This is a genomic window from Streptomyces sp. NPDC048352, assembly GCF_040651895.1.
GTDB lineage: Bacteria > Actinomycetota > Actinomycetes > Streptomycetales > Streptomycetaceae > Streptomyces.
In genome coordinates, this window is the sequence record NZ_JBEZKZ010000020.1 from 56730 (window position 1) to 97379 (window position 40650).

Genomic DNA, 40650 nt, shown 5'->3' on the forward strand with positions numbered 1-40650 from the left:
CGGCACCAAGAACGTCATCAAGACCTGGTCCCGTCGCTCGATGATCATCCCCAGCATGCTGGGTCACACCATCGCGGTGCACAACGGCAAGACCCACGTCCCGGTGTTCGTCACCGAGTCGATGGTCGGCCACAAGCTCGGCGAGTTCTCGCCGACTCGCACCTTCCGCGGCCACGTCAAGGACGACCGGAAGTCGAAGCGCCGCTAAAGGCGGGGTGGTTACGACTATGACTTACACCGAAGGGACAACCATGGAAGCCAGGGCCCAGGCGCGGTACATCCGCGTCACGCCCATGAAGGCCCGCCGCGTGGTGGACCTTATCCGTGGCATGGATGCCACGGAGGCTCAGGCGGTCCTGCGTTTCGCCCCGCAGGCCGCGAGCGTGCCGGTCGGCAAGGTGCTGGACAGCGCCATTGCCAACGCCGCACACAACTACAACCACCCGGACGCCTCCACGCTGGTCATCAGCGAGGCGTACGTGGACGAGGGCCCGACCCTGAAGCGGTTCCGTCCGCGTGCCCAGGGCCGTGCCTACCGGATCCGCAAGCGGACCAGCCACATCACCGTGGTCGTCAGCAGCAAGGAAGGTTCCCGGTAATGGGCCAGAAGGTAAACCCGCACGGGTTCCGACTCGGCATCACCACGGACTTCAAGTCGCGTTGGTACGCCGACAAGCTGTACAAGGACTACGTCAAGGAAGACGTCGCCATCCGTCGGATGATGACGTCCGGCATGGAGCGCGCCGGCATCTCGAAGGTTGAGATCGAGCGCACCCGTGACCGCGTGCGTGTGGACATCCACACCGCCCGTCCCGGCATCGTCATCGGCCGCCGTGGCGCCGAGGCCGACCGCATCCGCGGCGACCTCGAGAAGCTCACGGGCAAGCAGGTCCAGCTGAACATCCTCGAGGTCAAGAACCCCGAGCTCGACGCTCAGCTCGTTGCCCAGGCCGTTGCCGAGCAGCTCTCCTCCCGCGTCTCCTTCCGTCGTGCCATGCGCAAGAGCATGCAGGGCACCATGAAGGCCGGCGCCAAGGGCATCAAGATCCAGTGCGGCGGCCGCCTCGGCGGCGCCGAGATGTCCCGCTCCGAGTTCTACCGCGAGGGTCGTGTGCCGCTGCACACGCTGCGCGCGAACGTGGACTACGGCTTCTTCGAGGCCAAGACCACCTTCGGCCGTATCGGTGTGAAGGTCTGGATCTACAAGGGCGACGTCAAGAACATCGCCGAGGTTCGCGCCGAGAACGCTGCGGCCCGTGCGGGTAACCGCCCGGCCCGTGGCGCCGGCGCTGGCGACCGTCCCGCCGGCCGTGGTGGCCGTGGTGGCGAGCGCGGCGGCCGTGGTGGCCGCAAGCCGCAGCAGGCTGCTGGTGCCGAGGCCCCCAAGGCCGACGCTCCCGCCGCCGCTCCGGCCGAGAGCACCGGAACGGAGGCCTGACCGACATGCTGATCCCTCGTAGGGTCAAGCACCGCAAGCAGCACCACCCGAAGCGCAGCGGTATGGCCAAGGGCGGTACTGAGGTCTCGTTCGGCGAGTACGGCATCCAGGCGCTCACCCCCGCCTACGTGACGAACCGCCAGATCGAGGCGGCTCGTATCGCGATGACCCGCCACATCAAGCGTGGCGGCAAGGTCTGGATCAACATCTACCCGGACCGCCCCCTGACGAAGAAGCCGGCCGAGACCCGCATGGGTTCCGGTAAGGGTTCTCCCGAGTGGTGGATCGCGAACGTGCACCCGGGCCGGGTCATGTTCGAGCTGTCCTACCCGAACGAGAAGATTGCTCGTGAGGCGCTCACCCGCGCTGCTCACAAGCTTCCGATGAAGTGCCGGATCGTGCGGCGCGAGGCAGGTGAGTCGTGATGGCGACGGGAACCAAGGCGTCCGAGCTGCGTGAGCTCGGCAACGAGGAGCTCGTTGGCAAGCTGCGCGAGGCCAAGGAGGAGCTGTTCAAGCTCCGTTTCCAGGCGGCCACGGGTCAGCTGGAGAACAACGGCCGGCTCAAGTCCGTCCGTAAGGACATCGCTCGCATCTACACCCTGATGCACGAGCGTGAGCTCGGTATCGAGACGGTGGAGAACGCCTGATGAGCGAGAACAACGTGACTGAGAAGACCGACCGCGGATTCCGCAAGACCCGTGAGGGTCTGGTCGTCAGCGACAAGATGGACAAGACCGTCGTCGTCGCCGTCGAGGACCGCGTGAAGCACGCGCTGTACGGCAAGGTCATCCGCCGTACGAACAAGCTCAAGGCGCACGACGAGCAGAACGCTGCCGGCGTCGGCGACCGCGTCCTCATCATGGAGACGCGTCCGCTGTCGGCGACCAAGCGCTGGCGCATCGTCGAGATCCTCGAGAAGGCCAAGTAATCACTTGAAGGGGTAACCCTTCAGGTTCGTTCCGCCAGGCTCGGCCGGGGCTTCACTGAAGCCCCGGCCGGGAACCGGCAGACAAACAGGAGATAGACGTGATCCAGCAGGAGTCGCGACTGCGTGTCGCCGACAACACTGGTGCCAAGGAGATCCTTTGCATCCGTGTTCTCGGTGGCTCCGGTCGCCGCTACGCGGGCATCGGTGACGTCATCGTCGCCACCGTCAAGGATGCGATCCCCGGTGGCAACGTGAAGAAGGGTGACGTCGTCAAGGCGGTCATCGTTCGCACCGTCAAGGAGCGCCGCCGCCAGGACGGCTCGTACATCCGCTTCGACGAGAACGCCGCCGTCATTCTGAAGAACGACGGCGACCCTCGCGGCACCCGTATCTTCGGCCCCGTGGGCCGTGAGCTGCGCGAGAAGAAGTTCATGAAGATCATCTCGCTCGCGCCGGAGGTGCTGTAAGCATGAAGATCAAGAAGGGCGACCTGGTCCAGGTCATCACCGGTAAGGACAAGGGCAAGCAGGGCAAGGTCATCGCGGCCATGCCCAGCGAGAACCGCGTCCTGGTCGAGGGTGTCAACCGGGTCAAGAAGCACACCAAGGCCGCGCAGAACCAGGCCGGTGGCATCGTCATCACCGAGGCCCCGGTCCACGTGAGCAACGTGCAGCTGGTCGTGGAGAAGGACGGCAAGAAGGTCGTCACCCGCGTCGGTTACCGCTTCGACGACGAAGGCAACAAGATCCGCGTTGCCAAGCGCACGGGTGAGGACATCTGATGGCTACCACTCCGCGTCTGAAGACGAAGTACCGCGAGGACATCGCGGGCAAGCTGCGTGAGGAGTTCTCCTACGAGAACGTCATGCAGATCCCCGGCCTCGTCAAGATCGTCGTGAACATGGGTGTCGGCGACGCCGCCCGTGACTCGAAGCTGATCGACGGCGCCATCCGCGACCTGACGACGATCACCGGCCAGAAGCCGGCCGTCACGAAGGCCCGCAAGTCCATCGCGCAGTTCAAGCTGCGCGAGGGTCAGCCGATCGGGTGCCACGTCACCCTCCGTGGTGACCGCATGTGGGAGTTCCTGGACCGTACGCTGTCGCTCGCGCTGCCGCGTATCCGTGACTTCCGTGGTCTGTCGCCGAAGCAGTTCGACGGCCGTGGCAACTACACCTTCGGTCTCACGGAGCAGGTCATGTTCCACGAGATCGACCAGGACAAGATCGACCGTACCCGGGGTATGGACATCACCGTGGTCACCACGGCGACCAACGACGACGAGGGCCGCGCGCTCCTTCGTCACCTCGGCTTCCCCTTCAAGGAGGCGTAAGCGAGATGGCGAAGAAGGCTCTCATCGCGAAGGCTGCCCGCAAGCCCAAGTTCGGTGTGCGTGCGTACACCCGCTGCCAGCGCTGCGGTCGCCCCCACTCCGTGTACCGCAAGTTCGGCCTGTGCCGCGTCTGCCTTCGTGAGATGGCTCACCGTGGCGAGCTGCCGGGCGTGACCAAGAGCTCCTGGTAACTCCCTCCCGTCCGTAAGGACTTGAGGAAGTTCCAGAGACTCTCGGTAAGCATCTGGTCGGCGGATGCCCGGCCCCGCATGCCTTAGGCTTGTGTGGTTGGGCGTCCGCCGCCCATAACGACTTACTACGCCGTAGGTCCCCGCACCGCACCCGTCCCGCCTCTGAGCGGGGAGAGGGATGGCGCATACAGGAAACCCCGGCGAGAGAGGCCGAAGGCCACTTCATGACCATGACTGACCCGATCGCAGACATGCTCACGCGTCTGCGTAACGCTAACTCGGCGTACCACGACACCGTCGTGATGCCGCACAGCAAGATCAAGTCGCACATCGCAGAGATCCTCAAGCAGGAGGGTTTCATCACCGGCTGGAAGGTCGAGGACGCCGAGGTCGGCAAGAACCTCGTCCTCGAGCTGAAGTTCGGGCCGAACCGTGAGCGCTCCATCGCGGGCATCAAGCGGATCTCGAAGCCCGGTCTGCGCGTGTACGCGAAGTCCACCAACCTGCCGAAGGTCCTCGGTGGCCTGGGCGTGGCGATCATCTCCACGTCGCACGGTCTCCTGACCGGCCAGCAGGCAGGCAAGAAGGGCGTAGGTGGGGAAGTCCTCGCCTACGTCTGGTAGTCGGGAACGGAGGAAAAGCAATGTCGCGAATCGGCAAGCTCCCCATCCAGGTTCCCGCCGGTGTGGACGTCACCATCGATGGCCGCACGGTCGCGGTGAAGGGCCCCAAGGGTCTCCTCTCGCACACCGTCGCCGCGCCGATCGAGATCGTCAAGGGTGAGGACGGCGTTCTGAACGTCACCCGCCCCAACGACGAGCGTCAGAACAAGGCCCTGCACGGCCTGTCCCGCACGCTGGTGGCGAACATGATCACCGGTGTGACCACGGGATACGTCAAGGCTCTCGAGATCAGCGGTGTCGGTTACCGCGTCGCCGCGAAGGGCTCCGCTCTGGAGTTCCAGCTTGGTTACAGCCACCCGATCCTGATCGAGGCGCCCGAGGGCATCTCCTTCAAGGTCGAGTCGCCCACCAAGTTCACGGTCGAGGGCATCGACAAGCAGAAGGTCGGCGAGGTCGCCGCCAACATCCGCAAGCTGCGGAAGCCCGACCCGTACAAGGCCAAGGGTGTCAAGTACGCCGGCGAAGTCATCCGCCGCAAGGTCGGAAAGGCTGGTAAGTAGCCATGGCATACGGTGTGAAGATCGCCAAGGGCGACGCGTACAAGCGCGCTGCCAAGGCTCGCCGCCACATCCGCATCCGCAAGAACGTCTCGGGTACGGCGGAGCGTCCGCGCCTCGTCGTGACGCGTTCGAACCGCAACATCGTTGCCCAGGTCATCGACGACCTCAAGGGTCACACCCTTGCGTCCGCGTCGACCCTGGACGCTTCGATCCGCGGTGGCGAAGGCGACAAGAGCGCCCAGGCCCAGGCTGTCGGCGCGCTCGTCGCCGAGCGTGCCAAGGCTGCGGGTGTCGAGACCGTCGTGTTCGACCGCGGTGGCAACCGATACGCCGGGCGCATTGCCGCTCTGGCTGACGCCGCCCGCGAAGCCGGGCTGAAGTTCTAAGCCCCGGTTCCGGGACTCACGGACGTAACAGAGAGAGGTAATCCAATGGCTGGACCCCAGCGCCGCGGAAGCGGTGCCGGTGGCGGCGAGCGGCGGGACCGGAAGGGTCGCGACGGTGGCGCTGCCGCCGAGAAGACCGCTTACGTTGAGCGCGTTGTCGCGATCAACCGCGTCGCCAAGGTTGTCAAGGGTGGTCGCCGCTTCAGCTTCACCGCGCTGGTCGTGGTGGGCGACGGTGACGGCACCGTAGGTGTCGGTTACGGCAAGGCCAAGGAAGTTCCCGCGGCCATCGCCAAGGGTGTCGAGGAAGCCAAGAAGAACTTCTTCAAGGTTCCGCGCATCCAGGGCACCATCCCTCACCCGATCACGGGCGAGCGTGCCGCGGGCGTCGTGCTGCTGAAGCCGGCTTCCCCCGGTACCGGTGTTATCGCCGGTGGCCCGGTGCGCGCCGTTCTGGAGTGCGCCGGCGTTCACGACATCCTGTCGAAGTCGCTCGGCTCGTCCAACGCGATCAACATCGTGCACGCGACCGTGGCGGCCCTCAAGGGCCTGCAGCGTCCCGAGGAGATCGCGGCTCGCCGTGGTCTGCCCCTCGAGGACGTCGCCCCCGCGGCTCTGCTCCGTGCGCGTGCAGGGGCGGGTGTCTGATGGCCCGCCTCAAGATCACGCAGACGAAGTCGTACATCGGCAGCAAGCAGAACCACCGCGACACTCTGCGTTCGCTCGGGCTCAAGCGCCTGAACGACGTGGTCGTCAAGGAGGACCGCCCCGAGTTCCGCGGAATGGTTCACACCGTCCGCCACCTCGTGACGGTTGAGGAGGTTGACTAACATGGCTGAGAACAGCCCGCTGAAGGCCCACAACCTCCGTCCCGCCCCCGGCGCCAAGACCGCGAAGACCCGTGTCGGTCGTGGTGAGGCGTCGAAGGGTAAGACGGCCGGTCGTGGTACGAAGGGCCAGAAGGCCCGCTACCAGATCCCGCAGCGCTTCGAGGGCGGGCAGATGCCCCTCCACATGCGCCTGCCGAAGCTCAAGGGCTTCAAGAACCCGTTCCGCACCGAGTTCCAGGTCGTCAACCTGGACAAGCTCGGTGCCCTCTACCCCGAGGGTGGAGAGGTCACGGTGGCCGACCTGGTCGCCAAGGGCGCGGTTCGCAAGAACAGCCTCGTCAAGGTCCTGGGCCAGGGCGAGATCTCCGTGGCGCTGACGGTGTCGGTCGACGCCGTGTCCGCCTCCGCCAAGGAGAAGATCGCCGCTGCCGGCGGCACCGTGACCGAGCTCGTCTAAGACGAACTCTGTGACAAATAGCGAGTAAAACCCGACCGGGGATGCCTCACATATGGGGCATCCCCGGTCGGTCGTTCCACGGGGGGCGCAGTCGCCGGTAAGGTGGCCTGCACCTTTGCTCGTACGTATTCGTCGATCCCTCAGACCGTCACCTCTGACGCAGTAGCGCGGGGGTCGCAGGAGGCACCGTGCTCACCGCGTTCGCCCGGGCGTTCAAGACGCCCGACCTGCGCAAGAAGCTGCTCTTCACACTCGGCATCATCGTGCTGTACAGGCTCGGGTCCCACATCCCGGTACCCGGCGTGAGCTACAAGAACGTCCAGATCTGCGTGGACCAGATGGGGAGCAGCAACAGCCTCTTCGGTCTGGTCAACATGTTCAGCGGCGGTGCGCTGCTGCAGATCACGATCTTCGCGCTCGGCATCATGCCGTACATCACGGCGAGCATCATCCTGCAGCTGCTGACCGTGGTCATCCCGAAGCTGGAGAACCTCAAAAAAGAGGGACAGTCCGGCACGGCGAAGATCACCCAGTACACGCGCTATTTGACGGTCGCCCTGGCGATCCTCCAGGGCACCGGCCTGGTCGCCACCGCGCGGACCGGCGCCCTCTTCGGTACCTGCCCCGTCGCCCGTGAGATCGTTCCCGACCGCTCGATCTTCACCACGGTCGTCATGGTTCTCACCATGACCGCCGGTACCTGTGTCGTCATGTGGCTCGGTGAGCTGATCACCGACCGCGGCATCGGCAACGGCATGTCCATCCTGATGTTCATCTCGATCGCGGCCGGCTTCGTCGGCGCTCTCTGGACGATCAAGCTCCAGGGCAAGATCGCTGATGGCTGGGTGGAGTTCGCCGTGGTCATCCTGGTGGGCCTCGCGATGGTGGCCCTGGTGGTCTTCGTCGAACAGGCGCAGCGCAGGATCCCGGTCCAGTACGCGAAGCGCATGATCGGACGCCGCGCCTACGGCGGCACGTCCACCTACATCCCGCTCAAGGTGAACCAGGCCGGTGTCATCCCGGTCATCTTCGCCTCGTCGCTGCTGTACATCCCGGCGCTGATCGTGCAGTTCAGCGGTTCGACCGCCGGCTGGGCCACCTGGATCCAGAAGCACTTCGTCAAGGGCGACCACCCGTACTACATCGCCGCCTACTTCCTCCTGATCGTCTTCTTCGCGTTCTTCTACGTGGCGATCTCGTTCAACCCCGAGGAAGTTGCCGACAACATGAAGAAGTATGGTGGGTTCATCCCGGGCATCCGCGCCGGCCGGCCTACCGCCGAGTACCTGAGCTACGTACTCAACCGGATCACCTGGCCGGGGTCGCTGTACCTGGGTCTGATCGCTCTTGTGCCGACAATGGCGTTGGCCGGCTTCGGAGCGAACCAGAACTTCCCGTTCGGCGGGACGAGCATCCTCATCATCGTGGGTGTGGGTCTGGAAACCGTGAAGCAGATCGAGAGCCAGCTCCAGCAGCGCAACTACGAAGGGTTCCTCCGCTGATGCGAATCGTCCTCGTCGGACCCCCGGGTGCGGGCAAGGGAACGCAGGCCGCGTTCCTCGCCAAGAACCTGTCGATCCCGCACATCTCCACGGGCGATCTCTTCCGCGCCAACATCAGCAAGAACACCGAGCTGGGCCGGCGCGCGAAGGCGTTCATGGACGCCGGAGACCTCGTCCCCGACGAGATCACCATCGGCATGGCCAAGGACCGCATGGAGCAGCCGGACGCCGCGGGCGGCTTCCTGCTCGACGGCTTCCCGCGCAACGTGTCGCAGGCCGAGGCGCTCGACGAGATGCTCCAGGGCGCGGGCATGAAGCTCGACGCCGTCCTCGACCTGGAGGTCGAGGAGGACGAGGTCGTCAAGCGGATCGCCGGGCGGCGCATCTGCCGCAAGGACTCCGCGCACGTCTTCCACGTCTCGTACGCGGCGCCGAAGGCCGAGGGCGTCTGCGACGTCTGCGGCGGCGAGCTGTACCAGCGCGACGACGACTCCGAGGCCACGGTGCGCACCCGGCTGGAGGTCTACCACACGCAGACCGAGCCGATCATCGACTACTACAAGGCCCAGGACCTGCTGGTGACGATCGCCGCGCTCGGCGAGGTGCACGAGATCACCCAGCGGGCGATGGACGCCCTGCAGAAGTAGTCACTCCTCTTGTGACCGGCAGTACGGCCGCGGTGTCCCAGTGACACCGCGGCCTTACTGTTGAGAAGACCCGTTTTCGAAGGTGGAAGGTCCCCGTTCATGGTTCAGCTGAAGACCCCCGAGCAGATCGCGAAGATGCGGGAGGCAGGGCTGGTCGTCGCCGCGATCCACGCGGCGACCCGTGAGGCGGCCGTGCCGGGCGCCACGACGCGGGACCTGGACATGGTGGCGCGGAAGGTGATCGCGGACGCCGGGGCCAAGTCGAACTTCCTCGGCTACGGGGGCTTCCCCGCGACCATCTGCACCTCGGTGAACGAGGTCGTCGTCCACGGCATCCCCGACGACAAGACGGTCCTCAAGGACGGGGACGTCATCTCCATCGACGCGGGCGCCATCGTCGACGGCTGGCACGGCGACGCGGCGTACACGGCCTTCGTGGGCACCGGTCACGCCCCGGAGCTCGTCGAGCTGTCGCGCGTGACCGAGGAGTCGATGTGGGCCGGCATCGCCGCCATGAAGTCCGGCAACCGCCTGGTGGACATCTCGAAGGCGATCGAGGGCTACATCAAGCGGCAGCCGCGGCCGGCGACCGGTGAGCACAGCCTCGGCAAGTTCGGGATCATCGAGGACTACGGCGGCCACGGCATCGGCTCCGAGATGCACATGGACCCGCACCTGCTGAACTACGTCTCGCGCAAGCGGGGCAAGGGCATCAAGCTGGTGCCGGGCCTGTGCCTGGCGATCGAGCCGATGGTCTCCCTGGGCACCGCCCAGACGGAGGTACTGGCGGACGACTGGACGGTCATCACCACGGACGGCACCTGGTCCTCGCACTGGGAGCACTCGGTCGCGCTGACCGAGGCCGGCCCCATCGTCCTGACCAGCCCGGACTGCGGCAAGGCGAAGCTGGCGGAGTACGGGGTCACGACGGCCCCGGACCCCCTCGGGTAGCCGCCGCTTAATGATCTAGACTCATGGGCAAACTTTCCGGATTCGTCTTTCTGGGTGCCCTGACGTAGACTGACTCGTCGGCTCGCGTGCATTTCCATGCCTGTGAGCCGATCAAGGTAGCCGATTCGAAAGGCGAAGCGTGGCCAAGAAGCAAGGTGCCATCGAGATCGAGGGCACCGTGATCGAGTCCCTCCCGAACGCGATGTTCAAGGTGGAACTCCAGAACGGTCACAAGGTCCTCGCGCACATCAGCGGGAAGATGCGCATGCACTACATCCGCATCCTTCCCGATGACCGGGTCGTCGTGGAGCTCTCTCCCTACGACCTGACGCGTGGCCGGATCGTCTACCGATACAAGTAGATCTTGTCCTCACTCCTGCCTGGGCGTCCGTCCCGGTGCGGGTGGTGGCACTGACCCGGAGAACCTCACCAACATGAAGGTCAAGCCGAGCGTCAAGAAGATCTGCGACAAGTGCAAGGTGATCCGCCGTCACGGTCGGGTCATGGTCATCTGCGACAACCTGCGCCACAAGCAGCGCCAGGGCTGACGCACGCCGACCGACCTGCACTCCGCAGTTCTTCAGCGCGACGTAAAAACGTACATACGCAGAACCCGCCCAGCCCTGCACGGGGCCGGCGGTACCTCCGGCGGGGGCCGGGGACCCGGACGTACCACCATCCATCAGGGTGGTCGGCGGTCGGGAGTGGTTCTGCGGAAGACCCCCGAACACACAGGAGCCATTTGTGGCACGCGTTTCCGGTGTTGACATCCCGCGCGAAAAGCGTGTGGAGATCGCACTCACCTACGTCTTCGGTATCGGGCGCACCCGGTCCAAGGAGATCCTCGCCTCCACCGGCGTGAACCCGAACACCCGCGTTCGTGACCTGGCCGAAGAGGACCTCGTCAAGATCCGCGAGTACGTGGACGCCAACCTCCGTACCGAGGGTGACCTCCGCCGCGAGATCCAGGGCGACATTCGCCGCAAGATCGAGATCCAGTGCTACCAGGGCATCCGCCACCGTCGTGGCCTGCCGGTGCACGGTCAGCGCACCAGCACGAACGCGCGTACCCGCAAGGGCCCGCGTCGCGCGATCGCCGGTAAGAAGAAGCCGGGCAAGAAGTAGTCCTGTTCAGCGGTCTTGCGCTGTAGGACCGACCACCTCCCGTAGGAGATTTAGATGCCCCCCAAGGGTCGTCAGGGCGCTGCCAAGAAGGTGCGCCGCAAGGAAAAGAAGAACGTCGCTCACGGGCACGCCCACATCAAGAGCACGTTCAACAACACGATCGTCTCGATCACGGACCCCTCGGGCAACGTGATCTCCTGGGCCTCCGCCGGCCACGTCGGCTTCAAGGGCTCGCGCAAGTCCACCCCCTTCGCCGCGCAGATGGCCGCCGAGTCGGCCGCCCGCCGCGCGCAGGAGCACGGCATGCGCAAGGTCGACGTCTTCGTGAAGGGTCCGGGCTCCGGCCGCGAGACCGCGATCCGCTCCCTCCAGGCCACCGGCCTCGAGGTCGGCTCGATCCAGGACGTCACCCCCACCCCGCACAACGGCTGCCGGCCGCCGAAGCGCCGCCGCGTCTGACGCAGCGGACGCCCCGTGCGTTCTTGAGTGTCCGGGCGGTGCGCTCCCTTCGGGGGACGTACCGCCCGTACCCTTGTAAGTCCGCGGCCCTCCGGGGCCGCACCGTCGGGCGTCAAATAGTGGGCGTCCACGACTGAAGGAACAGACATGCTTATCGCTCAGCGTCCTTCGCTGACCGAAGAGGTCGTCGACGAGTACCGCTCGCGGTTCGTGATCGAGCCGCTGGAGCCGGGCTTCGGCTACACCCTCGGCAACTCCCTGCGCCGTACCCTCCTGTCCTCCATCCCGGGTGCCGCTGTCACCAGCATCCGCGTGGACGGCGTCCTGCACGAGTTCACCACCGTGCCGGGCGTCAAGGAAGACGTCACGGACATCATCCTCAACATCAAGCAGCTGGTCGTCTCCTCGGAGCACGACGAGCCGGTCGTGATGTACCTGCGCAAGCAGGGTCCCGGCCTGGTCACCGCTGCCGACATCGCGCCCCCGGCCGGTGTCGAGGTGCACAACCCGGACCTCGTCCTCGCCACGCTCAACGGCAAGGGCAAGCTGGAGATGGAGCTGACCGTCGAGCGCGGTCGCGGCTACGTCTCCGCCGTCCAGAACAAGCAGCTGGGCCAGGAGATCGGCCGCATCCCGGTCGACTCCATCTACAGCCCGGTCCTCAAGGTCACCTACAAGGTCGAGGCGACCCGAGTCGAGCAGCGCACCGACTTCGACAAGCTGATCGTCGACGTCGAGACCAAGCAGGCCATGCGCCCGCGCGACGCCATGGCGTCCGCCGGCAAGACCCTGGTCGAGCTGTTCGGTCTGGCGCGCGAGCTCAACATCGACGCCGAGGGCATCGACATGGGCCCCTCGCCGACGGACGCGGCCCTGGCCGCCGACCTGGCGCTGCCGATCGAGGAGCTCGAGCTCACGGTCCGCTCGTACAACTGCCTCAAGCGCGAGGGCATCCACTCCGTGGGTGAGCTCGTGGCCCGCTCCGAGGCCGACCTGCTCGACATCCGCAACTTCGGTGCGAAGTCGATCGACGAGGTCAAGGCGAAGCTGGCCGGCATGGGCCTGGCCCTCAAGGACAGCCCGCCCGGATTCGACCCGACCGCCGCCGCCGACGCCTTCGGCGCCGACGACGACGCGGACGCCGGTTTCGTCGAGACCGAGCAGTACTGAGAAAGCTTGGGGGGGGCTCGCGCCCCCCGCACCCCCCTCTCGCGACCGCCTGAGGGAACTGACACCGGTACCTGACACGGCCGGTGCAGATATGAAGGAGTAACAATGCCGCGTCCCGCAAAGGGTGCCCGCCTGGGCGGCTCCGCCGCGCACGAGAAGCACCTCCTCGCGAACCTCGCGAAGGCGCTCTTCGAGCACGGCCGCATCACCACCACCGAGGCCAAGGCCCGTCGCCTGCGTCCCTACGCCGAGCGTCTGGTCACCAAGGCGAAGAAGGGCGACATCCACAACCGTCGCCTGGTGCTGCAGACGATCACGGACAAGAGCATCGTGCACACGCTGTTCACCGAGATCGCCCCGCGTTACGAGAACCGCCCCGGTGGGTACACCCGCATCACCAAGATCGGCAACCGTCGTGGCGACAACGCCCCGATGGCCGTGATCGAGCTGGTCGAGGCCCTGACCGTGGCCCAGCAGGCCACCGGTGAGGCCGAGGCCGCCACCAAGCGTGCGGTGAAGGAGGCCGAGGCCAAGACCGAGGCTCCCGCCGAGACCGAGGCTCCGGCCGAGGAGACCAAGGAGGCCTGATCCCCGCCCGGGATCAAGCGTTCTTGATCGGCTCTGAACGGGCCCGCCCCCTTCCGGGGCGGGCCCGTTCTGCGTTCCGGTACGTGTGAGAGAGGATCTGTCACGTGAGTGACGAGGTGGAGCCCGGGCACGTCCGGGTACGGCTGGACCTGTCGTACGACGGCAGGGACTTCTCCGGCTGGGCGAAGCAGCGCACGCTGCGGACCGTGCAGGGCGAGCTGGAGAGCGCCCTGCAGACCGTGATGCGGCTGAAGGAGCCCGTCGAGCTGACCGTGGCCGGGCGCACCGACGCCGGGGTGCACGCGCGGGGGCAGGTCGCGCAGTTCGACCTGGCCGAAGAGGTGTGGGCCGAGCACCACGACAAGCTGCTGAGGCGCCTCGCGGGGCGGCTCCCGCACGACGTGCGGGTGTGGAGGGCGGCACGGGCCCCCGAGGGCTTCAACGCCCGCTTCTCGGCCATCTGGCGCCGCTACGCGTACCGCGTCGGCGACCATCAGGCCGGTGTGGACCCGCTGCGCCGCGGGCACGTGCTGTGGCACCAGTGGCCGCTCGACGTGGACGCCATGAACGAGGCCGCCGCCGCGCTGGTGGGCGAGCACGACTTCGCCGCGTACTGCAAGAAGCGCGAGGGCGCCACGACCATCCGTACGCTCCAGCAGCTCAGCTGGGAGCGGGCGGAGGACGGGATCGTCACCGCCACCGTGCGGGCGGACGCGTTCTGCCACAACATGGTGCGCTCGCTGGTCGGAGCGCTCCTGCACGTGGGCGACGGGCACCGGCCCGTCGAGTGGCCCGGGCAGGTGCTGGCCGCCGCCGTACGGGACTCCTCGGTGCACGTGGTCAAGCCGCACGGGCTCACCCTGGAGGAGGTCGGCTACCCGGCCGACGAGCTGCTGGCCGCGCGCAGCAAGGAAGCGCGGAACATGCGCACCCTGCCGGGCAAGGGCTGCTGCTGACCGGTTTGGGCCCCGCCCCGCGGGGCGGGGACAATGCGCGGCATGGGACACCTCGAAGCCAGCCACCTTGAGTACTACCTTCCCGACGGGCGGGTCCTGCTCCCCGACGTCTCCTTCCGCGTGGGGGAGGGGTCGGTGGTGGCCCTGGTGGGGGCGAACGGCGCCGGCAAGACCACCCTGCTGAAGCTGATCTCCGGCGAGCTCCAGCCGCACGGCGGCGGGGTCTCCATCAGCGGCGGCCTCGGCGTGATGTCGCAGTTCGTGGGCTCGGTCCGGGACGAGACGACCGTACGGGACCTGCTGGTCTCGGTGGCGCAGCCGCGGATCCGGGAGGCCGCGAAGGCCGTGGACCACGCCGAGCACCTGATCCTCACGGTGGACGACGAGGCCGCGCAGATGGCCTACGCGCAGGCGCTCAGCGACTGGGCCGACGTCCAGGGCTACGAGGCGGAGACCCTGTGGGACGTGTGCACCACGGCCGCGCTGGACATCCCGTTCGACCGGGCGCAGTACCGCGAGGTGCGCACCCTGTCGGGCGGTGAGCAGAAGCGGCTGGTGCTGGAGGCGCTGCTGCGCGGGCCGGACGAGGTGCTGCTGCTCGACGAGCCGGACAACTACCTCGACGTGCCGGGCAAGCGGTGGCTGGAGGAGCAGCTGAAGGCCACCCGCAAGACGGTGCTCTTCGTGTCGCACGACCGGGAGCTGCTGTCCCGGGCCGCCGAGAAGATCATCAGCCTGGAGCCGGGCCCGACGGGTACGGACGTCTGGGTGCACGGTGCCGGGTTCGACACCTACCACGACGCCCGCAAGGAGCGCTTCGCGCGCTTCGAGGAGCTCAAGCGCCGCTGGGACGAGGAGCACGCCCGCCTGAAGGCCCTGGTGCTGCGGCTGCGCAACCAGGCCGCGAGCAGCCCCGACATGGCCTCGCGGTACCGGGCGATGCAGACCCGCTTCCAGAAGTTCGAGGAGGCCGGCCCGCCGCCGGAGCCGCCGCGCGAGCAGGAGATCCGGATGCGGCTCAAGGGCGGCCGGACGGGCGTGCGCGCGCTGACCGTGGAGAACCTGGAGCTGACCGGCCTGATGAAGCCGTTCTCGCTGGAGGTCTTCTACGGGGAGCGGGTCGCGGTGCTCGGCTCGAACGGTTCCGGCAAGTCGCACTTCCTGCGGCTGCTGGCGGGGGAGGACGTCAAGCACACGGGCAGCTGGAAGCTGGGCGCGCGGGTGCTCCCCGGCCATTTCGCGCAGACGCACGCGCACCCGGAGCTGTTCGGGCGCACGCTCGTCGACATCCTGTGGACGGAGGCCGCGAAGCCGCTGGGCGCCGCCATGGCCGTCCTGCGCCGCTACGAGCTGGACCGCCAGGGCGAGCAGAAGTTCGAGAAGCTCTCGGGCGGGCAGCAGGCGCGCTTCCAGATCCTGCTGCTGGAGCTGGCCGGTACGACGGCGCTGCTGCTGGACGAGCCGACGGACAACCTCGACCTGGAGTCGGCGGAGGCCCTGCAGGACGGTCTGGAGTCGTACGACGGGACCGTGCTGTGCGTGACGCACGACCGCTGGTTCGCGCGCACATTTGACCGTTACCTGGTCTTCGGTTCCGACGGTGTTGTGCGGGAGACTCAGGAGCCCGTCTGGGACGAACGTAGGGTCGAGCGCAAGCGCTGAGGGAGGAGACGCCTACGGTCGTCCGGGACGGACGTAGGCGTCGGGCGCGAGTGCCAGGGGGTGACCTCCCCTCGGCGGGGCGAGGAGGAGAGCTGTGGGGCTGCGGCCTAGCATCTGGCTCATGCGATGGGATCAGCCGGCCACGGCGGGCCGGGTGACGGCCTGGCTCCTGGGGCCGGCCCCGCGGCCCTGGCGGGTGGCTTCCGCCGGGATCCTGCTGGTCATCGCCGTGTCCGCGAGCCTCCAGCCGAAGTGGGGCTCGGACAACGCCTTCGTGGTCAAGGCGGCGGACGCGCTCCTGGCGGGGGTCTCCCCGTACGAGGACAAGCGGTTCCTGTACCTGCCGAGCGCCGTGATCATGGCGGTGCCGGAGGCGATGGTGCCGCGGGCGGTGCTGCGCTGGCTGCTGCCGGCCGGCATGACGGGGCTGCTGGGTGCCGGGTGGTGGGCGTCGCTGCGGCTGTTCTCGGTGCCGCTGGGCTCGCGGATGGCGGTGGGCGGCCTCGGGCTGCTCGCGCTGGCCTACAAGCCGTACGTGAACCTCGTGATGCTCGGCAACTGGACGGCGATCTCGGCGGCCGCCCTGCCGGCGGCCCTGCTCCTCGCGCACCGGCGGCAGTGGGGCGCCGCGGGGCTGGTGGTGGGGCTGGCGATCGCCTGCAAGCCGATGCTGGTGCCGCTGGGGCTGCTCTTCGTGCTGGCCCGGCAGTGGCGGGGGCTGGCGGTGGCGGTGCTGGTGCCGGTGGGGATGTCGCTCGCGGGCGCGCTGCTGATGCCGAGCCCGACGCTGTTCTTCACCAAGACCCTGCCCTTCCTGTTCCAGGGGCAGGACGCCTACGCGCTGCCGTGGGACGCCTCGCCGATCGCGGTGCTGCCGCGGCTGGGGGTGCCCCAGCCGGTGGCGGTGGCGCTGGCCTTCGCGGGGGCCGGGGCGGGGCTGTGGGGCGCCTGGCGGCGCTGGCGGCGGCCGGACTCCGCCGAGCCCGACGGCGGCGAGCTGCGGCTGGCGGAGACGGCCGCCATGGTGATGCTCGCCGCATTCCTGGTCTCGCGGCCCTCCTTCGACCACTACCTGCTGGTGGTGCTGCCGCTGCTGCTGGCGTCGGGGGTGCGGCCGGGCTCGATGCCCCGCTCGCCCTGGTTCTGGGCGGCCCTGACGCCCCAGGTGGCGCTGGTCCCGTGGCCCTCGGAGCTGGCCCACAAGCGGCGCGCGTTCAAGGACATGGCGACGCTGTGCGGGCTCGCGGTTCTGCTGGCGCGTCGTGCGCTGCGCTCCGGTCGGGTTACCCTTGCACCCGTAACAACTGCGGGGTCCCCACCCAGGACCGAACCGGAGTGCGCCGCGACGCCAGCAGAATCGGCATCGCGGACCGCGTTTTGACCCGTACGGGTCTGCTTGGGTACTCTGCTGGTTTGTTATGCGTAGTGGCTTGCTCATTCTCACGTGAGGGCCTTACGCCGGTCCACCGGGCCGATGACCAGCGGTTCACACGGGTTGCGTCCCCGATGTGAACGAGGGCTGTCGTGATCGTCCGTGGTGACCCTGTCAGGACCCTTCCCTCGGGGCTAGCGCCCTATGGGATGACCCACCACTGAAGAAGCGAAGGCATACGCGTGCGTACGTTCAGCCCCAAGCCCGGCGACATCTCGCGCCAGTGGCTCGTCATCGACGCCCAGGACGTTGTCCTCGGCCGTCTGGCGACCCAGGCCGCCGCCCTCCTGCGCGGCAAGCACAAGCCGACTTACGCCCCCCACATGGACATGGGCGACTTCGTCATCATCATCAACGCCGACAAGGTCCACCTGTCGGGCAACAAGGCCTCCCAGAAGATGGCGTACCGCCACTCCGGTTTCCCGGGCGGTCTGCGTTCGGTGCGTTACGACGACCTCCTGGCGAACAACCCGGAGAAGGCCGTCGAGAAGGCCGTCAAGGGCATGCTCCCCAAGAACACCCTGGGCCGTCAGATGCTCTCGAAGCTGAAGGTCTACTCGGGCGACCAGCACCCCCACGCTGCCCAGCAGCCGGTGCCGTTCGAGATCACCCAGGTCGCGCAGTAGTTCCGGCCACCCCCTAAGACGTAGAAAATTCTGAGGAGCATCGTGGCCGAGACCACCGCCGAGACCCCCGTCGACGAGTTCGAGGGCGTCGAGGAGTACACCACCGAGTCGGACGTCGCCGTCGAGGGCGACTACACCTCCGAGTCCCTTGCCGGCCGCTTCGGCGACCCGCAGCCGGCCGCCGGCCTGGGCCGTCGCAAGAACGCCATCGCCCGCGTCCGGATCGTTCCGGGCACCGGCAAGTGGAAGATCAACGGTCGCACCCTTGAGGACTACTTCCCCAACAAGGTGCACCAGCAGGAAGTCAACGAGCCCTTCAAGCTCCTCGAGCTTGACGGCCGCTACGACGTCATCGCCCGCATCTCGGGTGGCGGCGTCTCCGGTCAGGCCGGCGCCCTGCGCCTCGGCGTGGCCCGCGCGCTGAACGAGGCGGACGTGGACAACAACCGCCCGGCGCTGAAGAAGGCCGGCTTCCTCTCCCGCGACGACCGTGCGGTCGAGCGCAAGAAGGCCGGTCTCAAGAAGGCCCGTAAGGCTCCGCAGTACAGCAAGCGTTAATCTGCGCCTGCTGTTCTGCAACGAAACCGCCCCGGCAGCACTCTCTGTGCTGCCGGGGCGGTTCGTTTACCGCCATAAGCGGCACATACCTGTCACTAGCGGTCACAAGCGAAGTGTGAACTCGGGAGGACAACAGTGGGACGACTCTTCGGGACGGACGGTGTACGCGGCGTCGCCAACGCGGATCTGACGGCGGAGCTCGCGCTCGGCCTCTCCGTGGCGGCCGCACACGTACTGGCCGAGGCGGGCACCTTCGAGGGGCACCGCGCCACCGCGGTGGTCGGCCGGGACCCCCGCGCGTCGGGCGAGTTCCTGGAAGCCGCGGTCGTCGCGGGCCTCGCCAGCGCCGGCGTGGACGTCCTGCGCGTCGGTGTGCTGCCCACCCCGGCGGTGGCGTATCTCACCGGTGCGCTGGGCGCCGACCTCGGCGTGATGCTCTCCGCGAGCCACAACGCCATGCCGGACAACGGCATCAAGTTCTTCGCGCGCGGCGGCCACAAACTCGCCGACGACCTCGAGGACCGCATCGAATCCGTGTACGAGGAGCACCGCACGGGCGCGCCCTGGCAGCGCCCCACCGGCTCCGGCGTCGGCCGGGTCTCCGACTACGACGAGGGCTTCGACAAGTACGTCGCCCACCTCATCGGGGTCCTGCCCAACCGCTTCGACGGCCTGAAGGTCGTCCTGGACGAGGCCCACGGCGCGGCCGCTTACGTCTCGCCCGAGGCCTTCGCCCGGGCGGGCGCGGAGGTCGTCACGATCGGCGCCGAGCCCGACGGCCTGAACATCAACGACGGCTGCGGCTCCACCCACCTCGACCTGCTGAAGCAGGCCGTGGTCGAGCACGGCGCCGACCTCGGCATCGCCCACGACGGGGACGCCGACCGCTGCCTGGCGGTGGACCACACCGGCGCCGAGGTCGACGGCGACCAGATCCTCGCGGTGCTGGCGCTCGCCATGCGCGAGGCGGGCGGACTGCGGGAGAACACCGTGGTCGGCACCGTCATGTCGAACCTGGGCTTCAAGCTGGCCATGGAGGCCGAGGGCATCCAGGTCGTACAGACCGGCGTCGGCGACCGGTACGTCCTGGAGTCGATGAAGGAGCACGGCTACGCCCTGGGCGGCGAGCAGTCCGGCCACGTGATCATCCTCGACCACGCGACCACCGGCGACGGCACCCTGACCGGCCTGATGCTCGCGGCACGGGTCGCGGCCACCGGCCGCCCGCTGGCCGATCTGGCCGGGGTCATGCAGCGGCTGCCGCAGATCCTGATCAACGTCCCGGACGTGGACAAGTCCCGCGTCGCCACCTCCGGCGAGCTGGCCGCGGCCGTCTCCGACGCCGAGCGCGAGCTGGGAGCCACCGGCCGGGTGCTGCTGCGTCCGTCCGGTACGGAGCCGCTCGTACGGGTGATGGTGGAGGCCGCCGACATCGAGCAGGCCCGCGCGGTCGCCGGCAGGCTCGCCGACGTCGTGAAGTCGGCCCTCGGCTAGTCGATCATTTTCCTCCGTGGCGTACCCGGCAGCCGGCTCATCCGTGGCTGCTGGGTGCGCCACAGCAGCTTCCAGCCGATCAGGGTCAGCGAGCCGGCGACGATGATGCCGAGCAGGTTCAGCAGGAGCTGCTCGGCCGAGCCCCACATCTGGGCGAACTCCCCGTAGCTGAGCGCCACGGCCGCGTTCGCGGCGGCCGGGACGGTGGTCACCGAGATCGCCACGCCCACCAGCGCCCCGGCCCTCGCCGACGTCAGCGACAGCATCCCGGCCACGCCGGCGAGCACCGCCACGACGAACGAGAACGGGTCGGGCTGCCAGATGAAGCTGGTGTTCGGCCGCGCCTTGTCGAGTATGCCCGGGTGGAACAGCCCGAGCGCGTCCATCGCCAGGCTGAACAGGGTCGTCCCCACGATCGCCGCGGCGAAGCCGACCAGCAGCGCCACCAGCGAGCGCCACGCATCCTTCGGGGCGCGCCGCACCAGACCGGTGCAGATCCCCGCGAGCGGGCCGAACTCGGGGCCGACGGCCATCGCGCCGACGATCAGGATCGCGTTGTCCAGGACCACGCCGCAGGCCGCGATCATCGTGGCGACGACCATGAAGACGCTGTAGGTGATCGTCAGGGTCGACTCCTCGTGGGTCGACTCCGCGAGCTGCTCCCAGATCACCGCGTCGGCGGCCTCGCCCGGCGCCTCCTCCTCCGCCGCGTCGGCGTGCCGGGAGATGGACAGGTCGATGTTCTCGACGGCGATGGACCCGCTCTCGTCGATGCCGAGGGAGCGCATCCCGTGCAGCAGCTCGTCGGCCGCCTCGCGCGCCACGTCGCACAGCACCAGGTCGCCCACGGGGTCGCGGGAGGCGCCGGCGAGCACGACCAGGTGGGTGGTCCCGACCGTCCGCTCGACCAGTCCCACCACCTCCTCGGTGAGGTGGGGCGGGGTGATCATCCTCAGATGCAGCATGGCCGCACCCTAGTGCTAGAGCTTGCGCAGGCTCAGTTTCTGCACCTTGTGGTCGGGGCCCTTGCGGACGACGAGGGTGGCCCGGCCGCGGGTGGGGGCCACGTTCTCCAGCAGGTTGGGCTTGTTGATGGTCCGCCACATCGTCTGCGCGTACTCCAGGGCCTCCTCCTCGGAGACCTGGGTGTACTTGCGGAAGTAGGAGAAGGGGTTCTGGAACGCGGTCTCGCGCAGCTTCCGGAACCGGTTGAGGTACCAGCGCTCGATGTCCTCGGGGCGCGCGTCCACGTACACGCTGAAGTCGAAGTAGTCCGCGAGCCCGACGCGGGTGCGGCCGTCCTTGCCGGGCAGGGCGGGCTGGAGGACGTTGAGGCCCTCGACGATGAGGATGTCCGGGCGGCGTACGACGAGCTCCTCGCCGGGCACGATGTCGTAGATCAGGTGGGAGTAGACCGGGGCCCGCACCTCGTCCTTGCCCGCCTTGATGTCGGCGACGAAGCGGGTGAGCGCCCGCCGGTCGTAGGACTCGGGGAAGCCCTTGCGGGAGGTCAGGCCCCTGCGCTGGAGCTCCTTCATCGGGTACAGGAAGCCGTCCGTGGTGACCAGCTCGACGCGGGGGTGCTCCGGCCAGCGGGCCAGGAGCGCCTGGAGCAGACGCGCGACCGTGGACTTGCCGACGGCGACGGAGCCGGCGACGCCTATCACGAAGGGGGTGCCCGGCTGGGCGCCGTGGCCGTTGGCCGCGTCGCCGAGGAAGGTGTTCACGGTGCCGCGCAGGTTGCTGGTGGCGCCGACGTACAGGTTGAGCAGGCGGGAGAGCGGCAGGTACACGTCCCGCACCTCGTCGAGGTCGATGACGTCGCCGAGGCCGCGCAGCCGCTCGACCTCCTCGGCGGTCAGGGGCAGCGGCGTCCGCTCGCGCAGGGCGCTCCACTCCGCCCGGGTGAGGTCGACGTACGGGGAGGCGTCATGGGCCCGGCGGGGGCCGGGACGCTCCGTTGCGCGGTCCGGCGTACAACGCGTCGGCGAGGTGATCACACCGCCATTGTCGGGGCTCGGGGCCGCTCGTGGGTGGTGGGGTCGGTCACGTGGCGGTGACCGCGGGGGGAAGCGCAGGTGGCAGGGGCGGGACCGGTTGTGCACGCGTACGTATCGATCGGAGGCCTGCCCGGTCTCGTGCGCATCACGATTCCGCCCGTTCGCCCGAAAACCCGCTCGTGTGATCGATCGGGCCGTAGATTGTTCGTCGCCGCGGCGCCGACCTGCGTCCTGACGGCGTTCTGTTGTTCATGGGGGAGATTGTTCGTGCGTACCACTGCCGTCCGTCGTGCCGTCCTGACCGTGTCGGCCCTGTCCCTGACCCTGCTGGCCACCGCCTGCGGTTCGGGCTCGGGTGACTCGGGTGCCGAGGCCGGCGGCAAGGCGGACCCGAAGCAGTCCGCGTCCGCGCCGGCGGCGGCCGCGGCCAAGGGGAAGTCGGCCGCGGAGCTGGCGCCGCTGCTGGTCACGCAGGCCGACCTGCCCGAGCACAAGGTGGAGCCGGACGCGGCCGCGAAGGCCGGGGCCGAGCAGAACGCCACCCCCGACAAGGCCGAGTGCAAGCCGCTGGTCCAGCTCCAGACCCTCGTGCCGCTCGGCAAGCCGGCCGGCACCGCGACCGTCGCCGCCACGGAGAAGCCGAAGAAGCCGGCCGAGGGCGCGTCGGTGGAGGACAAGCTGGACGCGCTCAAGGGCGGCCTGGCCGTGACCCGTACCTCGGTCGGTCTCGCCTCGTACGACGACAAGGGTGCCCAGGAGGCCTTCGGCGCGCTGAAGGCCGCGACCACGGCCTGTGCGGGTGGCTACACGGTCACCCAGGGCACCGAGTCCACCAAGATCGAGAAGGTGGGGTCCTCCGCCGCGGTCACCGCCGGGGACGAGTCCCTCGCCTACAACACCGTGATGGACCTGAAGGACGGGGACAAGGCCACGATGCAGTTCGTGGTCGTGCGCAAGGGCGACACCCTGGCCACCTTCTACGCGATGAACGTGACCGGTGAGGCCGCCCAGCCCAAGGCGGTCGTGGAGGCGCAGGCCAAGAAGCTCGGATGAGCGGGGCCCGCGCGCGGCGCGCGGCCGCACTGGGCGCCTCGGCCGTCTCCGGGCTGACCCTGGCCCTGCTCGCCACCGGATGCGGGACCGCCCGGCCCGGCCTGGTCCTGGAGATCGTACCGGCGGCCGAGTCGCCCTCCGGGGCGGCCGAGCACGCCTCGAAGGGCAGGGCGCACGAGCTCCCGTCCCGGCTGATCCTGGCGCCGGGGGACCTGGCCGACCACAAGGTCAGCCCCGAGGGCGCGGACGGCGCCCCGGTGAGCGTGGACCGGCCCGAGTGCCGGGAACTGGCCTACGCCGCGACCGGCTACCTGCCGGCCGGGCGGACCGGCTGGGCCAAGGCGTCGGTGGTCGCCGTGCCGGCGCCGCTGCCGCAGGACGCCCCGGAGCCGCAGAAGCGGGCGGCCGCCTTGGACGCGGCCAGCTCGACCGTGACCGTGGTGACCCTCGGCTCGTACGCGGGGGACACCGCCGGCGGGCACTTCGCCGGGGTGCGGGCCGCGGGGGAGGCGTGCGGCACGGGCTACTCGGTGACGGCGAACGGGGAGACCGTCCGGGTCACCCGGGTCCTCGCGCACGCCGCGCACGGCGGTGACGAGGCACTCGCGTACACGGTCGAGGCCGAGCGCGACGGCGAGCAGTACGCCACCGAGCTCATGGTGGTGCGCAAGGGCGGCACCCTCGCCAACCTGGTGGCCGGCCGGGCCTCCGGAGCGGCCGAGCTCGCGGCTCCCGTGGTCGAGGCGCAGCTGCGCAAGCTCGGCTGAGGACACGTCGAACGGATCGTTCGAAAACGGCGTCAACCCCGCCCCGGTGGATTCACCGGGGCGGGGTTTTCGTCTTGTTCGGGTACGCGGCGTGCGGCCGGGCACGGCGTACGCTGCCGCCTATGTGCGGAATTGTGGGTTACGTAGGAGCGCAGTCTGCGCTCGATGTGGTCATCGCCGGACTGAAGCGGCTCGAGTACCGCGGCTACGACTCGGCCGGGATCGCCGTGCTCGCCGACGGCGCCCTCGCCAGCGCCAAGAAAGCCGGAAAGCTGGTCAACCTGGAGAAGGAACTGGTCAGTCGGCCGCTGCCGGCCGGCTCCACCGGGCTCGGGCACACCCGGTGGGCGACCCACGGCGGGCCCACCGACGTCAACGCCCACCCCCACCTGGACAACTCCGGGCGGGTGGCGGTCGTGCACAACGGCATCATCGAGAACTTCGCCGAGCTGCGCGCCGAACTGGCCGAGCGCGGGCACCGGCTGGAGTCCGAGACGGACACCGAGGTGGTGGCGCACCTGCTGGCCGAGCAGTTCGGGACGGTGGCGGGCGCGGGCGCCGGCGCCGGGGGCGGGGGCGGGCGGCTCGCGGCGGCCATGCGGCAGGTGTGCAGGCGGCTGGAGGGCGCGTTCACGCTGGTCGCGGTGCACGCCGACGAACCGGACGTGGTGGTCGGCGCGCGCCGGAACTCCCCGCTGGTGGTGGGCGTTGGAGAGGGCGAGAACTTCCTCGCCTCGGACGTGGCCGCGTTCATCGCCCACACCCGGTCCGCGATCGAGCTGGGGCAGGACCAGGTCGTCGAACTCCGCCGCGACGGGGTCACGGTGACCGGCTTCGACGGTGCGCCCGCGACCGTGCGGGCGTACCACGTGGACTGGGACGCCTCGGCGGCCGAGAAGGGGGGCTATGACTACTTCATGCTCAAGGAGATCGCCGAGCAGCCGAAGGCTGTCGCCGACACCCTCCTGGGCAGGATCGACGCAAGCGGCCTGCTGACCCTGGACGAGGTGCGCATCCCCGCCTCGGTGCTCCGCGAGGTCGACAAGGTCGTGATCGTGGCCTGCGGTACGGCGTACCACGCGGGCATGATCGCGAAGCTGGCCATCGAGCACTGGACCCGCATCCCGTGCGAGACGGAGCTGGCCAGCGAGTTCCGCTACCGCGACCCGATCCTGGACCAGCGGACGCTGGTGATCGCGATCTCGCAGTCCGGCGAGACCATGGACACCCTGATGGCGCTGCGGCACGCGCGCGAGCAGGGCGCCCGGGTGCTGGCCGTCTGCAATACGAACGGCTCGACCATCCCCCGCGAATCGGACGCCGTGCTGTACACGCACGCCGGTCCGGAGGTGGCCGTCGCCTCCACCAAGGCGTTCCTGACGCAGCTGGTCGCCTGCTACCTCGTCGCGCTGTACCTGGGGCAGGTGCGGGGCACGAAGTGGGGCGACGAGATCCAGGCGGTGGTCCGGGAGCTGTCGGACATCGCCGCGGCGGTGGACACCGTACTGGAGACCATGGAGCCGGTACGGGCCCTGGCGCGCTCGCTCGCCGACAAGGACACCGTGCTGTTCCTGGGCCGCCACGTCGGGTATCCGGTGGCGCTGGAGGGCGCGCTCAAGCTCAAGGAGCTGGCGTACATGCACGCCGAGGGCTTCGCGGCGGGCGAGCTCAAGCACGGGCCGATCGCGCTGATCGAGAAGGACCTGCCGGTGGTGGTCGTCGTACCGTCGCCGCGCGGGCGCTCGGTCCTGCACGACAAGATCGTCTCGAACATCCAGGAGATCCGGGCGCGCGGGGCGCGGACCATCGTCATCGCGGAGGAGGGCGACGAGGCCGTGGTCCCGTACGCCGACCACCTGATCCGGATCCCGGTGACGCCGACGCTGCTCCAGCCGCTGGTGGCGACGGTGCCGCTCCAGGTGTTCGCGTGCGAACTGGCGACGGCGCGGGGCAACGAGGTCGACCAGCCGCGTAACCTCGCCAAGTCGGTGACCGTGGAATAGGGGCTGGGGTTGTTGTTGTGATCGTCGGTGTGGGGATTGACGTGGCCGAGATCGAGCGGTTCGGCGCGGCGCTGGAGCGGACGCCGCAGATGGCCCGGCGTCTCTTCGTCGACTCCGAGTTGACCCTGCCGAGCGGCGAGCGGCGCGGAACCGCCTCGCTCGCCGCCCGGTTCGCGGCCAAGGAAGCCCTGGCCAAAGCCCTTGGCGCGCCGGCCGGGCTGCTGTGGACCGACGCCGAGGTGTACGTGGAGGACTCCGGGCAGCCCCGGCTGCGGGTGTCCGGGACGGTCGAGGCCCGGGCCCGGGCGCTCGGCGTGAAGTCCTGGCACATCTCGCTGAGCCACGACGCCGGCGTCGCCTCGGCGGTGGTCATCGCCGAGGGCTGACGCCGCCACCGCGCCCGGACCGGGCACCGCCCGGGGAGCGGCCCCGTCGTGGGGCAGGCTGGGGGCATGCGTACTGCTTACAGCGTGGAGACCGTACGGGCCGCCGAGCGCGAGCTGATGGCACGGCTGCCGGAGGGCGCCCTGATGGCCCGGGCGGCGGCCGGACTGGCCGCCGTGTGCGCGCAGTTGCTGGCGCGCCGCCGGGGCCGGGTCTACGGCTCCCGCGTGGTGGTGCTGGCCGGGCCCGGGGACAACGGCGGCGACGCGCTGTACGCGGGCGCGCGGCTGGCGCGGCGCGGGGCCGGGGTGACGGCGGTGCCGATGGACCCGGCGCGGATCCACCCCGGCGGGCTGGCCGCGCTGCGGGCCGCCGGGGGACGGCTCGCGGAGTCGGTACCCGCGCGGGCGGACCTCGTACTGGACGGGCTGGTCGGGATCGGCGGCCGGGGCGGGCTGCGGCCGGCGGCGGCCGCCCTGGCCCGGGCGGTCCCGGCGGGGGCGCTCGTCGTCGCCGTCGACCTGCCCAGCGGGGTGGACGCGGACACCGGGGAGGTGGCGGGCCCGGCGGTGTCGGCCGACGTGACGGTCACCTTCGGGGCGTACAAGCCGGGGCTGCTGACCGACCCGGGGGCCTCGCGGGCGGGCGCCGTGCGGCTCGTGCCCATCGGCCTGGACCTGCCGGAGTCCGCGGAGATGGAGGCCCTCCAGCACGCCGACGTGGCGGGGCTGCTGCCGGTGCCGGCGGCGTCGAGCGACAAGTACCGGCGGGGCGTGGTCGGGGTCGTCGCCGGGTCGGAGCAGTACCCGGGCGCGGCCGTGCTCGCCGTGGCGGGGGCGCTGCGCGGCGGCGCGGGCGCGGTGCGGTACGTGGGCCCGGCGGTGGACGCCGTGCTGGCCCGCCACCCGGAGGTGCTGGTCGGGCGGGGGCGGGTGCAGGCCTGGGTGGTCGGCCCGGGACTGGGGTCCGCGCGGGCGGCCGACGTCGAACGGGCCCTGGCGGACCGGGACGTGCCGGTGCTGGTGGACGCGGACGGGCTGCGCGGGCTGGACCCGGCGGTGGTGCGCGGACGCCGCGCGGCGACCCTGCTGACGCCGCACGCGGGGGAGGCGGCGGCGCTGCTGGGGGTGCCGAGGGAGTCGGTGGAGGCGGGGCGGCTGGCCGCCGTACGGGAGCTGGCCGGGCGGTACGGGGCGGCGGTGCTGCTCAAGGGCTCGACGACGCTGGTCGCCTCCGGCGGGGTCGTACGGGTCAATGCGACGGGTACGCCCTGGCTGGCCACCGCCGGGAGCGGGGACGTGCTGTCCGGGCTGGCGGGGGCGTTGCTGGCGGGCGGGCTGTCGGGGGTCGACGCGGGGTCGGTCGCCGCCTACCTGCACGGGCTGGCCGGGCGGTTCGCGGCGGACGGGGCGCCGGTGGTGGCGCAGGAGGTGGCCGCCGCGCTGCCGGAGGCGTGGCGTTCGGTGCGGGCCTGACCCCGGCGGGCCGGGCCCGCCGCGCGGGCTTCCCCGCGGGCCCCGGGCCTCGACCCCCGGCGGGGCGGCCGCCGCGCGGGCCTGCCCCCCGCCCCGCCCTCCGCCCGGACCCCCGGGCCTCGGCCCCCGGCGGGCGGCCGCCGCGCGGTCTTGTTCCGCGCCCGTTCACCGGGGGCTCCCCCCCGGACCCCCGCGCCCGGAACCCCGGCGGGCCGCCGCCGCGCGGGCTCCCCCACGGGCCGGGCCTCCGACCCCGGCAGGCGGCCGCCGGGCGTGCCTGACCCCCGGCCCGCCCTCCGCCCGTTCCCCGGGGCCGCCTCGAACCTCGGTGGGGCCGGTTCGGCCGCCGCCCGGGCGGGGGCTTGGTTGGGGTGCTGCCGCCAGGCAGCTCAGGGGCTCGGGGAGGCTTCTGAGAGACTGTGGGCGATGAACGAGACACCGATGCGCGTGTACGCCGAGATCGATCTTGACGCGGTACGGGAGAACGTGCGCGCCCTGCGCGCGCGGGCACCCCGGGCCGAGCTGATGGCCGTCGTCAAGTCGAACGCCTACGGGCACGGTGCCGTCCAGTGCGCCCGCGCAGCCCAGGAGGCCGGTGCCACGTGGCTCGGCACCGCCACCCCCGAGGAGGCGCTCGCCCTGCGCGACGCCGGTATCGAGGGCCGGGTCATGTGCTGGCTCTGGACCCCCGGCGGGCCCTGGCGGGAGGCCGTCGAGGCCGACGTCGACGTGTCCGTCAGCGGGATGTGGGCCCTGGACGAGGTCCGGGCCGCGGCCCGCGCGGCCGGCCGCAGTGCCCGGATCCAGCTCAAGGCCGACACCGGCCTCGGCCGCAACGGCTGCCAGCCCGCCGACTGGGCCGAGCTGGTCGGCGCGGCCGTCGCCGCGCAGGCCGAGGGCACCGTCCAGGTCACCGGCGTCTGGTCCCACTTCGCCTGCGCCGACGAGCCCGGCCACCCCTCCATCCGGCTCCAGCTCGACGCCTTCCGCGACATGCTGGCCTACGCGGAGAAGGAGGGCGTCGACCCCGAGGTCCGGCACATCGCCAACTCGCCCGCGACGCTCACCCTCCCCGAGAGCCACTTCGACCTGGTGCGCACCGGGATCGCCGTCTACGGCGTCTCCCCCTCGCCCGAACTCGGCACCCCCGCCCAGCTCGGACTGCGCCCCGCCATGACCCTCAAGGCCTCCCTCGCGCTGGTCAAGACGGTCCCCGCCGGGCACGGCGTCAGCTACGGCCACCACTACGTCACCGAGTCCGAGACGCACCTCGCGCTCGTCCCCGCCGGCTACGCCGACGGCGTCCCGCGCAACGCCTCCGGCCGCGGTCCGGTGCTCGTGGGCGGCAAGGTCCGGCAGGCCGCCGGGCGGATCGCCATGGACCAGTTCGTCGTGGACCTCGGCGAGGACAGCGCCGAAGCCGGTGACGAGGCGGTCCTCTTCGGGGACGCCGAGCGCGGCGAGCCGACCGCCGAGGACTGGGCTCAAGCGGCACACACGATCGCGTATGAGATCGTCACCCGTATCGGAAGCCGGGTCCCCCGGGTGTACCTCGGCGGCTGACCCGGCAGTGACGGCCTGAGTGAGGACGGCGACGTCGTGAGCGAGAACTGGCGCAAGGCGGGCTGGGCCGGCGCCGCCATCGGCGTGCTGGCGGCGGGCGCCGCGGCCGGTGTCGCGGTCGAGCGGATCACCGTGGGGCGCGGCATCCGGATGAAGGCGCGCCTGGCGCTGGACGCCGCAGGGGACTACGGCTCGCTGCGCGGCACCGAGGGCGGCTGCCGCGCCGAGGACGGCACCGAGCTCCACTACGAGGTCGACGAGCTGCCCGAGGACGGCGAGGAGCACCGGCTGCGGCGCAAGGGTGCGGCCGGGGCCACCGTCGTCTTCTGCCACGGCTACTGCCTCGCCCAGGACTCCTGGCACTTCCAGCGCGCCGCCCTGCGCGGAGTGGTCCGCTCCGTGTACTGGGACCAGCGCAGCCACGGCCGCAGCGCGCGGGGCCTGGCCCAGGCCGACGGCGAACCGGTGACCATCGAGCAGCTCGGCCGCGACCTGAAGGCCGTCATCGACGCCGCCGCGCCCGAGGGCCCCCTCGTCCTCGTCGGCCACTCCATGGGCGGCATGACCGTCATGGCCTTCGCCGAGCAGTTCCCCGAGCTGGTGCGCGACCGCGTCCTCGGGGTGGCGCTGATCGGCACCTCCAGCGGCCGGCTCGACGAGGTGACGTACGGGCTGCCCTCCCTCGGGCAGGGCGCGGTGCGCCGCCTGCTGCCCGGCGTGCTCAAGGCGCTCGGCACGCAGGCCGAGCTGGTGGAGAAGGGCCGCCGGGCCACCGCCGACCTCTTCGCCGGCATGATCAAGATGTACTCGTTCGGCTCCCGGGACGTGGATCCCGGTGTGGCGCGCTTCGCCGAGCGGCTGATCGAGGCGACCCCGATCGACGTGGTCGCCGAGTTCTACCCGGCCTTCCAGATCCACGACAAGAGCGCCGCCCTCCAGCACTTCGCGGGCATCCCCGTCACCGTCGTCGCCGGCGACCGGGACATGATCATCCCGGCGGCGCACAGCGTGAGCATCAAGGAGGCGCTGCCGGCCGCCGAGCTGGCGGTGCTGGAGGACACCGGGCACCTGATGATGCTGGAGCGCCCCGACCTCGTGACCGGGCTGCTCACCGGCCTCCTGGCGCGCACCGGAGCCGTCCCCGCAGCGGCTAACGTTGGGGGACATGGAAGAAGTACCGCGGGAAGCGCCGCGCAGCCCGGCCGCTGAGGCCCTGGCCGAGGCCGCCGCAGAAACCCTGATCACCGTCGACTCGCCCGCCTCCATGCAGGAGCTGGGCCGCAGGATCGCCGCCCTGCTGCGCCCGGGCGACCTGGTCCTGCTGACCGGCGAACTCGGCGCGGGCAAGACCACCCTGACGCGGGGACTGGGGGAGGGGCTGGGCGTGCGCGGGGCCGTGACCTCGCCGACCTTCGTGATCGCCCGGGTGCACCCGTCCCTGGGCGACGGTCCGCCGCTGGTGCACGTGGACGCGTACCGGCTCGGCGGCGGGCTCGAGGAGATGGAGGACCTGGACCTCGACGTCTCCCTGCCCGAGTCCGTGGTCGTCGTGGAGTGGGGCGACGGCAAGGTCGAGGAACTGTCGGACGACCGGCTGCACGTGGTCATCGGGCGCGCGGTCGGCCACGAGGAGGTCCTGGACGACGTGCGCGAGGTCGTGCTGCGCGGCGTGGGGGCGCGGTGGGCCGACGCGGAGCTGACGGCGCTCTCCGCGGCGCGGTAGCGGCCGCGCCCGGGGCCCGGGCCCGTCCGGCGCCGGAGCGACGGGGCGGGGACGGCTTCCGGGCGTCTTCCCGACGACGTACCGACAACTCGTCGGGAAGATATTGCGCCGGCCCCGGCTCGCGTGATGACATGGTATCGAGCGCTGGTTAGGTGTGCCTAAGTACGGCGTCCCGGGTCTCAGGAGGCAGCCATGTCGGCAGCAGGAGCAGAGCGAGCGCCCGTCGTGTCCATGCGGGCCCTGCTCGCGGCGGGCGTGGCCGCCACGGCGGTGTCCACGCCGCCGGCGCGCGCGGAGTCCGAACCGGAAGCGGGGGCCGGGCCCGGGACGGACGCGGAGCGGGCCGCCCCGGATTCGGAAGCGGCCTGACACCGCCTCCCGGTACCGCGTTCGGGTGAATCACCCCGGGTGGTGTCGTGTCTCGGCGTGGTGCGTTGCGCGGCGCGGGACATCCCCGCAGGGGGACGAGGGCCACGTCCCGGGAAGGCCCCGGGCCGGCGTCAGGCGACGACCACGACCTTCGCGCCGATCGTCGCGAAGGCCCAGACCGCGTCGCCGTCCGCGCGCGACATGCGGATGCCGCCCGTCTTCTTCGAGAGGTCCGGCTCCGGCATCGAACCGTCCACGCGGGCGCTGAAGCCGATCGCGATCCCGTCCGTGCTCGCGAACCGCACGACGTGCTCGATCGGCACCCCGTCCGTGCCGGTGACCGTGCCCGCGCGCGAGCCGACCAGGTAGCTGCCCGGCGCCGGGTGCACCGTGCTCGGCATCACCGTGAACGTCCGCGGTTCCTTGCCGTCCTCCGTGACCAGCCACACCCGCTTCTGCGACACCGAGTAGACGACCCGCATCCCGGTCCCGGAGTCGGCCGGCACCGCCGCGGGCTTGGCCGGGTCCTGCTTCGCCGGGGCCTGCGCCTGGGGTGCGGCCGGAGCGTGTGCGCCCGGCTTCGCGGGGAGCGCCGGCGCCGTCGCGGAGGCCTGGTAGCCGAGGAAGCCGATCGCGGCGAGCGCCGCCACCGTGAGCCCGGCCACGATTCCCGAGCTGCTGCGTGCCACCTTGCTCCACCTCTCCGCGCCTGCGTTGTCGAACTCTCTGCCGAACGTGGCTGAGTACCCGGTCGAAAGGTAGCAGCCGGTCCCCGCCCCGACCGGCCGCAAGGCCCCGGGTCCGAGGAGTCGTAGGCTGTTCGCGTGCTCTTGCTCGCCGTAGATACCGCCACGCCCGCCGTCACCGTCGCCCTGCACGACGGGGAGTCCGTGCTCGCCGAGTCGAACCAGGTCGACGCCCGCCGCCACGGAGAGCTGCTGCTGCCCTCCGTGGACCGCGTCCTCGCCGAGGCCGGGGTGAAGCTCGAAGCCGTCACCGGCATCGTCGTCGGCGTCGGCCCCGGCCCCTACACCGGGCTGCGCGTCGGCCTCGTCACCGCCTCCACCTTCGCCGCCGTCCTCGGCGTCCCGGTGCACGGACTGTGCACCCTCGACGGGCTCGCGTACGCCGCCGGGGCCGCCGGGATCGAGGGCCCCTTCACCGTCGCCACCGACGCCCGGCGCAAGGAGGTCTACTGGGCGCGGTACGAGGACCCGCGCACCCGCGTCGGCGAGCCCGCCGTGGACCGCCCGGCCGACATCGCCGACCGCGTCGCCGGCCTCCCGGCGGTGGGCCAGGGCGCCGCGCTGTACCCGGACGTCTTCCCGGACGCGCGCGGCCCCGAGCACCAGTCGGCCGCGGCGCTGGCTGCGCTGGCCGCGGAACGGCTGGCGGCCGGGGCGGCGTTCGAAAACGCCGAGGGCATGCCTCCGACCCCCCTCTACCTGCGCCGCCCCGACGCGCAGGTGCCCAAGAACTACAAGGTGGTCACCCCGCAGTGACCGCCCCGACCACGGTGCTCCGCGAGATGCGCTGGTGGGACATCGAACCGGTGCTGGAGCTGGAACACGAGCTCTTCCCCGACGACGCCTGGTCGGCCGGGATGTTCTGGTCCGAGCTCGCCCACGCGCGCGGCCCCGCGGCCACCCGCCGCTACGTCGTCGCCGAAGAGCCGGGCACCGGACGCCTCGTCGGCTACGCCGGACTGGCCGCCGCGGGCGACCTCGGCGACGTACAGACCATCGCGGCCGCCAAGGACCAGTGGGGCACCGGCCTCGGCGCCCGGCTGCTCACCGACCTGCTGCGCGCCGCGACCGCCTTCGAGTGCGCCGAGGTGCTGCTGGAGGTCCGCGTGGACAACACCCGCGCCCAGCGGCTCTACGAGCGGTTCGGCTTCGAGCCGATCGGCTTCCGGCGCGGCTACTACCAGCCCGGCAACGTCGACGCGCTCGTGATGCGCCTGACCGACCCGGCACAGACCAGAACCGAAAACCCTGAGAGCAGTGAGAGCAATGGCTGACGAACCGCTCGTCCTCGGCATCGAGACCTCCTGCGACGAGACCGGCGTCGGCGTCGTCCGCGGCACCACCCTGCTGGCCGACGCGGTCGCGTCGAGCGTCGACGAGCACGCCCGCTTCGGCGGGGTCGTGCCCGAAGTGGCCTCCCGCGCGCACCTGGAGGCGATGGTCCCCACCATCGAGCGCGCGCTGAAGGAGGCCGGGGTCAGCGCCCGCGACCTCGACGGCATCGCGGTCACGGCGGGTCCGGGCCTCGCGGGCGCCCTGCTCGTGGGCGTCTCGGCGGCGAAGGCGTACGCGTACGCGCTCCGCAAGCCGCTGTACGGGGTGAACCACCTGGCCTCCCACATCTGCGTCGACCAGCTGGAGCACGGGCCGCTGCCCGAGCCGACCATGGCGCTGCTGGTCTCCGGCGGGCACTCCTCGCTGCTGCTGGCCCCCGACATCACCAGCGACGTCCGGCCGCTGGGCGCGACCATCGACGACGCCGCCGGCGAGGCCTTCGACAAGATCGCCCGCGTGCTCCAGCTGGGCTTCCCGGGCGGTCCGGTCATCGACCGGCTCGCCCGCGAGGGCGATCCCACGGCGATCCACTTCCCGCGCGGTCTGACGGGGCCGCGCGACGCGGCGTACGACTTCTCCTTCTCCGGCCTCAAGACGGCGGTGGCCCGCTGGATCGAGGCCAAGCGCAAGGCGGGCGAGGAGGTGCCGGTGCGCGACGTGGCGGCGTCCTTCCAGGAGGCCGTGGTGGACGTGCTGACGCGCAAGGCGATCCGCGCGTGCAAGGACGAGGGCGTGGACCACCTGATGATCGGCGGCGGCGTGGCGGCCAACTCCCGGCTGCGCTCGCTCGCGCAGGAGCGCTGCGACGACGCGGGGATCATCCTGCGGGTGCCGCGGCCCAAGCTGTGCACCGACAACGGTGCGATGGTCGCGGCGCTGGGCTCGGAGATGGTCCGCCGCAACCGGCCGGCCTCCGACTGGGACCTGTCGGCCGACTCCTCGCTGCCGGTGACCGACCCGCACGTGCCGGGGACGTCCGCCGAGCACGGCCACCCGCACGGTCACGGCCATGACCACGACCACGTGCACGAACTCAGCAAGGACAACCTCTACTCGTGAGCACCGTCGCGCTGATGTGGGAGGCCCGGGCGGCCGACGGGCGGGGCAACGAACTCCTGGAATGGGCCCGGGCGCAGGTCCTGGCCCGGGAGCCGGCGCGCCGCGAGGTGCTGCGCGCCCCGCACGACCGGGTGCTCGTGATCACCTGGTGGGACGCCCCCGAGGGCCTGGCGGCGGAGCTGCCCGAACTGCCGGAGCCGGCCGCGGACCTGATCACCCGGGCGGTGCACCGCTGGCGGTTCGAGTCGGTGGAGGCCACGGGCGCGGCCTGAGGCTCCGGTCGGGGCGGTGGTCGAGGCGGGCTGCGGTGAAGCTCGAAGGGCCGCCGCTAGGGTCATGTCCATGTCCCCCAGCCGTGAGCTCCCGCCCCCGCCGCCGCCCGCGCACCTGCGCGAGTGGCTGGACGAGGACGCCGTACGGGCCGACCGCGCGCGTTTCCTCGAAGAGCTGAGCCGGCGCAGCATGGGCCTGGGGCGGCTGCTGGCGCTCTGGGGCGTCGCGGCGGCCTTCGCGCTGGGCTGGGCCCTCGTCGGGCTGGCCGTGACGTCCTTCGCGGCCGGCGGGCCGCCCGGGTACCTCGCCGGCGCCGTCTGCGCGGTGGCCGGGCCGGCTGTCCTGGGAGGCGCGGGGCTCTGCTTCGCGCGGGGCGCCCGGCGGGAGCGGGAGGTGCGGCAGCTGCTGTGCGCCTGGGTCCTGGCGGGCCGGGACCCCGAGGCGGACGCCCGGCTGCGCGCCCCGGCGCGGAGCCTGGTGTGGCTGGCGGCCTCGGGGGCGCTGGGCGCGGCCGGGCTCTGGCTGGCCTTCGCGCCGGCTGCGGGGGCGTGGCCGGGCACGGACACGTACGGGGAGGTGGCGTTCTCCACCGGATTCGGCATGATCCTGTGGATCACCGCCCTGCTGGGGCTGGCCAAGGCCGCCACCCACCACCGCTGGACGCACGGCCCCGCCCCGGAGTTCCAGCCCCGCCGGCGCCGGTCGGCAGAATCCAGCCCCGCCGGCGTGTGAGGCGCAGGGGTCCGGGGGCGGAGCCCCCGGAAAGTCCGGGCGCAGCCCGGGGCCGCCTGCGCGGCGGCGCGGCAGCGTGACCCGTCACCCCCGGCCAGGGGAAGGGTGGCCGATCAGCATCGACGGGGCTCCCGCCACCCGCGTCAGGAAGACCGTCGCGGAGTTCGGCCCCTGCGGCTTGACCTTCTTGCGCAGTTCCTCCGGCTCGATCGCGGACCCCCGCTTCTTCACCGTCAGGATCCCGACCTCCCGCTCGCGCAGCAGCGCCTTCAGCTTCTTCAGCCCGAACGGCAGCACGTCCGTGATCTCGTACGCCGTCGCGTACGGCGTCGCGCGCAGTTCGTCGGCGGTGATGTACGCGATGGTCGGGTCGATCAGCCGGCCGGCCAGCTGCTCGGCCACCTCCGCGACCAGGTGCGCGCGGATCACGGCCCCGTCGGGCTCGTACAGCCAGCGTCCGACCGGCCCGGCCTGCGGGTCCGGCAGCGGTTCGGCGGTCTCCAGGCCGCGCGGCCCCGGCAGCAGGGTGGCCCGTACCGTCCCCGGGGCGGTGCCGAACCACAGCACGGCCTCCTTCACGTCCCCGTGGTCGGAGATCCACTCGGCCTCGGCCTCGGCCGGGACCGCCTCGTGCGGGATCCCGGGCGCGATCTTGATGGCGGCGTACCGGGCCGCACGGGCCGTCTCCACCGCCCAGGACAGCGGGGGCGAGTACGCCTCCGGGTCGAAGACGCGGCCGCGCCCTCCCCGCCGCGCGGGGTCGATGAAGACGGCGTCGCAGGAGGACACGTCCACCGCCGTCACATCGGCCTCGCGGACCTCGATCAGGTCCGCCAGCCTCAGCGCGTCGGCGTTGGCGCGGGCCACGGCCACCGTCAGCGGGTCGCGGTCCACGGCCAGGACCCGGATCCCGCGCCGGGCCAGGGCCAGGGCGTCCCCGCCGATCCCGCAGCACAGGTCCGCGACGCTCCGTACGCCCAGCTCCGCGAGCCGCTCGGCGCGGTACGCGGCCACCGCCGCGCGGGTGGCCATCTCGCCGCCGCCCGGGGTGAAGTACATGCGGAACGCGTCCTCGGCCCCGAACTTCGCCACCGCACGCTGCCTCAACCGGGCCTGCCCCAGCGCGGCCGACACCAGCCCGGCGGGGTGCTCGCGGCGCAGCCGGGTGGCCACGGCGAGCTCCTGGGCGGGGTCGTGGTCGCGGAGCGAGTCGAGGAGAGCGCGGCCCTCGGGGGTGAGGAGCGCGGCGAAGTCTTCGGGAGTCACCGCTCCATTGTGGGCCAGCCGGTGGAAGGCAGGGCCCGGGCCGTGGTGTCGTCCGGGGCGCGGCGCCGCGCGGTGCGAGGATCCGCTGCTATGCAGCTTGTACGACAAAAGGGAAATACTGCGCAGTTTGGTCACCGGCTCGCGGGACGCCCGCGCGGCCGGTACGGGGTGGCCCTGGCCGCACTGCTCGTCGCCGCCCTGGGCACGGGCTGCGGCTCCGCGGAGCCCGCCAAGCCGGCCAAGGGCAAGCCCGGCGCCGCCGAGGCGGGCGGCGCGGCGGGCGCGCTCGCCAATCCGGCCGAGGAGCTCAAGGCCGCCCAGCAGGCCCGGATCGCCGCCGCGAAGAAGTGGCGGCTGGCCAAGCCGCCGCTCCTGGCCCCCGCCGCGCCGAAGACGAAGCCCGAGATCACCACCCGCGAGGGCTTCGAGGTCGAGGACCAGGACGAACTCCCCCCGGTCTTCACCACCGTCCCGACCGAGGACAAGGTCGTCTTCCTGACCGTGGACGACGGGGCCGAGAAGGACCCCGAGTTCATCAGGATGATGCGGGAGCTGAAGATCCCGTACACGGCGTTCCTCAGCGACTACCTCGTACGCGACAACTACCCCTACTTCAAGGAGATGCAGGCGGCGGGCGTCACCCTGAACAACCACACCCTCAACCACCGCTACATGCCCGGGCTCTCGTACGAGCAGCAGCGCGAGGAGATCTGCGGCCAGCAGGACACCATCCAGAAGCAGTTCGGCAAGCGGCCCTCGCTCTTCCGCCCGCCGTACGGCAACTACAACCAGGACACGCTGCGCGCCGCCAAGTCCTGCGGCATCAAGGCGGTTCCGCTGTGGAACGCCGAGGCGTTCGTGAACCGGATGGACTACCGCGAATGGGACCGCGACCTGCACCCCGGTGACATCATCCTCACGCACTTCCGGGGCCGGGAGGACTGGAAGGGCACGATGCCTGACATGATCCGTCATGTCATGAAGACCGTCACGGACAAGGGATATGCCGTGGCCCGCCTGGAGGACTACTTGTGAGGTACGCGCGCCGGTTCGTAGCCGGGACGCTGACGGCCGGCGCGCTCGCGCTGTCCCTGACGGGATGCGGGAACAGCGTGGATCCCATCGAACGACTGGGCCGCAAGACCGCGCAGGACACCGCTTCCCCGTCGGCCTCCCCGTCCGTGCCGGCCCCCGCGGCGAGCTCCGCGAAGGCCGGTACGGCGGGGGACGAGGCCTACCGGAAGTGGGGTCTGACGGCCCCCGTCCAGTACGCCCCCAAGCCGGCCCAGAAGCCCCAGCTCCCCAAGGCCGCCCCGGGCAAGGCGGCCGTACTGGACCGAATACCCGTCGCGCCGACGGAGAAGGTCGTCTTCCTGACCTTCGACGACGGCGCCGAGAAGGACCCCGAGTTCCTGAAGATGGCGGCGGACCTGAAGCTGCCGATCAGCATGTTCCTGACGGACAACGTGGCTTCCGCGGACTACGGGCACTTCGAGCAGCTGCGCGACAACGGCTCCGGCAGCACGATAAACAACCACACCCTGACGCATCCGAACCTGCGCACCCTGCCCTTCGCGGCGCAGAAGAAGGAGATATGCGGCCAGCAGGAGCGCCTGGAGAAGCGCTTCGGCAAGCGCCCGCGCCTCTTCCGGCCCCCGTTCGGCAACTACAACGACGACACCCTCAAGGCCGCCGCGGAGTGCGGGGCCCCGACGGTCGTCCTGTGGCGGGCGTCGATGCAGATCAACGACTTCCAGTACGCGGAGGGCTCCGCCCTCAAGCCGGGTGACATCATCCTGGCTCACTTCCGCGGCCGCTCGGAACTCAAGGGCGCGACCGAGACCCAGATGACGACGCGGATGCTCCAGCGGATACAGGAGCAGGGCTACCGGATCGCCCGGCTGGAGGACTACCTGTAGCGCGGCCGGGCCCGGGGCACCTCCGCGAGTGGGACACCCCCTAGCCCACACCGGTGGTCGTCGTCGTGCTTCCGTGGGAGCGGTGGAGCGCCCGGCGGCGGGCGGCTAGCCGGCGGAGCGGTCGGTGAGGGGGCGGCGGCGCTGGGCTGGGTCGGTCAGGGCCAGCGGCTGCCATACGCCGTCCGGGTGGTAGAGGTTGGTGCCGGGCGGCACGATCTCGTCGATCCGGTCCAGCACCGCGTCGTCCAGGACCAGGTCCGCCCCCTTGAGCGCGGCCTCCAGCTGCTCGGCCGTCCGCGGACCGATGATCACCGAGGTGACGGCCGGATGCGCGAGCGGGAAGGCCAGGGCGAGTTCCGGCACCGTGCGGCCGATGCCGTCCGCCACCTCGGCCAGCTTCTCTACGGCCTCCAGCTTGGCGACGTTCCCCGGGATCGAGAGGTCGAAGCGCGCGGGATGCAGCGCGGCGCGGCCGGTCGTCATGTCGATGTCACGGCCCAGCCGGTGCTTGCCGCTCAGGAAGCCGGAGGCCAGCGGGCTCCAGGTCAGCACCCCCATGCCGAAGCGCCGGGCCGTCGGCAGCACGTCCCGCTCCACGCCGCGCGCGAGGATCGAGTACGGGGGCTGCTCGGTGCGCAGCCGCGGCAGCCCGCGCCGCTCGGCCACGTGGTGCGCCTCGGCGATCTGTTCGGCGGGGAAGGTGGAGCAGCCGAACGCCCGGATCTTCCCGGCCCTGACCAGGTCGCCGAGGACGGACAGGGTCTCCTCGATGTCGGTCGAGGGGTCGGGCCGGTGCACCTGGTAGAGGTCGATCCAGTCGGTGCCGAGCCGCCCCAGGCTCTCCTCCACGGCCCGGGTGATCCAACGGCGCGAGTTGCCGCTGCGGTTGCGGCCCTCGCCCATCTGGAAGTGCACCTTGGTGGCCAGCACGACGTCGTCGCGCCGCCCCTTGAGCGCCTTCCCGACGATCGTCTCGGACTCGCCGGCGGAGTACATGTCGGCGGTGTCCACGAAGTTGACGCCCTGGTCGAGGGCGGTGTGGATGATTCGTACGCAGCCGTCGTGGTCGGGGTTGCCCACCGCGCCGAACATCATCGTGCCGAGGCAGTACGCACTCACCTCGATGCCGGTCCCACCCAGATTTCGGTATCGCATGGTCATACCGGCGGACCCTAGGGCCTGGAGCGCACTCCAGGTCAACCCCCGGCCGCCCGTCCCGGGCCGGCAGGGGTCAGGTGGCTGCGGGTTCGGACGCCAGGATGGCCAGAAGGCCGGGGAAGCGGGACTCGAGGTCGGCTCGACGCAGGGCCGCCATCCGGCTGTTGCCCCGGTCGACCTGGTGGATCAGGCCCGCCTCGCGCAGGGTCCGGAAGTGGTGGGTGACCGTCGCCTTCGAGACGGGGAGCGCGAACGAGGCGCAGGTGCGCGCCGTCCCCTCCGGGGCGGTGGCCAGCTCGCGCACGACGCGGCGGCGCAGCGGGTCGGCGAGCGCGGCCAGGACCTTGCCGAGCTCGATCTCCTCGACGGCCGGGTGGCCCTCGTCGTCGGGCATGGTGGCGACCTCTTCCCTCAGGTATGGATTGGATCTTACCTGCGGTGGCTGCTACCGTCCGGCAGGTACGAATCCAGTCGTACCTACTGATGGGGGAGAACTCCGATGGACCAGCTCGTCACGGTCATGGGCACCGCCCGCCCCAAGCCCGAACGCGCCGCGGAGCTGATGCGGTTGCTGCTCTCCTTCGTGGAGCCCACCCGCCAGGAGCCGGGCTGCCTCGAGTACCACTTCCACGAGGACCGGGAGGAGCCCGGCGTGTTCGTCTTCTACGAGGTGTGGCGCAGCCGGGCCGACCTCGACGCCCACCTCGCCCTGCCGCACCTGCGGGACTTCTGGGAGCACCGGATGGACTACCTGGCCACGGACCTCGAACTCCGCTTCCTGGAGATGCGCAGCCCCCACGGCCACTAGGGGGTGTCCGCAAAGTCCCGCCTGCCCTGCGACGCCTGGCACCGCACCTCGCCGCGTTGTCGGGCCCGCCCGAGTACGTCCAGTACGCGGGCGGCCCTCC

Annotated in this window: 54 protein-coding genes (1 of these 54 cut by a window edge); 48 read left to right on the plus strand and 6 right to left on the minus strand. The window is 70.9% G+C overall.

Annotation, left to right across the window (positions count from 1 at the left end; genetic code table 11):
- The 31 genes from rpsS to glmM form a co-directional block, all read left to right on the plus strand.
- Positions 1-208, plus strand: partial view of a 30S ribosomal protein S19 gene (gene rpsS / locus AB0D45_RS13585; RefSeq protein WP_008739713.1) — the 3' portion only. Its footprint begins 74 nt before the window's first position; the window shows 208 of its 282 coding nt (coding positions 75-282); its start codon lies beyond the left edge, outside the window; its stop codon occupies positions 206-208.
- Positions 209-251: 43 nt separating this feature from the next.
- Positions 252-599, plus strand: coding sequence for a 50S ribosomal protein L22 (gene rplV, locus AB0D45_RS13590; protein WP_007265904.1), 348 nt, complete (start codon positions 252-254; stop codon positions 597-599).
- A complete protein-coding gene (gene rpsC, locus AB0D45_RS13595) occupies positions 599-1438 on the plus strand; it encodes a 30S ribosomal protein S3 (RefSeq protein WP_007265905.1) in 840 nt (279 codons plus the stop codon). Before rplV ends, rpsC begins: the two co-directional genes overlap by 1 nt.
- A 5-nt stretch (positions 1439-1443) precedes the next feature.
- Complete coding sequence (rplP, locus tag AB0D45_RS13600) at positions 1444-1863, plus strand: 50S ribosomal protein L16 (protein ID WP_112447745.1); 420 nt, start codon at positions 1444-1446, stop codon at positions 1861-1863.
- Positions 1863-2087: a 50S ribosomal protein L29 gene (gene rpmC / locus AB0D45_RS13605; RefSeq protein ID WP_054222532.1), complete on the plus strand. Its 225-nt coding sequence runs from the start codon at positions 1863-1865 to the stop codon at positions 2085-2087. Before rplP ends, rpmC begins: the two co-directional genes overlap by 1 nt.
- Positions 2087-2368 carry a 30S ribosomal protein S17 gene (gene rpsQ, locus AB0D45_RS13610; protein WP_361597701.1) on the plus strand — a complete coding sequence of 94 codons (282 nt, stop codon included), beginning with the start codon at positions 2087-2089 and terminating at the stop codon, positions 2366-2368. Before rpmC ends, rpsQ begins: the two co-directional genes overlap by 1 nt.
- A 98-nt stretch (positions 2369-2466) precedes the next feature.
- Positions 2467-2835, plus strand: coding sequence for a 50S ribosomal protein L14 (gene rplN / locus AB0D45_RS13615; protein WP_003956455.1), 369 nt, complete (start codon positions 2467-2469; stop codon positions 2833-2835).
- A gap of 2 nt (positions 2836-2837) precedes the next feature.
- Positions 2838-3149, plus strand: a complete 312-nt coding sequence (gene rplX, locus AB0D45_RS13620; protein ID WP_249767358.1) for a 50S ribosomal protein L24 — start codon at positions 2838-2840, stop codon at positions 3147-3149.
- Positions 3149-3700: a 50S ribosomal protein L5 gene (rplE, locus tag AB0D45_RS13625; protein WP_030298216.1), complete on the plus strand. Its 552-nt coding sequence runs from the start codon at positions 3149-3151 to the stop codon at positions 3698-3700. The genes rplX and rplE overlap by 1 nt, the downstream gene beginning before the upstream one ends.
- A gap of 5 nt (positions 3701-3705) precedes the next feature.
- Complete coding sequence (locus AB0D45_RS13630) at positions 3706-3891, plus strand: type Z 30S ribosomal protein S14 (protein ID WP_003956452.1); 186 nt, start codon at positions 3706-3708, stop codon at positions 3889-3891.
- Positions 3892-4115: 224 nt separating this feature from the next.
- Positions 4116-4514, plus strand: a complete 399-nt coding sequence (gene rpsH / locus AB0D45_RS13635; RefSeq protein WP_007265911.1) for a 30S ribosomal protein S8 — start codon at positions 4116-4118, stop codon at positions 4512-4514.
- Between the two features lie 20 nt (positions 4515-4534).
- The gene (gene rplF, locus AB0D45_RS13640) at positions 4535-5074 is read left to right on the plus strand and encodes a 50S ribosomal protein L6 (RefSeq protein WP_030298217.1); all 540 of its coding nucleotides are present in this window, start codon (positions 4535-4537) and stop codon (positions 5072-5074) included.
- A gap of 2 nt (positions 5075-5076) precedes the next feature.
- Complete coding sequence (gene rplR, locus AB0D45_RS13645; protein ID WP_356851287.1) at positions 5077-5460, plus strand: 50S ribosomal protein L18; 384 nt, start codon at positions 5077-5079, stop codon at positions 5458-5460.
- A 45-nt stretch (positions 5461-5505) separates the two neighbouring features.
- Positions 5506-6108, plus strand: coding sequence for a 30S ribosomal protein S5 (gene rpsE / locus AB0D45_RS13650; protein WP_356811230.1), 603 nt, complete (start codon positions 5506-5508; stop codon positions 6106-6108).
- Positions 6108-6290 carry a 50S ribosomal protein L30 gene (gene rpmD, locus AB0D45_RS13655; protein ID WP_005313525.1) on the plus strand — a complete coding sequence of 61 codons (183 nt, stop codon included), beginning with the start codon at positions 6108-6110 and terminating at the stop codon, positions 6288-6290. The genes rpsE and rpmD overlap by 1 nt, the downstream gene beginning before the upstream one ends.
- Before the next feature lies 1 nt (position 6291).
- Positions 6292-6747 carry a 50S ribosomal protein L15 gene (gene rplO, locus AB0D45_RS13660; protein ID WP_030154704.1) on the plus strand — a complete coding sequence of 152 codons (456 nt, stop codon included), beginning with the start codon at positions 6292-6294 and terminating at the stop codon, positions 6745-6747.
- A 188-nt stretch (positions 6748-6935) separates the two neighbouring features.
- Complete coding sequence (secY, locus tag AB0D45_RS13665) at positions 6936-8249, plus strand: preprotein translocase subunit SecY (protein ID WP_361597711.1); 1314 nt, start codon at positions 6936-6938, stop codon at positions 8247-8249.
- Positions 8249-8896, plus strand: coding sequence for an adenylate kinase (locus tag AB0D45_RS13670; protein WP_361597714.1), 648 nt, complete (start codon positions 8249-8251; stop codon positions 8894-8896). The genes secY and AB0D45_RS13670 overlap by 1 nt, the downstream gene beginning before the upstream one ends.
- 99 nt (positions 8897-8995) lie before the next feature.
- Positions 8996-9847, plus strand: a complete 852-nt coding sequence (gene map, locus AB0D45_RS13675; protein WP_362458142.1) for a type I methionyl aminopeptidase — start codon at positions 8996-8998, stop codon at positions 9845-9847.
- A 139-nt stretch (positions 9848-9986) separates the two neighbouring features.
- Positions 9987-10208 (plus strand): translation initiation factor IF-1, encoded by a 222-nt coding sequence (gene infA, locus AB0D45_RS13680; protein ID WP_003956442.1) that lies wholly within the window; start codon positions 9987-9989, stop codon positions 10206-10208.
- A gap of 73 nt (positions 10209-10281) precedes the next feature.
- On the plus strand, positions 10282-10395 hold the full coding sequence (gene rpmJ, locus AB0D45_RS13685) for a 50S ribosomal protein L36 (protein ID WP_003956441.1): 114 nt from the start codon (positions 10282-10284) through the stop codon (positions 10393-10395).
- 196 nt (positions 10396-10591) lie between these two features.
- Complete coding sequence (gene rpsM / locus AB0D45_RS13690; RefSeq protein ID WP_007265919.1) at positions 10592-10972, plus strand: 30S ribosomal protein S13; 381 nt, start codon at positions 10592-10594, stop codon at positions 10970-10972.
- 54 nt (positions 10973-11026) lie between these two features.
- Complete coding sequence (gene rpsK / locus AB0D45_RS13695; RefSeq protein ID WP_003956432.1) at positions 11027-11431, plus strand: 30S ribosomal protein S11; 405 nt, start codon at positions 11027-11029, stop codon at positions 11429-11431.
- 147 nt (positions 11432-11578) lie between these two features.
- Positions 11579-12601, plus strand: a complete 1023-nt coding sequence (locus AB0D45_RS13700; RefSeq protein ID WP_007265920.1) for a DNA-directed RNA polymerase subunit alpha — start codon at positions 11579-11581, stop codon at positions 12599-12601.
- Positions 12602-12706: 105 nt separating this feature from the next.
- On the plus strand, positions 12707-13189 hold the full coding sequence (gene rplQ, locus AB0D45_RS13705; RefSeq protein WP_361597721.1) for a 50S ribosomal protein L17: 483 nt from the start codon (positions 12707-12709) through the stop codon (positions 13187-13189).
- 104 nt (positions 13190-13293) lie between these two features.
- Entirely contained in the window at positions 13294-14145 is an 852-nt protein-coding gene (gene truA / locus AB0D45_RS13710) for a tRNA pseudouridine(38-40) synthase TruA (protein WP_361597724.1), read from the plus strand.
- 33 nt (positions 14146-14178) lie between these two features.
- Complete coding sequence (locus tag AB0D45_RS13715) at positions 14179-15807, plus strand: ATP-binding cassette domain-containing protein (RefSeq protein ID WP_362458147.1); 1629 nt, start codon at positions 14179-14181, stop codon at positions 15805-15807.
- 121 nt (positions 15808-15928) lie between these two features.
- Positions 15929-17188 (plus strand): glycosyltransferase family 87 protein, encoded by a 1260-nt coding sequence (locus AB0D45_RS13720; protein ID WP_362458150.1) that lies wholly within the window; start codon positions 15929-15931, stop codon positions 17186-17188.
- 233 nt (positions 17189-17421) lie between these two features.
- Complete coding sequence (rplM, locus tag AB0D45_RS13725) at positions 17422-17865, plus strand: 50S ribosomal protein L13 (protein ID WP_356811224.1); 444 nt, start codon at positions 17422-17424, stop codon at positions 17863-17865.
- A gap of 42 nt (positions 17866-17907) precedes the next feature.
- The gene (gene rpsI / locus AB0D45_RS13730; RefSeq protein WP_030031261.1) at positions 17908-18423 is read left to right on the plus strand and encodes a 30S ribosomal protein S9; all 516 of its coding nucleotides are present in this window, start codon (positions 17908-17910) and stop codon (positions 18421-18423) included.
- A 135-nt stretch (positions 18424-18558) separates the two neighbouring features.
- Positions 18559-19917 (plus strand): phosphoglucosamine mutase, encoded by a 1359-nt coding sequence (gene glmM, locus AB0D45_RS13735; RefSeq protein ID WP_361597735.1) that lies wholly within the window; start codon positions 18559-18561, stop codon positions 19915-19917.
- Here glmM and AB0D45_RS13740 read toward each other — a convergent pair.
- Positions 19914-20882: a DUF389 domain-containing protein gene (locus AB0D45_RS13740; protein ID WP_362458154.1), complete on the minus strand. Its 969-nt coding sequence runs from the start codon at positions 20880-20882 to the stop codon at positions 19914-19916. The genes glmM and AB0D45_RS13740 overlap by 4 nt on opposite strands.
- 15 nt (positions 20883-20897) lie before the next feature.
- Positions 20898-21917, minus strand: coding sequence for a type I pantothenate kinase (gene coaA / locus AB0D45_RS13745; RefSeq protein WP_361597741.1), 1020 nt, complete (start codon positions 21915-21917; stop codon positions 20898-20900).
- A gap of 267 nt (positions 21918-22184) precedes the next feature.
- On the opposite strand from coaA, the gene AB0D45_RS13750 reads away from it, so the two are divergent.
- The 9 genes from AB0D45_RS13750 (at position 22185) to AB0D45_RS13790 (ending at position 31254) form a co-directional block, all read left to right on the plus strand.
- A complete protein-coding gene (locus AB0D45_RS13750) occupies positions 22185-22970 on the plus strand; it encodes a hypothetical protein (RefSeq protein WP_362458157.1) in 786 nt (261 codons plus the stop codon).
- Positions 22967-23737: a hypothetical protein gene (locus AB0D45_RS13755; RefSeq protein ID WP_362458159.1), complete on the plus strand. Its 771-nt coding sequence runs from the start codon at positions 22967-22969 to the stop codon at positions 23735-23737. The genes AB0D45_RS13750 and AB0D45_RS13755 overlap by 4 nt, the downstream gene beginning before the upstream one ends.
- Positions 23738-23859: 122 nt before the next feature.
- Positions 23860-25740: a glutamine--fructose-6-phosphate transaminase (isomerizing) gene (gene glmS, locus AB0D45_RS13760; protein WP_362458161.1), complete on the plus strand. Its 1881-nt coding sequence runs from the start codon at positions 23860-23862 to the stop codon at positions 25738-25740.
- A gap of 17 nt (positions 25741-25757) precedes the next feature.
- Entirely contained in the window at positions 25758-26126 is a 369-nt protein-coding gene (locus AB0D45_RS13765; RefSeq protein WP_361597753.1) for a holo-ACP synthase, read from the plus strand.
- A gap of 66 nt (positions 26127-26192) precedes the next feature.
- On the plus strand, positions 26193-27599 hold the full coding sequence (locus AB0D45_RS13770) for an NAD(P)H-hydrate dehydratase (protein WP_362458163.1): 1407 nt from the start codon (positions 26193-26195) through the stop codon (positions 27597-27599).
- A gap of 426 nt (positions 27600-28025) precedes the next feature.
- A complete protein-coding gene (alr, locus tag AB0D45_RS13775) occupies positions 28026-29162 on the plus strand; it encodes an alanine racemase (RefSeq protein WP_361597759.1) in 1137 nt (378 codons plus the stop codon).
- 36 nt (positions 29163-29198) lie between these two features.
- The gene (locus AB0D45_RS13780; protein WP_362458166.1) at positions 29199-30371 is read left to right on the plus strand and encodes an alpha/beta hydrolase; all 1173 of its coding nucleotides are present in this window, start codon (positions 29199-29201) and stop codon (positions 30369-30371) included.
- Positions 30328-30885: a tRNA (adenosine(37)-N6)-threonylcarbamoyltransferase complex ATPase subunit type 1 TsaE gene (tsaE, locus tag AB0D45_RS13785; protein WP_362458169.1), complete on the plus strand. Its 558-nt coding sequence runs from the start codon at positions 30328-30330 to the stop codon at positions 30883-30885. The genes AB0D45_RS13780 and tsaE overlap by 44 nt, the downstream gene beginning before the upstream one ends.
- Before the next feature lie 192 nt (positions 30886-31077).
- Entirely contained in the window at positions 31078-31254 is a 177-nt protein-coding gene (locus AB0D45_RS13790; RefSeq protein WP_361597768.1) for a hypothetical protein, read from the plus strand.
- A gap of 131 nt (positions 31255-31385) precedes the next feature.
- Here the strand turns inward: AB0D45_RS13790 and AB0D45_RS13795 are convergent, their stop codons facing one another.
- A complete protein-coding gene (locus AB0D45_RS13795; protein WP_362458172.1) occupies positions 31386-31943 on the minus strand; it encodes a hypothetical protein in 558 nt (185 codons plus the stop codon).
- A 135-nt stretch (positions 31944-32078) separates the two neighbouring features.
- Here AB0D45_RS13795 and tsaB point away from each other — a divergent pair, with 135 nt between their 5' ends.
- From tsaB to AB0D45_RS13820, 5 genes are all read left to right on the plus strand, one after another.
- Positions 32079-32756 carry a tRNA (adenosine(37)-N6)-threonylcarbamoyltransferase complex dimerization subunit type 1 TsaB gene (gene tsaB, locus AB0D45_RS13800; protein WP_361597774.1) on the plus strand — a complete coding sequence of 226 codons (678 nt, stop codon included), beginning with the start codon at positions 32079-32081 and terminating at the stop codon, positions 32754-32756.
- The gene (gene rimI, locus AB0D45_RS13805) at positions 32753-33274 is read left to right on the plus strand and encodes a ribosomal protein S18-alanine N-acetyltransferase (protein WP_361597777.1); all 522 of its coding nucleotides are present in this window, start codon (positions 32753-32755) and stop codon (positions 33272-33274) included. The genes tsaB and rimI overlap by 4 nt, the downstream gene beginning before the upstream one ends.
- Positions 33267-34394, plus strand: coding sequence for a tRNA (adenosine(37)-N6)-threonylcarbamoyltransferase complex transferase subunit TsaD (tsaD, locus tag AB0D45_RS13810; RefSeq protein WP_362458176.1), 1128 nt, complete (start codon positions 33267-33269; stop codon positions 34392-34394). Before rimI ends, tsaD begins: the two co-directional genes overlap by 8 nt.
- Positions 34391-34666: a hypothetical protein gene (locus AB0D45_RS13815; RefSeq protein ID WP_362458179.1), complete on the plus strand. Its 276-nt coding sequence runs from the start codon at positions 34391-34393 to the stop codon at positions 34664-34666. The genes tsaD and AB0D45_RS13815 overlap by 4 nt, the downstream gene beginning before the upstream one ends.
- Before the next feature lie 70 nt (positions 34667-34736).
- Positions 34737-35399: a hypothetical protein gene (locus AB0D45_RS13820; protein WP_362458182.1), complete on the plus strand. Its 663-nt coding sequence runs from the start codon at positions 34737-34739 to the stop codon at positions 35397-35399.
- Between the two features lie 84 nt (positions 35400-35483).
- Here the strand turns inward: AB0D45_RS13820 and AB0D45_RS13825 are convergent, their stop codons facing one another.
- Positions 35484-36683 carry a methyltransferase domain-containing protein gene (locus tag AB0D45_RS13825; protein WP_362458194.1) on the minus strand — a complete coding sequence of 400 codons (1200 nt, stop codon included), beginning with the start codon at positions 36681-36683 and terminating at the stop codon, positions 35484-35486.
- Positions 36684-36833: 150 nt separating this feature from the next.
- Here AB0D45_RS13825 and AB0D45_RS13830 point away from each other — a divergent pair, with 150 nt between their 5' ends.
- Together AB0D45_RS13830 and AB0D45_RS13835 are read left to right on the plus strand one after the other, a co-directional pair.
- Positions 36834-37700 carry a polysaccharide deacetylase family protein gene (locus tag AB0D45_RS13830; protein WP_361597789.1) on the plus strand — a complete coding sequence of 289 codons (867 nt, stop codon included), beginning with the start codon at positions 36834-36836 and terminating at the stop codon, positions 37698-37700.
- Positions 37697-38584, plus strand: coding sequence for a polysaccharide deacetylase family protein (locus AB0D45_RS13835; protein WP_362458185.1), 888 nt, complete (start codon positions 37697-37699; stop codon positions 38582-38584). The genes AB0D45_RS13830 and AB0D45_RS13835 overlap by 4 nt, the downstream gene beginning before the upstream one ends.
- 105 nt (positions 38585-38689) lie before the next feature.
- Here the strand turns inward: AB0D45_RS13835 and AB0D45_RS13840 are convergent, their stop codons facing one another.
- Positions 38690-39739: an aldo/keto reductase gene (locus tag AB0D45_RS13840; protein ID WP_362458197.1), complete on the minus strand. Its 1050-nt coding sequence runs from the start codon at positions 39737-39739 to the stop codon at positions 38690-38692.
- Positions 39740-39815: 76 nt separating this feature from the next.
- Positions 39816-40136: a helix-turn-helix domain-containing protein gene (locus AB0D45_RS13845; protein ID WP_361597795.1), complete on the minus strand. Its 321-nt coding sequence runs from the start codon at positions 40134-40136 to the stop codon at positions 39816-39818.
- 105 nt (positions 40137-40241) lie between these two features.
- Between AB0D45_RS13845 and AB0D45_RS13850 the strand changes: the two genes are divergently transcribed.
- A complete protein-coding gene (locus AB0D45_RS13850) occupies positions 40242-40550 on the plus strand; it encodes a putative quinol monooxygenase (RefSeq protein ID WP_362458188.1) in 309 nt (102 codons plus the stop codon).
- The last annotated feature ends 100 nt before the right edge of the window (positions 40551-40650 follow it).

Coding starts and splice junctions, on each gene's coding strand:
- rplV (WP_007265904.1), top strand. CDS start 252: ATGGAAGCCAGGGCCCAGGCGCGGTACATCCGCGTCACGCCCATGAAG.
- rpsC (WP_007265905.1), top strand. CDS start 599: ATGGGCCAGAAGGTAAACCCGCACGGGTTCCGACTCGGCATCACCACG.
- rplP (WP_112447745.1), top strand. CDS start 1,444: ATGCTGATCCCTCGTAGGGTCAAGCACCGCAAGCAGCACCACCCGAAG.
- rpmC (WP_054222532.1), top strand. CDS start 1,863: ATGGCGACGGGAACCAAGGCGTCCGAGCTGCGTGAGCTCGGCAACGAG.
- rpsQ (WP_361597701.1), top strand. CDS start 2,087: ATGAGCGAGAACAACGTGACTGAGAAGACCGACCGCGGATTCCGCAAG.
- rplX (WP_249767358.1), top strand. CDS start 2,838: ATGAAGATCAAGAAGGGCGACCTGGTCCAGGTCATCACCGGTAAGGAC.
- rplE (WP_030298216.1), top strand. CDS start 3,149: ATGGCTACCACTCCGCGTCTGAAGACGAAGTACCGCGAGGACATCGCG.
- AB0D45_RS13630 (WP_003956452.1), top strand. CDS start 3,706: ATGGCGAAGAAGGCTCTCATCGCGAAGGCTGCCCGCAAGCCCAAGTTC.
- rpsH (WP_007265911.1), top strand. CDS start 4,116: ATGACCATGACTGACCCGATCGCAGACATGCTCACGCGTCTGCGTAAC.
- rplF (WP_030298217.1), top strand. CDS start 4,535: ATGTCGCGAATCGGCAAGCTCCCCATCCAGGTTCCCGCCGGTGTGGAC.
- rplR (WP_356851287.1), top strand. CDS start 5,077: ATGGCATACGGTGTGAAGATCGCCAAGGGCGACGCGTACAAGCGCGCT.
- rpsE (WP_356811230.1), top strand. CDS start 5,506: ATGGCTGGACCCCAGCGCCGCGGAAGCGGTGCCGGTGGCGGCGAGCGG.
- rpmD (WP_005313525.1), top strand. CDS start 6,108: ATGGCCCGCCTCAAGATCACGCAGACGAAGTCGTACATCGGCAGCAAG.
- rplO (WP_030154704.1), top strand. CDS start 6,292: ATGGCTGAGAACAGCCCGCTGAAGGCCCACAACCTCCGTCCCGCCCCC.
- AB0D45_RS13670 (WP_361597714.1), top strand. CDS start 8,249: ATGCGAATCGTCCTCGTCGGACCCCCGGGTGCGGGCAAGGGAACGCAG.
- map (WP_362458142.1), top strand. CDS start 8,996: ATGGTTCAGCTGAAGACCCCCGAGCAGATCGCGAAGATGCGGGAGGCA.
- rpmJ (WP_003956441.1), top strand. CDS start 10,282: ATGAAGGTCAAGCCGAGCGTCAAGAAGATCTGCGACAAGTGCAAGGTG.
- rpsK (WP_003956432.1), top strand. CDS start 11,027: ATGCCCCCCAAGGGTCGTCAGGGCGCTGCCAAGAAGGTGCGCCGCAAG.
- AB0D45_RS13700 (WP_007265920.1), top strand. CDS start 11,579: ATGCTTATCGCTCAGCGTCCTTCGCTGACCGAAGAGGTCGTCGACGAG.
- rplQ (WP_361597721.1), top strand. CDS start 12,707: ATGCCGCGTCCCGCAAAGGGTGCCCGCCTGGGCGGCTCCGCCGCGCAC.
- AB0D45_RS13715 (WP_362458147.1), top strand. CDS start 14,179: ATGCGCGGCATGGGACACCTCGAAGCCAGCCACCTTGAGTACTACCTT.
- AB0D45_RS13720 (WP_362458150.1), top strand. CDS start 15,929: ATGCGATGGGATCAGCCGGCCACGGCGGGCCGGGTGACGGCCTGGCTC.
- AB0D45_RS13740 (WP_362458154.1), bottom strand. CDS start 20,882: ATGCTGCATCTGAGGATGATCACCCCGCCCCACCTCACCGAGGAGGTG.
- AB0D45_RS13755 (WP_362458159.1), top strand. CDS start 22,967: ATGAGCGGGGCCCGCGCGCGGCGCGCGGCCGCACTGGGCGCCTCGGCC.
- glmS (WP_362458161.1), top strand. CDS start 23,860: ATGTGCGGAATTGTGGGTTACGTAGGAGCGCAGTCTGCGCTCGATGTG.
- AB0D45_RS13770 (WP_362458163.1), top strand. CDS start 26,193: ATGCGTACTGCTTACAGCGTGGAGACCGTACGGGCCGCCGAGCGCGAG.
- alr (WP_361597759.1), top strand. CDS start 28,026: ATGAACGAGACACCGATGCGCGTGTACGCCGAGATCGATCTTGACGCG.
- tsaE (WP_362458169.1), top strand. CDS start 30,328: ATGGAAGAAGTACCGCGGGAAGCGCCGCGCAGCCCGGCCGCTGAGGCC.
- AB0D45_RS13790 (WP_361597768.1), top strand. CDS start 31,078: ATGTCGGCAGCAGGAGCAGAGCGAGCGCCCGTCGTGTCCATGCGGGCC.
- tsaD (WP_362458176.1), top strand. CDS start 33,267: ATGGCTGACGAACCGCTCGTCCTCGGCATCGAGACCTCCTGCGACGAG.
- AB0D45_RS13820 (WP_362458182.1), top strand. CDS start 34,737: ATGTCCCCCAGCCGTGAGCTCCCGCCCCCGCCGCCGCCCGCGCACCTG.
- AB0D45_RS13840 (WP_362458197.1), bottom strand. CDS start 39,739: ATGCGATACCGAAATCTGGGTGGGACCGGCATCGAGGTGAGTGCGTAC.
- AB0D45_RS13845 (WP_361597795.1), bottom strand. CDS start 40,136: ATGCCCGACGACGAGGGCCACCCGGCCGTCGAGGAGATCGAGCTCGGC.
- AB0D45_RS13850 (WP_362458188.1), top strand. CDS start 40,242: ATGGACCAGCTCGTCACGGTCATGGGCACCGCCCGCCCCAAGCCCGAA.